The sequence below is a fragment of the Streptomyces sp. NPDC002133 genome (assembly GCF_040296405.1).
GTDB lineage: Bacteria > Actinomycetota > Actinomycetes > Streptomycetales > Streptomycetaceae > Streptomyces.
Genome location: NZ_JBEOXF010000061.1, coordinates 1 through 45,585, shown reverse-complemented (window position 1 = coordinate 45,585; position 45,585 = coordinate 1). Strand labels below are relative to the sequence as shown.

Here is a 45,585-nt window from a genome sequence, read left to right as displayed (position 1 = left end):
GTCCACAGCGGACGACTGTCCACGGTCTTCGCTGTAGGACCGACCACCTCCACGGCGCGACGGAGCCGGCACGTCCAGGCCGCGCAGCGCCCGCGACGGGGTCCGGGGCACACCCCGGGGACCCGCAACCGCCCGGGTGACCGGCGACTTCGCCCGGGAGCCGGGCGGCTCGCCTCCCGCGCGGCGCAGCCGCATGCCGCTCCGGCCCGGAGGGGGCGGGACCGGGGAACTCCTCGCCGCAGTAGCCGCCACCGGCTACGCCCGCGCCACCCTCACCCCCTTCCTCCACGCCGCTCTCAACCCCTCCCCGCCCCTCACCCAGCGCGCCGTCGGCGCCGGGATCCGCGCCATGATCCCGCTGCAGGCCGCCCTCGCCGCCCGCGCCGGAGCGACCGGCACCGGGCTCGCCGTGCTCGCGCTCGTCCCCGTCGCCCGACGTCTCGCCCGGAAGGTCAGCCCCACATGAGCCTGCGCCTCGGCTACGGAACCAACGGCCTCACCGACCTCCGCCTGGACGACGCCCTCATGCTGCTCGCCGACCTCGGCTACGACGGCGTCGGCCTGACCCTCGACCACATGCACCTCGACCCCCTCGCCCCCGACCTCGCCACCCGCACCCGCCGGCTGGCGGGCCGCCTGGCCGACCTCGGTCTCGAGGTGACCGTCGAGACCGGCGCCCGCTACGTCCTCGACCCGCGCCGCAAGCACGGCCCGTCCCTCCTCGACCCCGACCCCGACGCCCGCGCGGCCCGCACCGGGCTCCTCGTCCGTGCCGTGCAGGTCGCCGCGGACCTCGGCGCGCACGCCGTGCACTGCTTCAGCGGCATCACCCCGCCCGGCACCTCGTCCGACACCGCCTGGCGCCGCCTGGAGGCCGCCCTCACCCCCGTCCTGGACGCCGCGGCCTCCGCCCGCGTCCCCCTCGCCATCGAACCCGAACCCGGTCACCTCCTCGCCACCCTCGACGACTTCCACCACCTCCGCGCGCTCCTCGGCGACCCCGAACCCCTCGGCCTCACCCTCGACATCGGCCACTGCCAGTGCCTGGAGACGGCGTCGCCCGCAGGCTGCGTCAAGCAGTCCGCCCCCTGGCTGAGGCACGTCCAGATCGAGGACATGCGCCGCGGCGTCCACGAACACCTCCCCTTCGGCGACGGCGAGATCGACTTCCCGCCCGTCCTCGACGCACTGGCCACCGGCGGCTACCAGGGCCTGACCGTCGTCGAACTGCCCCGCCACTCCCACGCGGGACCCGAACTCGCCCGCTCCTCCCTCGAGTTCCTCCGCTCCCACACCCCCACGAACGGAGCACCGGCATGGCGATCCTGACCCGCAGCGAACTCGACGCCCGGCTCCCCGGCGCCGCCCGCGCCTGGCTGCACGAGGCCCTCGCCGAGGCCGCCCACAGCGCCACCGCGCGTGACGCCGCCGCCACCTCGTACGCCGTGCCCGCCTGGGAGCTCCGGTTCGCCGCAGCCGGCCGCCACTGCGGCCAGGAGTACGCCGACTCCGTACGCACCCTCCTCCTCCACGAGGCCCGTGCCGACGCGGACACGCTCACCCGGCTCTACCAGCAGGGCACCGCCGCCGAACGCCGGGCCGTCCTCCTCGCCCTGCCTCTCCTCGGCCCCGCCCCCGCCGCCGGGCTCCCCCTCGTCGAGGACGCGCTGCGCACCAACGACACCAGGCTCGTCGCCGCAGCCGTGGGCCCCTACGCCGCGGAGCATCTCGACCCGCACTCCTGGCGCCACGCCCTCCTCAAGTGCCTGTTCACCGGAGTGCCCGTGGACGCGGCCGAAGGCCTGGCCCACCGCGCCCGCGGCGACGCGGAACTCGCCCGGATGCTCGGCGACTACGCCGCCGAACGCACCGCCGCCGGCCGGCCCGTCCCCGCCGACCTCCACCGCGTCCTCGCCCTGACGTCCCCCACGGAGGAGTCCTGATGCGCATCTTCGACCCCCACATCCACATGACCTCCCGCACCACGGACGACTACCAGGCGATGTACGCCGCTGGCGTCCGCGCCCTCGTCGAACCCGCCTTCTGGCTCGGCCAGCCCCGCACCTCACCCCACTCCTTCTTCGACTACTTCGACTCCCTCCTCGGCTGGGAACCCTTCCGCGCCGCCCAGTACGGCATCGCCCACCACTGCACGATCGCCCTCAACCCCAAGGAGGCCAACGACCCCCGCTGCACGCCCGTCCTCGACGCACTGCCCCGCTATCTCGTCAAGGACAACGTCGTCGCCGTCGGCGAGATCGGCTACGACTCCATGACCCCCGCCGAGGACACCGCACTCGCCGCCCAGCTCCAGCTCGCCGCCGACCACGGCCTGCCCGCTCTCGTCCACACACCGCACCGCGACAAGCTTGCCGGCCTGCGCCGAACCGTCGACGCCGTCCGCGCATCCGCGCTGGCTCCCGAGCACGTCCTGCTCGACCACCTCAACGAGACGACGGTGAAGGAGGCCGCCGACAGCGGCTGCTGGCTCGGGTTCTCCATCTATCCCGACACCAAGATGGACGAGGACCGCATGGTCACCATCCTCAAGGCCCACGGGACCGAGCGCGTCCTCGTCAACTCGGCCGCCGACTGGGGCAGGAGCGACCCGCTCAAGACCCGCAAGGTCGCCGACGCCATGCTCGCCGCCGGATTCACCGACGACGACGTCGACCAGGTCCTGTGGCGCAACCCCGTCGCCTTCTACGGCCGGAGCGGCCGACTCCAGCTCGACGTCCCGGCCCCCGAGGCCCTGCACGAGGGCAACTCCATCCTCCGCGGCGGGGAATGAGGAGGGGGACACATGCGCTTCCGCCACCCGGACGGCTCCACCGTCCACCTCGCCTACTGCACCAATGTCCACCCGGCCGAAACCCTCGACGGCGTCCTCGCCCAGCTGCGCGACCACTGCGAACCCGTACGCAAACGCCTCGGCCGTGACCGCATCGGCATCGGCCTGTGGCTCGCCAAGGACGCCGCCCGCGCCCTGACCACCGACCCGGCCGCACTGCGTGGCCTGCGCGCCGAACTCGACCGGCGCGGCCTGGAGGTCGTCACCCTCAACGGCTTCCCCTATGAGGGCTTCGGCGCCGACGAGGTCAAGTACCGCGTCTACCGTCCGGACTGGAAGGAGCCCGAAAGGCTCGCCCACACGACCGACCTGGCCCGGCTCCTCGCCGCCCTGCTGCCCGACGACGTCAGCGAAGGATCCGTCTCCACCCTTCCCCTCGGCTGGCGCACCCGCTTCGACGACACCGCCGCCGCCACTGCCGCCCGCACCGCACTCATCACCCTCGCCGAACGCCTCGACGCGCTCGAAGAGCTCACCGGCAAATCCGTCCGGATCGCCCTCGAACCCGAGCCCGGCTGCACGGTCGAGACCACAGCCGACGCGATCCGCCCGCTCGTGGCCGTTTCGAGCAGCCGTATCGGCATCTGCGTCGACACCTGCCATCTCGCCACCTCCTTCGAAGAACCCGGTCCCGCACTCCACGCGCTCACCACCGCCGGCATCACCATCCCGAAGGCCCAGCTGTCCGCCGCCCTGCACGCCGAACACCCCCACCTCCCCGACGTGCGCGAGGCACTCGCCGCCTTCGCCGAACCCCGCTTCCTGCACCAGACCCGCACCCGTACCGCCGCCGGCCTGCGCGGCACCGACGACCTCCACGAGGCCCTCGCAGCCGACGCCCTTCCCGACGGCGCCCCCTGGCGCGCCCACTTCCACGTCCCCCTGCACGCGCCGCCGGCCCCGCCGCTCACCTCCACTCTCCCCGTGCTCCAGGACACCCTCGCCCGCCTCGTGGGCGTTCCCGCCCCGCTCACCCGCCACCTCGAGGTCGAGACCTACACCTGGCAGGCCCTGCCCGCCGAGTTGCGTCCCCGCAGCCGCGCCCACCTCGCCGACGGGATCGCCGCCGAACTCACCCTCGCCCGCGATCTGCTCACCGACCTCGGCCTGAAGGAACTTCCATGAACGACTCGGCGCGACCCACTCCCCTCCTCGTCCTGGACGTCGTCGGCCTCACCCCCCGGCTCCTGGACCACATGCCGCGCCTGCAACGGCTCGCCGCCGGCGGCTCCCAGGCTCCCCTGGGCACCGTCCTGCCCGCCGTCACCTGCGCCGCCCAGTCCACCTTCCTCACCGGCGCCCTCCCTTCCGAACACGGCATCGTGGGCAACGGCTGGTACTTCCGCGAACTCGGCGACGTCCTGCTGTGGCGCCAGCACAACGGACTCGTCGGCGGCGACAAGCTCTGGGACGCCGCCCGCCGCGTCCACCCCGGCTACACCGTCGCCAACATCTGCTGGTGGTACGCCATGGGCGCCGACACCGACATCACCGTCACCCCTCGCCCCGTCTACTACGCCGACGGGCGCAAGGAACCCGACTGCTACACCCGGCCCCCGGCACTCCACGACGAACTCACCCACAGATTCGGCACCTTCCCCCTCTTCCACTTCTGGGGCCCGGGCGCCGACATCGTCTCCAGCCGGTGGATCGTCGACGCCACCCGCCACATCCTGCGCACCCGCACGCCCGACCTGGCGCTCTGCTACCTCCCGCACCTCGACTACGACCTCCAGCGGTACGGCCCCGACGACCCCCGCTCCCTGCGGGCCGCCGCCGACCTCGACGCGGCCATGGCCCCCCTCCTCGACGACGCCGGACGCGAAGGCCGCACCGTTGTCGCCCTCTCCGAATACGGCATCACCCGCGTCACCCGGCACGTCGACATCAACCGCGAGCTGCGCCGCGCCGGCCTTCTCGAGGTTCACACCCAGGACGGCATGGAGTACCTCGACGCGATGGCCTCCCGCGCCTTCGCCGTCGCCGACCACCAGCTCGCCCATGTCTATGTGCGGCGCCCGGAGGACCTGGACGCGGCCCGAGAGGCGCTCACGGGCCTGTCCGGCATCGCCGAACTCCTCGACGACGAGGGCAAGAAGCGCCACGGCCTCGACCACCCGCGCTCCGGTGAACTCGTCGCCGTCGCCGACCCGGACGCCTGGTTCACGTACTACTACTGGCTCGACGACGACAAGGCCCCCGACTTCGCCCAGCTCGTCGAGATCCACCGCAAGCCCGGCTACGACCCGGTCGAGCTGTTCATGGACCCCGAGGACCCGTACGTCCGCGTCAAGGCCGCCACGGCCCTCGCCCGCAAGAAGCTCGGCATGCGCTACCGCATGGCGGTCGTGCCGCTCGACCCTTCACCTATTCGCGGCAGCCATGGCCGCCTCCCCACGAGCGATGACGAAGGTCCGCTCATTCTGTGCTCCACCCCCCGCGCTCTCAGCGGCCGCGTCGCGGCCACCGACGTGAAGTCCCTGCTCCTTCAACTCGCCGGTCTTCACTGAACCACACTCCACCGACAACGAGGAGTTATCCACAATGAGCCGCAACAGCAAGGCCAACGACCCAGAGCTCGCCCACAAGCTCAGCAGACGCGGCATGCTCGGCGTCGCCGCCGGAGCCACCGCCGCCGCCCTCCTCGGCGCGGCCGCGCCCGCCGCCGCCCACGGCCCGGGCCGCGGCCGGCCCGTACTGCCCCCGGGACGCCTCGGCATCCAGCTCTACTCGCTCCGCGACAAGGTCTCCACGCTCGGCTTCGCCGCCGTCTTCGCCGAACTCGAGAAGTACGGCTACGACGAGGTCGAGTACGCCGGCTACACGCAGGGTTCCGCGGGCGCCATCACGCTCGCCCAGCTCAAGCGGCTCACCCGCGACCACGGGCTGCGCGCCATCGGCAGCCACGTCGGCTACTACTCGTCCGACCCGAACGCGTACACCTTCGCGCAGAACCTCGACAAGGTCCTGGACGACGCCCAGGCACTCGGGCTCAAGCACATCGGCACCGCGTCCGGCCCCTGGCGCTACGGTGACACCGTCGACGGCTGGAAGCGCTGTGCCGAGGAGTTCAACGAGTACGGCGCCGCCGCCAAGGCCCGCGGCATGAAGTTCTACCAGCACAACCATGCCGAGGAGTTCTCCTTCGCCACGGACAGGCCCGACGTCCGCCTCTACGATGTTTTGCTCGCCGAGACCGACCCCGACCTCGTGTACCTGGAGATGGACATCTACTGGGCCTACGCCGGCCAGTTCCGTTTCTCCAAGCGCGTCGACGGCACCCCTGCCCCCTTCGACCCGTTGCGCTACGTCCTCAAGCAGCCCGACCGCTATCCGCTCTTCCACGTCAAGGACGGCGAGCACGACGCATCCGCCCGCGACGGCTACCGCATGGTGGACGTCGGGGACGGTGACATCGACTACCAGCGGTTCATCTCCGCGGTGACCAGGACCAGGGGCGGCCGGCTCGACCACCACTGGCAGGCCGAACACGACAACCCCGTGGAGTCGTTCACGTTCGCCCGCAAGTCGAGTGCTCACCTCCACTCACTGCGCGAGAAGGACTGCTAGCAGACGTCCTGCGTACCCCGCCCGCGGCGAGCCGTCATGCGCCGCGGGCGGAGCCGTGCGCGGAAAGTCGTCAGAACTTCTGGCTACTGACCAGTAGAGGGAATGTTCCATTCCGTCCATCATCAGACGCGAGCATGCCAAAGCCCTTCGTTCGGCAGTGCCGAACGAGCGGCTCTCCCGACCACCCTCGACCCAGGAGAACCCCCCATGCATGCACGCAGATGGCGGACCGCAACGGCGACGGTCGTCGCCGCAGCGGCTCTCACCATGGCCACCCCCGCGGCATCGGCCGCCACCCCGACGGTGCCCGCCGGCGAGCCCCGCGCGGCCGCAACCGCCGCACAGACGGCCGACGTCGACTACGCCACTTGGCAGCGAGACGTGGCAGCAGTCGTTGCCGTCGCCCGCCCGTACATCGAGCAGCGCACCGCACAGACCTCCGGCGAGAGGCAGGCGATCGTCCTCGACATCGACAACACCTCGCTGGAGACCGACTTCCACCACTTCTGGGAGCTGCCGACCCCCGCGGTCGCACCGGTCCGCGACCTGGCCCGGTTCGCCGACTCGCGCGGCGTCGCCATCTTCTTCGTCACCGCCCGCCCGGGCATCATCTACTCGCTCACCGACTGGAACCTGAAGCGGGCCGGATACCCGGTCGACGGCCTGTACGTGCGAGACCTGCCCGACCTGTTCCAGGAGGTCGGCACGTACAAGACCGAGAAGCGCGCGGAGATCGAGGCCAAGGGCTACAAGATCATCGCCAACATCGGCAACAACACGAGCGACCTCGTGGGCGGTCACGCGGAGCGGACGTTCAAGCTGCCCGACTACGACGGCCAGTTGTCCTGAAAAGCCAGGTGGCCGCGGGACGGACTCCCCGTCCCGCGGCCACTCGGCCACCCGCCTCCCCCCTCCGGATCACCGACTCAGCCGATGTCCCGGCTGATCGGCTGTGGGTTCGCCGCGATGCCCTTGGGCCGCGGCCGCCCCGGCGGGTGCAGGAACACCGCGACACAGCCCGCGAAGAGCGATATGGAACCGGCGAGAATGAATGCGCCCTCGTAGTCCCACGCAGCCACGACCACGGCGCCCATGCCCGACCCCAGCAGACCCGACACCAGCTTCGAGCTGTAGACCAGGCCGTAGTTGGACGCGTTGTTGTTCTCGCCGAAGTAGTCGGCCGTCATCGCCGCGAACATCGGGAAGATGGCGCCGCCGCCGAAGCCGGAGATGCTCGAGAACAGCAGGAACAGCGGCAGGTTGTTGATGCTGCCCGACCAGAGAATCCCGTACTGGGACAGGCCCAGCACGATGCAGACGAAGATCAGGCACTGCTTGCGGCCGTAACGGTCCGACAGCCAGCCGATGACCCCGCGCCCCGTACCGTTCACGATGGCCTTCAGCGACATCGCGGTAGCCACGATTCCGCCCGCGAAACCGGCCTCGGCACCGAACGGCACCTGGAAGGCGATACCGAAGATGTTCACGCCCGACGTGCAGAGCAGGCAGAACCACATCAGCGCCACCCGGCCCGTGCGCCACGCCTCTGACGGCGTGTACTGCTTCACCGCCGGCGGGTTCTTCTCCATCGCCCGCCGTGCCCGTGGGTCGTCGGGCTTGCGCAGCGGATCGACCTCGGCCGGCCACCAGTTCTTCGGCGGGTCCTGGAAGAAGTACCCCGCCACGGCCACCACGGCCGCCAGGAAGATGCCGACCGCGACCAGCACCCACCGGAAGTTCGTCAGATCCATGTAGCCGGTGAAGATGAACACGAACGGCACCGAACCGTACGCGAAACCGCCGTTGACGAAACCGGTCTTGCCGCCCTTTCGCTCCGGATACCACTTGCCGACCATGTTCACGCACGTCGCGTAGACCATGCCTGCGCCCATGCCGCTGAACATGCCGAACCCGATGTATGCCACCACGACGTGCGGTGCGAACGCGAGCGACAGATAACCCAGCAGGGTGCCCACCGCACCCAGCATCATCGCCCATCGCGCCGGCAGCTTTCCGCTCTCCCGCAGCTTTCCTGCCGGGAAGGCCACCGCCGCCTGGAAGAACACCCACACCCCGAGCATCCAGAAGATGTGCTGGTTGCCCCAATGGTGCGCCGTGTGCAGTGTCTCCTCGGCGGAGGCGAACGCGTACTCCGCCGAACTGATGCCCATCATTCCTACCCACGGCAGGATGACCATCCATTTCCGCTTGCGGCCCATGATGTCCACATCGGACTCGCCGATGCGGTACACCCGGCCGTTCTCGTCCGTCACCTCCCTGTAGGGGACGGGCGTGATGATGTCTGTTGTCGCCATGTCGGTTGAACCCCTCGCGTCGAAGAAGCCAGGCCAGCGCCCCCTGTCCGTACTCTTCGTGCCGGGTCCCGCGGCAAACGAAAGCCGCGGACCCGTGGGTCGTGCCCCTCTCAGCTCATCGACCACCGCCCAACAACCCCGCGGCCCGAGCCTGCTCTTGGCTCCATGCCGCGCTCGGTCCCGGTGTTCGACGTGATGCTCCGCTTGTCGCGGTCGAGCATCGTGAAGGAGAGCGGGTCGACGTCCGGCACATCCCGCAACTGCTCGCGGATGACGTCACCGCCCGGCGCCTTCGGCTTCACCACGTCCGTGCCCGGCCACGCCGGCAGCCGGGTCGCGGAGGGGTCCGACCGGACGTGCGTCATGTCGGAGGGGTCCGACTGGACACGGGTCATGTCGAGGACAGGGATGCCCTCGAGAGCCTTGCTCATGGCCGGCGCTCCTCACGTCTGCACGATCAGGTTCGGGAACCCGGGGACCCACCCTTCCGGGTCCGTCGGGGAGTTGTGGCGCTCGCCGGAGGTGCTCTGAGCTGCGCGGAGCTGTCCGCACGTGAGCTTCCGGCTGATTGCATACAGTCGACGAATACTGTATGAACCTTGTTATCCCGCATCCGGTGGGTGGTGTCCAGGGGGCGTGCGGCACTTTCCTCGACAGGGAGCCGGAATGGATCTTTTTGAGTACCAGGCACGTGAGATCTTCCAGCAGTACGCAATCGCCGTACCCGAGGCCGAGACCGTTGACTCGGCCCGCGACGCCCGACACGTCGCCGACCGCCTCGGCGGCCGCGTCGTCGTCAAGGCCCAGGTCAAGACCGGCGGCCGCGGCAAGGCGGGCGGCGTCAGACTCGCCGCCGACCCGGCCGCCGCCGAGCTCACCGCCCGCCAGATCCTCGGCATGGACATCAAGGGCCATACGGTACGCAAGGTGATGCTCGCTCAACCCGTGGACATCGAAGCCGAGTTCTACGTCTCCTACGTCCTCGACCGCGCCGCGGGCCGCTTCCTGGCCATCGCCTCCGCCGAGGGCGGCATGGACATCGAGGAGGTCGCCGACACCCGGCCCGAAGCCGTGGCCCGCATCCCCGTGGACCCCGCCGAGGGCGTCACGGACGAGAAGGCGGCCGAGATCGCCGCCGCAGCCGGACTCCCGCCCGCCACGGCGCCCGTCCTGCGCAAACTGTGGACCGTCCTCACCGAGGAGGACGCCCTCCTCGTCGAGGTCAACCCCCTGGTGCGCACGGCTGCAGGAGACATCGTCGCCCTCGACGGCAAGATCACCCTCGACGACAACGCCCGCTTCAGGCAGGCCCGCTGGGGCGGCGACGACGGCGGCCTCGACGACCCGCTGGAGGCCGCAGCGGCCGAAAGGGGCCTCAACTACGTGCGGCTCGACGGCGAGGTCGGCATCATCGGCAACGGCGCCGGTCTCGTCATGTCGACCCTCGACGTCGTCGCCGGCTGCGGAGCCCGGCCGGCCAACTTCCTCGACATCGGGGGAGGGGCCTCGGCCCAGGTCATGGCCGACGGACTGAGCGTCGTCCTCGCGGATCCCGGCGTCGAGTCCGTTCTCGTCAACGTCTTCGGCGGCATCACCGCCTGCGACGCCGTCGCCGACGGCATCGTCAAGGCCCTCGAGACCGTCCGGCTGACCAAACCCCTCGTCGTACGCCTCGACGGGAACAACGCGGCCCGCGGCCGCGCCATCCTCGACGCCCGCGCCCATCCCCTCGTGGAGCAGGCCGCGACCATGGACGGCGCTGCACGTCAGGCTGCCACCCTCGCCACCGAAGCCGCTTCCACCGCCCGTTGAGGAGACCAGACACATGGCCATCTTTCTCACCAAGGACAGCAAGGTCCTCGTCCAGGGCATGACCGGCGCCGAGGGCATGAAGCACACCCGCCGGATGCTCGCCTCCGGTACGGAGGTCGTCGGCGGCGTCAACCCGCGCAAGGCGGGCCGCACCGTCGACTTCGACGACCGCGCCGTTCCCGTCTTCGGCTCCGTACGCGAAGGCGTCGAGGCCACTGGTGCCGATGTGACCGTCGTCTTCGTGCCGCCGCCCTTCACCGGCGCGGCCGTCAAGGAGGCGGTGGATGCGGGCATCGGGCTGGTCGTCGCCATCACCGAAGGCGTCCCCGTCCATGACGCCGTCGACTTCACGGCGTACGCGAAGGAACGCGGCACGCGCGTCATCGGCCCCAACTGCCCCGGCCTCATCAGCCCCGGACAGTCCAACGTCGGCATCATCCCCGCCGACATCGCCCCGGCACCGGGCCGCATCGGACTCGTCTCCAAGTCGGGCACGCTGACCTACCAGCTCATGCACGAGCTGCGGGACATCGGCTTCTCGTCGGCGGTCGGCATCGGCGGCGACCCGGTCATCGGTACGAACCACATCGACTGCCTCGCCGCCTTCGAGGCCGATCCGGACACCGAGCTCATCGTGCTCATTGGCGAGATCGGAGGCGACGCGGAGGAGCGCGCCGCGAGCTACGTCAAAGAGAAGATCTCCAAATCCGTCATCGCCTACATCGCCGGCTTCACGGCACCCGAGGGCAAGACCATGGGCCACGCCGGCGCCATCGTCTCCGGCTCCTCAGGCACCGCACAGGCGAAGAAGGCCGCACTGGAAGCAGCGGGGGTGAAGGTCGGCTCGACGCCGAGCGAGACGGCCCGCCTGGTCCGTGAGCATCTCAGGCGGTGACAATGGGTGACGTCACCCACACTTGACGCCACGGGTGGACGCACGATGGGCGGGGATCACTACGTTGCTGCGAGCGGGACGTTTCCGTCTGAGCAACCATGACGAGTGACGCAAGCCATCACTCCTCCCCGCCCGACTGTGCACCGAGAGCGGAGAACACCCATGGCATCAACCCTCACCGCACCCTTCACCCTCAAACCGGGTACCTCCTGGGCCGACGCCTGGCAGCGCTGCCTGGCCGTCGCCCCCGAGGCCTTCCACGACGATCGGGTCCTCAACCTGTGGGACGGCCGGTGGCAGGCCGACGGCCGCGCCCTTCCTGCGACCAGCCCCATCGACGGCGGCCCGATCGCCGGCCCGCCCCGACTCGACGCGGCCACCGCCCACCGGGCGGTCCGCGCGTCCCTCGACCGGCACCGCGCCTGGCGGCACATCCCGCTCGCCGAACGGCGCGCCCGAGTCGCTGCCACGCTCGACGCCCTCACCGAGCACCGCTCGCTGCTCGCCCTCCTCCTCGTCCACGAGATCGGCAAGCCGTGGCGGCTCGCCCAGGCCGACGTCGACCGGGCGATCGACGGCGTCCGCTGGTACGTCGAGGGGATCGACGGCATGCTCGACGGCCGGGCGCCCCTCGACGGCCCGGTCTCCAACATCGCCAGCTGGAACTACCCGATGTCCGTCCTCGTCCACGCGATGCTCGTCCAGGCGCTCGCCGGGAACGCGGTCATCGCCAAGACCCCGACCGACGGCGGACTGTCCTGCCTCACTCTGGCCGCTGCTCTCGCCGCCCGTGAGGGCATCCCCGTCACCCTGGTCAGCGGCAGTGGCGGCGAGCTCTCCGAAGCCCTCGTCCGCGCGCCCGAGATCGGCTGCGTCTCCTTCGTGGGCGGCCGCGACACCGGCGCCCGTATCGCCACCGCCGTCGCCGATCTCGGCAAGCGGCACATCCTCGAACAGGAGGGCCTCAACACCTGGGGAATCTGGAACTACTCCGACTGGGACACCTTCGCCGCCGTCATCCCCAAACTCTTCGACTACGGCAAACAGCGCTGCACCGCCTACCCCCGCTTCGTCGTGCAGCGTAGTGCTTTCGCGGACTTCCTCGCCGCGTACCTCCCGGCCGTCCGCTCGATCCGCCTGGGCCACCCCCTGGCGGTCGCGGACCCCGCGGATGCCCTGCCCGAGCTGGACTTCGGCCCGCTCGTCAACGCGGCGAAGGTCAAGGAACTGACCGACCAGGTCGCCGAGGCCGTCGACCGCGGAGCCGTCCCGCTCCACCGCGGCTCCCTGACTGACGGCCATTTCCTGCCCGGCCAGGACACCGGCGCGTACATGGCTCCCGTCACGCTCCTGGGCCCGCCGCCGTCCTCCCCGCTGCACCACGCGGAGCCGTTCGGCCCGGTCGACACGATCGTCCTGGTCGACACCGAGGCGGAGCTGCTGGCCGCGATGAACGCCTCCAACGGTGCCCTCGTCGCGACCCTCTCCACCGACGACCCGGAGACCTTCGACCGCCTGTCACCGCAGATCCGCGCCTTCAAGGTGGGCCGGGGCAAACCGCGCTCCCGCGGCGACCGCGAGGAGCTCTTCGGCGGTTTCGGCGCCTCCTGGCGCGGTGCCTTCGTCGGCGGCGAGCTGCTGGTGAAGGCGGTCACGGTGGGGCTCGCCGGCGAGCGTTTGCCAGGGAACTTCCCGGACTACCAGCTCAACGCATGAGAAAGGGGGGCCGCCCGGGGCCCTGGTGCGGAGCCCCGGGCGGCACCCTCCGGAACACCGTCCGTGCGAGCGCGGTCGCACTCCGTACCCGGTCGGTGGCGGTGGGCAGAAACCCTCTCGTTCGCCGCCCGGCACCCCACTGACCACGCGAAATGCGGTTCAGAGGCACCGCGAACCCCTGGTAGAGTTGTCCACGTCGCCGCGGGGAGCACCCGGGGCGGCAAAACACCTGGTCCGGGTGGCGGAATGGCAGACGCGCTAGCTTGAGGTGCTAGTGCCCTTTATCGGGCGTGGGGGTTCAAGTCCCCCCTCGGACACCAGATGAGACCCCACTTCATGTGGGGTTTTCTGCATTTCTGGGCAGTGGCGTGACCAACCACGTGACCAACGGCCCAGCGAATCCCCAGGTCAGACCAGGGATGACAGGCCGAGTCGGCCCGCACCGGACGCAGCCAGTCGGCGCGCTCCGTCCTTACGTGAATGGCCGTACCGGGCCATGGTGCAGCCGGGCGAGTGGTGCCGGACGTTGGCAGAGACCTCCACGGGGTTCTCTCCTGCCTCCCGATCGTTCGTGACCTTGCTGTGCCTCCAGTCGTGGATACGAAACTCCTCGGGCAGCTTCAACCGGGTGCGCAGGGTGCGCCACCGTGCCGAGACCTTCTCCGGGTCCCGCGGTTCCGCCTGCCTCGCCCCGGTACAGCTTGAAGCCGTCGCGGGCGAACACCAGGTCGTGATCCGTCCATGCGGAACCGAGACGCTGCCGCTCCACGTCCTGGCGCTCCTTCTGCCACTTCAGAACGTTCATCACGGCCTGATCCACATAGATCAGCGCGTTGTCGTCGCCGTCCTTGGTGAGCTTTCGCAGGCGGTAGGTGTTGCCTTCTTCGACCACGACGACCCAGCCCAGTTCTATGGCCCCCTCATCCCATTTCACGAGGGACCACTTCATGCCCAGGGCCTCACTGCGCCGGACGCCGGTGGCGGCGTAGACAGTCCACAGAGGGGCATCCCGAAGGCAGTGGTGAGTCATGCCGCCGTCACAGGCCCGATTGCCACACGGCTCCCACACCGAGGACAGGAACCGTCCGGTGCCGTCGTCGTCCAGGGTCGGAAACTTGCCCTCCTGCGCCCGTATCTGCCGGGCGGTGGGCGGGTGCGCGGTCGCTGCCGGGTAGGCCGGGATCAGCTTGGGGACAGCCGAGCACCGCCAGTGAGGTCAAGGCACTCCCCGAAATCGTCGTCATCGTGGAACGATCCGGGAAGACTGGCGACCTGCCACCGTCTTCACGCTTCGTGCTGACAGTTCCCGTCACGCAGAGGTGATGGAGACGGCCGCAGCCGGCCGGCGGATAGAAACGGACGGTAATGGGGCGAACATCGTCCGCATGGATGCCTACCGCCCGACACCCCAGCAGGCCCCGGAGCCCGAGCCGGTGAAGCGGCCGGAACCGCTCGACAGTTCCAACCCTCCCCTGTTCCGCTCCCAACAGCGCCGAGATGATCACGGGTATCGCTGCGAGTCGTACCGCTGTGCCACAACGCATGAACTCTCCCTGTGAAGATGAAGTGTTTTGCGTGACAGAGCCCCGGCCCATTGCACGGGGGAAGCATCGAACCGGGGCTTGTCCACGCCCGCCCCTACCGCCTCGCGCCGCCGCGATCACGGGAAGGGCGGGAGATCAACGGCCTTTGCACCGCCAGCACTCACACGGCGGCCATTCCGAGGTCACCATGGGGGCAAGGTTCTCGGTGCTGCGTACGGTCCGCATGGCCCCCCACGTCTTCCCGGCGTCCCGAGACACCCGCAGCGTCATCAACGGCCGGTCGGCAAAGAGTGGGGGCTCTCTGCCTTCGCTCATGATGGGTGCGCCGTTGCCTGGTGCTGGCGGAGCTCCACATTGCGGTCAGTTGCCTGGCTGTAGTCGCCCCTGGAGCGCGCGTTCTCCCTTGCCACCACGATGGGCAGACATACCGAGCACCCTGGCTTGGCCGAGGGCTCAGCCGGAAGCTCACTCAGGTTGTATGCCTGCGGTTTCTGCGTCACCATGCGCGGCCTCCCCAGCCGATCTGCTCTCGATGCAAAGACCGTAGGAAGTGGCGAGTGGCAGGCTCCACAAGCTTGCACGAGCTTGCACAGCAATTGGCATGGCTTATAGCGGTATTGACGATGTCTCCGCAGTTCAACGAAGCTGATGCAAGCCCAAGCAAGCACCTAGACCAGGGAGCCAGCCATGGCCGTAGAGTTCGTCGGAATCGACCCCAACACCGATCGGGACCACTGCCCCACGGTGTGGGCGGACGCGGAAGGTCAGGAGATCTTGTTGCAGGGATGGAAGCCGAGCCCCGAGACTCAGGCGGGGTGCGAGGGGAGCAGCCCCGCGAACGGTCCGGTGCCCGACAGCGAAGCGATCGTCAGGATTCCGGCCCGGATGATTCCGATGATCAGGGAGGCGTGTGATGCCGTCGAGCGTGCCCAGCTTCGCTGAGCTGCTTGGCCAGTGCGAGGGGTCCGCCGTCCACCTGGAGCTGCGTGACTCCTACGCCTCCACGGACCGGTTCGAGGCATGGAAGCGGGGTGAGCGGATCAATTGGGAGGACCGCGAATCCTGGTGGCACTCCTACGACCAGTTGATCACGGATACTGTGGCCCGGGGTGTGGCCATCCGCCGGGCCCGGGTGATCTCCGAGCCCGTTTCGGACTACATCCGTTGGGAGCACTACGTCACCCGCGCCAACGCCACGGCGGGTGAGGAAGTGCGCTGGCTGCCACGGCGACGGGCCACGACTATCGCGCTTCCGGGCAATGACTTCTGGCTGTTCGATGGTGCGATGCTCCGGGTGCACCACTTCTCAGGTGATGGCGCGGTGGTGGAGGACGAGATCACGGCGGATCCGGAAGCCGTAAAGCTATGCTCCGCCGCCTTCAAAGCGGTCTGGGAGCGAGCGATCCCCCACCACCTGTACAAGATCTGACGAAGGCCAGCTCCATGCCCCCACACCACCCCTCTTCACGCGTTCAGAAGGCTCGCGAAGACCTTGCCGGGCGTCTGCGCGAGATTCGAAAGGATGCGGGGCTCAGCGGGCGGGAGCTGGCCGTCAGGTGCGGCTGGTCAGAGTCGAAGTCGTCCCGGATCGAGAATGCCAAGACCCCTCCCTCCGACACGGACATCAGAGCGTGGTGCCGCGCCTGCGCTGCCGACGACCAGGCAACCGACTTGATCGCGGCAAACAGGCAGTCCGCCGATGCCCATGTGCAGTGGAGACGACTCCAGCGGAGCGGTCTCCGTCGCCTGCAAGAGTCCACAGGAGACCTGTACCAACAAACCAAGACGTTTCGGGTCTATGTCTCCGACGTGATCCCCGGATTCCTCCAGACGCCTGGATACGCCGCTGCCCTGCTGTCGTCCATCGCAGACTTCCGGGGAACCCCGGACGACGTGAGTGACGCTGTGGCGGCCCGTATGAGGCGTAACGCAGTACTCAACAACGGTGCACGCCGGTTCTCGTTCGTACTGGAGGAGTCGGTGTTGCGGTACCGGCTGTGCAGCGCCGAAGCCATGGCGGCACAGCTTGGCCACTTGCTCGGGGTTATGGATCTTCAGAACGTCGCCGTGGGTATCGTCCCGTTCTCGTCGCAACGGGCTGTGTGGCCCATGCCGACCTTCACGATCTTTGACGACACCAGGGTGCACGCGGACACGCTGGATGCTGCTGCCACCCTCACGCAGCCCAGCCAGGTCGAGCTGTACACCCGAGCCTTTGAGCGGCTGTCACAGGGAGCCGCGCGTGGAGCTGCGGCACGTTCTCTCATAGCGGGTGCGTTGGCGTCTCTGGACTGAGGTGGTTCTCGGAGAGGCGGGAGGCTCTGTGCCGGAGCTGGAACGGTTGAGCACGTGACCAACGCATGACCAACAGCGGTCCAGAACGGACAGAAACAGCAGGTGAGCATGACCAACCTCCGAAGCGTCCAAGGGGCCTCAGAGGATATGTTTACGCAGGTCAGCTAGCTATGGGGTGGTGCCCTAGTGGAGAGTTCAAGTCCCCCCTCGGATACAACCATTGACGATACGGATGCGAGGGCCTCGACCTTACGGTCGTGGTCCTCTTCCTGTGTTCATGGGTGATCGTGGTGCCGATGGCTTCGTGGAGCGGGCCCTACTCGTCGGTGTCTGCTGCGTGGATGCGCTGTGCGTTGTCTCCAAGACTCTCAGCGGTCTTCCGGCTCTGCTGGGCGTCGATTGAGGACTCCTTCTTCCGGGTGGCGTTGGGGAGCCTGCCGCGCTGCTTGTCGCGACGCCGGCGCGGGTGAGTACTTCGATGGTGTCGGTGAGCCGCTCGCGGGGCGAAGGCCCGGGCAATCCACGAATCCAGGGCCTGGCGCAAGGGGTCTTCGCGCAGGTCGACGGCGCGGGGTGGGCGAGACCGGGGTGGAGCGCCCCGGCAGGGCAGGCGACAGCGTCAGAAGTGAGGTGCGTTCGAGTCCGTTGACGGCCCGATGGCCACTGGCGTGGCCGGCCGTGACACGGGTGGGATCGAGCGCGCTGGGTGTCCCGCACAATGGCTGCTCAGTACCCTGTCCAACCCTCACGGGAGGAAGTGTCCTCGCATGGCCGGCAATGCAGAGATGGTGGTCTTCGTCGAAGAGCGCCTGGCCGAGGAGGAGAAGGTCGCGCGGCATGCCGGCGGCGACAGTTGGCGGTGCCCGGCGGGCACCCCTGGGGAGGTGCACGACCGGACGTCGGGAATCGCGTTCACCGTGCGCGACGCAAGCTACGACCGGCACATCGCACTCCAGGACCCTTCCCGAACACTTGCCCGTATCAGAACCTATCGTGTCCTGCTGAGCGAGTACGCCGAAGTGTGGGACAAGGACACCGACCGGCCCCATGACGACTTCGCTTCCGGACGCGCCGTGGGCCTCGGTTTCGCGGTACGGCAGCTCGCCGCCGAATTCGCCGGACACCCCGACTACACCGCGAAATGGCTGCCCCGATACCTCCGATGAGCCGGTGCGGCATTCAACCGGGGCCCCACGCTCGGTACTCCGGCCCGCCGCTCAGCCACCGAAGCCTGTCGGTCGGGTTTTTGGTGGCCTGTCCCAGGTATTTCGCGGCGACCGGCCCCTGTCTGCGACGGTCGGGGCCTCGGACCGCCCGGTGGCCAGGCGGGTTCGGGGCTTGGTGACGTCGAACATCCAACCGATGCCGTACTTGTCAATGCACATGCCGAACTCAGTGCCGCTCCGCCGGACTGGCGGGCAGCTCTTCGTGCGACAGTCAGCTGTGGGTGGCATGGCAGTGACTGTGGGCGACCTCGGGCGGGCACGGGGCCGCTGTTGCGTTCCGGTCGGTACGCCACTCGATCAGTGCGATGCCCAACGCCGCGAAGATGGCGGCGATGCCGACGCCGACGGACGCTGCCACGGCCCGCCGGTAGTCGTCCCCGCTGGAGGCCAGCATCAGGTAGTACGTGCCGGGCAGTGCGGCCGTCCCCACTGCCCCGCCCAGCCGCTGTCCGGTCTGCAGCGCGCCGCCTGCGGCGCCCGCCATCCGCACCGGAACGTTCCGCAGCGTCATCGTCACATTCGGGGAGATGACGAATCCACTGCCGATACCGCCCACGAGGAGGGCGGGGGCAGCTGCCCAGACGGAGACCGATGACGGGGCGAACCCGAGCAGCAGGGCCGCCGAGGCGAGCCCGACAACGACGCCGACCAGGCCGAGCACGGTCAGTAGCCTGCCCATCCGCTCCACAAGTCGTCCGGCTACGACGGCGGCGCCCGCGGAGCCCACCGCGAACGGTGTCACGGCCAGTCCCGACTTCAGGGGCGAATAGCCCAGGCCGTTCTGGAAGAACAGTGCGAACACGATCCACACACCGCTGAACCCCATGAAGTAGAGCGTCGCCAGGCCGGCACCGGTGGCGTAGCCGCGGGTTTCGTAAATCAGCCTTGGATGCAGCAGAGGTTCGCCACCGTGGGCTGCGACCCGGCGCTCCCACCACCCGAAGCCGACCAGTAGCAGCGCCCCTACGGGGAAGAGCCACCACAGACGGCGCACGCCACCGGAGGCGGCCAGGACCAACGGCAGCATGACCGCCAGGACACCGCAGCCGAGCAGGGCGACGCCCGCCAGATCCAGGTGTCCCTTCTTGCCCGGGGCGACGCGGGGCAGCAGTCGCCGGCCGAGCACGAGTGCCACCGCGCCGATGGGAACGTTGACGTAGAAGATCCAGCGCCAGCCCTGGGGTCCGTCGGCCAGGGCGAGGATGAGGCCTCCGGTGATCGGACCGACCGCACTGGAGATACCGACGACTGCGCCGAACAAGCCGAAGGCGCGGGCACGTTCGGCGCCGGTGAACATCTGCTGGATCAGCGCGGAATTCTGAGGAGCAAGGCACCCGGCGGCGATTCCTTGCGCCATGCGGGCGACGACGAGCAGAGTGATCGTCGGGGCCGCCCCCGCGGCGACGCTGCACAAGACAAAGGCCGCGAGCGCTCCGAGGAAGATCCGGCGCCGGCCGATGGCGTCGCCAAGACGTCCGGCCAGCACCAGCGCAAGTGCGAATGCCAGCGCGTACCCGGACACCACCCATTGCACGGAGGCCGGGGAGGCGCCCAGTTCCCTCTGCATCGAGGGCAGCGCGACCGCGACGATCGTCACGTCGAGCAGGATCATGAAGCCCGCCACCAGGGTGACCCACAAGGCATGCCACCGGCTCGGATCTGGTCGGCCCGCTGACGTGGCCGTGCCTTGTTGTCGCCTGCTCCGTTCCACGGGGGCTCCTTCAGACGGAATCGCGGCCCAGTGTCCGTGCACACGGATGGCCAGACACCGCGTGGATATGTACTTCACAGCTCCGGGGTGCGTCATATTGATTTGAGTTGTCATTTTATGTGACATAGGCGCAGCTGTCGGGGCACGCTGAGGCTGTCCAACGTCATGCTCCTGGCCTCGAGGTGTGACCGCCGGTCGTCCATGGGGGCGCTTCGCAAGTTCCTGCGGATGCTCGCGGCGAGCCCGTGGCTGCCGGCTGGTCCGCGGGCATGGTCACGGCCGACCACCGCCCCCGCCGCCGACCACTCTGTGTCGGCAGGCGCTGACCGGGAAGGATGTACAACATGATCATTTTCGGCACCAAGGGATACCTGTACCAGCTCGCGATACTGACGCTGGTCTGCGGTCGCTGCGGCAATCCCTCCGCCCACACGCTCAGGAAGCGCGTCACGAAGTTCACCCTGTTCTTCGTGCCGCTGTTCGCGATCTCGACGAAGTACGCCACGCAGTGCACCTTTTGCGGCGCGGAGCAGCAGGTGACCAAGGAGCAGGCGGAGCATCTGCAGGTCCAGAGCGTGAGCGGGCACGGCGGTCACGCGCACGGGCAGTCGCAGCAGCCGTACCAGTCCTGAGCGAGTACGGGGAGCCGCCCCGCGATCCACCGGCGGAGGCGCCCCTCGGGCACGCACCACAGGGAAGATTCCAGCGGGCCGTGACTCGACGTCACGGCCCGTTTGCGCATGCGCCCAACCCCGGGGCGCTCTCCGTGACGAGAAAACTCCCCCCGTCCCCTGGACATCCATGGCGTCTGCCGCAACCATGAAGGCGAACTCCATACGGTATGCAATCTACCGTATGGAGTCTGACCGGGCACGACGGCCGGCACCGCGCACCACATGCGGAGCTGATCAACGTCTCGGTCGACCCGGACGGGTGGGCCCCCGGGTTCCTGAAACTGATCTCGCAGACGTGAGGAGCGCCGGCCATGAGCAAGGCTCTTGAGGGCATCCGTGTCCTCGACATGACGCATGTCCAGTCGGGCCCCTCCGCGACACAGCTGCTGGCGTGGCTGGGCGCGGACGTGGTGAAGCTGGAGGCGCCGGGCGGTGACATCACGCGCACGCAGTTGCGGGATGTGCCGGACGTCGACTCGCTCTACTTCACGATGCTCAACTGCAACAAGCGGAGCATCACTTTGAACACCAAGACCGAGCGCGGCAAGGAGCTGCTGACCGAGTTGATCCGGCGCTCGGACGTGCTCGTGGAGAACTTCGGGCCGGGCGCGGTGGACCGGATGGGCTTCACCTGGGAGCGCATCCAGGAGATCAATCCGCGGATCGTCTACGCCTCGATCAAGGGGTTCGGCGAGGGCCCGTACACCAACTTCAAGGCGTACGAGGTGGTGGCCCAGGCGATGGGCGGGTCCATGTCCACGACCGGATTCGAGGACGGTCCGCCGATGGCGACAGGGGCGCAGATCGGTGACTCGGGCACCGGTGTGCACGCGGTGGCGGGCATCCTCGCCGCGCTGTACCAGCGGGTGAACACCGGGCGCGGGCAGCGGGTCAACGTGGCCATGCAGCACGCGGTGCTCAATCTGTGCCGGGTGAAGCTGCGCGATCAGCAGCGGCTCGCCCACGGCACGCTGGCCGAGTACCCGAACGAGGACTTCGGCGACGAGGTGCCGCGTTCGGGCAATGCCTCCGGCGGCGGACAGCCCGGCTGGGCGGTCAAGTGCGCGCCGGGCGGGGCGAACGACTACGTGTACGTCATCGTGCAGCCGGTGGGCTGGGAGCCGGTCGCGAAGCTGATCGGTCGGCCCGAGCTGGCGAGCGATCCGGAGTGGGCCACCCCCGAGGCGCGGTTGCCGAAGCTGGGCAAGATGTTCCAGCTGATCGAGGAGTGGACCAGCACCCTGCCCAAGTGGCAGGTGCTGGAGAAGCTCAACGCCCACAACATTCCGTGCGGCCCGATCCTGTCCACCAAGGAGATCATCGAGGACGAGAGCCTCAAGGCGAACGAGATGGTCGTCCAGGTCGACCACCCCGAACGCGGCAGCTTCACCACCGTCGGCTCGCCGCTGAAACTCTCCGACTCTCCTGTCGACATCACCACCTCACCCCTCCTCGGCGAGCACAACGAAGAGGTCTACGTGGGCGAACTGGGGCTCAACGACGAGGAACTGCCGCTGCTCAAGGCGCAGGGAGTGATCTGACCACCGACCGTGGTCCCTTCCCTGCAGCGGGCCATGCGCTGACCCGCACCGAGCCGGCGCCGCGACCTTGACGTCCGCGCCCCGCTCCGGTGCCCCATGGTGCACGCCCGCACACCCGAGATCGTGCGCGTGGACGACGGACCGGCTCCGTCGTGCACGCCACGGGTGCGTGGCCGGACGGTGATTCGAGGCGCCCCCTGGCACCGTCCGGCCCCGCCTTCCTCCTGCCCCATGGACAGCCGGCGATCGACAGCGCTTCTCACGCTGTGGGGCGGGAGCGTTCCCGCTCTGCAGTGTCCTCGAGGCGCCGGAAGAACCGTCGCCCGCGGCGGCATCGAACCCGCCGTGTGCACGAGAGAACTGCAGAAAGGCACAGGCACGACCATGAGCACCATCGAAGACCCGACAGACGATCGTCTGGAGGTCACCCCGCCCAAGACCTGGGCGACCGGACTGCCTGCGGTGACGCACGCGATCCAGTACTCCCTGGGCCAGACCTCGGTCCGGCGGACCGCGCTGACCCTGCTGAACATCAATCAGACCAAGGGCTTCGACTGCCCTGGCTGCGCCTGGCCGGAACCCGCGGCGGGGCAGCGGCACATGAACGAGTACTGCGAGAACGGCGCGAAGCACATCGCCGACGAGGCGACCTCGCGCCGGGTGAGCGCCGACTTCTTCCGTGAGCACTCGATCCGGGAGCTCGCCCAGAAGTCCGACTACTGGCTCAATCAGCAGGGCCGGCTCACCGAACCCATGGTCAAGCGGCCCGGTTCGGGCCACTACGAACCGATCGGCTGGGACGACGCGATCGACCTGCTCGCCCAGGAGCTCCGCCGGCTGGAGTCCCCGGACGAAGCCCTCTTCTACACCTCGGGCCGGCTGCCCAACGAGGCCGCGTTCCTGCTCCAGTTGTTCGCCCGCGCCTACGGCACCAACAACCTGCCCGACTGCAGCAACATGTGCCACGAGTCCAGCGGCGTCGCCCTCCAGGAGACCCTCGGCATCGGCAAGGGCAGCGTCGGCCTGGACGACATCCACCACGCGGACCTGGTCTTCGTCGTGGGTCAGAACCCCGGCACCAACCACCCGCGGATGCTCTCTGCCCTGGAGGAGACCAAACGCAACGGCGGCCACGTCGTCGCCGTGAACCCGCTGCCCGAGGCCGGGCTGATCCGGTTCAAGCACCCGCAAAAGCCTCGCGGCCTGGTCGGCCGTGGCACCCCCATCGCCGATCAGTTCCTCCAGATCCGCCCCGGTGGCGACCTCGCGCTCTTCCAGGCGTTGAACATGCTGCTGCTGGAGGCCGAGGACGCCACGCCCGGGACCGTGCTGGACCACGGTTTCATCGAGGCGTCCACGACGGGGTTCGCCGAATTCGCCGAGCACGCCAGAAAGGTCGTCTGGGAGGACGTCCTCACCGCCACCGGGCTGACCCGCGAGGAGATCGAGGAGGTCCACGAGCGGGTGCTGCGGAGCGAGAGCGTCATCGTCTGCTGGGCGATGGGCCTGACCCAGCACAAGCACGGCGTCCCCACCATCCGTGAAGTCGTCAACTTCCTCATGCTGCGGGGCAACATCGGGAGACCGCGAGCGGGTGTGTGTCCGGTGCGCGGCCACAGCAACGTCCAGGGCGACCGAACCATGGGCATCTGGGAGCGGATGCCGCAGGACTTCCTGGACGCGCTGGGGCGCGAGTTCGCCTTCACCCCGCCGGCCCGGCACGGCTGGGACTCGGTGGACTCCATCAGGGCCATGCGCGACGGGCGGGCGACGTTCTTCCTCGGCGTCGCCGGCAACTTCGTGCGGGCCGCGCCCGACAGCGAGGCCACCGAACAGGCGATGCGGCGGTGCAGACTGACCGCTCACATCTCGACCAAGCTGAACCGCTCCCACACGGTCTGCGGTGAGACGGCGCTGATCCTGCCCACGTTGGGCCGAAGCGACAAGGACATCCAGGCCGGCGGCGAGCAGTTCGTCACCGTCGAGGACTCGATGAGCGAAGTTCACGCGTCCCGCGGCCGTCTCGAGCCGGCCTCCGGCACGCTGCTCAGCGAGGTGGCGATCATCTCCCGGCTGGCCCGCCGGACCCTCGGCAGCACCGCACCGCCCATTCCCTGGGACGAGTTCGAGGCGGACTACGGCACGATCCGGGACCGGATCTCCAGGGTCGTGCCGGGTTTCGAGGACTTCAACGAGCGCGTGGCCGTGCCGGGCGGCTTCCGTCTGCCGAACCCGGTCAATCACGGAACGTTCCCCACCACGAGTGGCAAGGCGGTCTTCACCTGCAACACCTTCGAGATGCTGCGCCCGCAAAAGGGGCATCTCGTGTTGCAGAGCCTGCGCTCCCACGACCAGTGGAACACCGTCCCTTACGCGATGAACGACCGGTACCGGGGCATCCACAACGCCCGCCGGATCGTGCTCGTGAACCCGGTCGACCTCGATGCGCTCGGACTGGCCGACCGTGACCACGTCGATCTGGTCAGTGTGTGGCGGGACGGGGTGGAACGCCGCGCCCGGGACTTCCGGCTGGTCGCCTATCCGACGGCACCGGGCTCCGCTGCCGCGTACTACCCGGAGACCAACGTCCTCGTGCCGCTGGACAGCGTGGCCGACCTCAGCAACACCCCTACCTCCAAGGGCATCGTGATCCGCCTGGAGCCCGCCGTCGCCGGCATCTGAGCACAGGACCCCGACCGGTTCACGGAAACCTGGTGCACACCCCTAGACAGCGGGACGGGCGAGTGTCGAGAATTCCGGCTGCCGCCGAATATTGACTACTCCATATCGTATACATCCGCACAGCAGGACCGAGCCGTCGAACCCGATTCCCGTAGAGGAGATTCGCTGATGACGTGATGGGGCGCACAGGGTCCGCGGCGTGGCCGCCGCGGGCCCCTGACACGAAGAGAACCGGACAGGGGGCGCTGGCCAGGGTTCTTCGACGCAGGGGATTCGACATGACAACTATCGCTATCCAGCCGCCAGTCCGCTACAAGGAGGTGACGGATCGAAACGGGCGAAGCTACCGGATCGGTGAGTCCGACCGGGACATCATGGGCCGACCGCGATGGACCATGGTGCTCTTCCCGTGGATGGGCATGCTGGGCATCAGCTCATCGGAGTACGCGTTCACATCCGCCGAGGACACGCTGCACCAGGCTCATCTGTGGAGCAGCGGGCACATCTTCTGGCTGATGGGTGTCTGGGTGTTCTTCCAGGCCGCCGTCGCCTTCCCGGCCGGGCAGCTGCGGGAGAGCGGGAAGCTGCCCGCGCGCAACGCGATGATGCTGGGCGCCCTCGGCACGATCCTGGGCTACGTCTCGCTCGCCTACGCACCGCACGTCATCGTTGCCTACATCGGCTTCGGCATGTTCAGCGGCATCGGTGCCGGTCTGGTCTACGCGACCTGCGTGAACATGGTCGGCAAGTGGTACCCGGAGCGCAAGGGCGGCAAGACCGGCCTGGTCAACGGCGGTTTTGCCTATGGCTCCGTGCCGTTCGTGTTTCTCTTCACCTCCTACATGGACCTGAGCAACTACCGGGGCGTCCTCGTCATGGTCGGCGTGATCTGCTGCGCCGTGGTCGCCGTCGCGGGCTGGTTCTTCAAGGACCCGCCCAAGAACTGGTGGCCCTCCCACGTGGACCCGCTCAGGGTCTCCGACGACCCGCGCATCGTGCGGGCGCTGGAGAAGAACCCTCCGGCGGTGAAGCAGTACACCCCGCGGGAGGCGGCCCGGACGCCGGTGCTGTGGATGATGTGGTTCTGTCTGCTGTGCACGGCGGGCATCAACATCTTCGGCATCGCCTTCCAGGTCCCCTTCGGCAAGGACATGGGGTTCGCGGGCGGGATCGTGGCCACCGCGATGTCGCTCAAGGCGATCGTCAACGGGACCGGGCGAGGCGTGATCGGCTGGATCTCCGATCGCTACGGCCGGCGCAACACGCTCATCATCGTGTGCATCGTGCTGGGGTCCGCCCAGTTCGGCGTGCTGGTCTCGGGCTCCATGGGGAGTATGCCGTTCTTCCTGTTCTGCTCGATGGTCTCGGGCTTCGGCGGCGGCGCGATCTTCCCGCTGTTCGCCGCCATGACCGCGGACTACTTCGGTGAGAACAACAACGCCAGCAACTACGGCATGGTCTACAGCTCGAAGCTGATCTCCGGTCTGCTCGGCTCCGGAATGGGCGCGGTCGTCGTCTCCGCCTGGGACTACGAAGGCGCGTTCATCCTGGCCGGCTCGGTCGGACTCGCATCCGCCGTACTCGCCCTGTTCCTCCGGGCACCCGGGCGGCCGCGGGCCGGACGCGCCGCAGACGTGCAGCCGTTCGCCGGCGACGTCAGGTGAACCGGTGAAGCGCCCGTAGCCGATGTCGCCGTCCGCGACGCCCACCGCACGGTGGGCGTCGCGGACGGCGTGTGCCGTGGCGGCGCCGAGCTCGAGGTGGTGCCGAGCTCGAGGTGGTGTCGCGGCGTGACTCCCGCGCAGCCTCACAGGCAACCCGAGGCGATCAATGGCCCTTTCGAACCAGACCGGAGTGAGGTAGCCCAACATGTCGACATCAACGCGCCGTTCCGCACCGTCCACCGGCAGCGCCCAGGCCGACGAGACGGTCATCGACCGTCTCGTGGAGGCCAACCGGCACTACGCCGCCGGATTCACCGACCCGGGCATGGGCGCCGGCCCCGTCCTGCAGGTGGCCGTCGTGGCCTGCATGGACGCCCGCCTCGACCTGCACGCGGCGCTCGGCCTGGAGCTGGGCGACTGTCACACCGTCCGCAACGCCGGCGGTGTGGTCACCGACGACACGATCCGCTCCCTGACCATCAGTCAACGCGCCCTGGGCACCCGCAGCGTCATCCTCATCCACCACACCGGCTGCGGTCTCGAAAAGCTGACCGAGGACTTCCGGCACGAACTGGAGCTGGAGGTCGGACAGCGACCGGCGTGGGCGGTGGAGGCCTTCCGCGACGTCGATCAGGACGTCCGCCAGTCGATGCAGAGGGTGCGCACATCGCCGTTCCTGCCCCACACCGATGACGTCCGGGGCTTCGTCTTCGACGTGTCGTCAGGGCTGCTCCGGGAGATCGACCCGCAGTCCTGAGCTGCCCGGACCGAATTCGGCTCCGTTCTGGCGCACACGTGAACCCCTCTGGCATACTGTATGCAATCACGCGGCGCGCGTTTCGAGCGGCGACTGGGAGAGCTGTTCGAAGGGCGAGGGCGCCTGATGGTTCGGCGCCCTCGTCGTCGGCGCAGCGCCGGTCCGAGCCGTCGCCCAGGGCTCTCCCGGAGAGCTTGCACGGCGTCTTCCCCGGCTGCGCCCCCTGCTTGCCCGCCGCCTGACAGCAGACCGGAAACCACACGTGAGGGGGTCACCCGTGTCGTACCGCACCGCTTTCTCCGACGTGCTGAGCCGCGTCGTCGCGCCGTCCGCGGAAAGGGCTGGCGGGGAGGGGAGGTTTCCGCGCGGCTCGGTGACCGCCCTCGGTCAGGCCGGACTGCTCGGACTCACCGTCTCCGCGGAACTCGGCGGCGGCGGGCTGGATCTGACGGATGCCGCCGAGGTGGTGGCGCAGGTGGCCGGTGCCTGTCCGGCGACAGCTGCCGTGCTCCAGTCCCACTATGCGGCGGTCGCCGTCGTCGAGGCGTACGGCAGCCGCTGGCTCCGTGGCGAGATCGCCGCCGGACGCCACCTCAGCAGCCTCGCTCTGGCGGAGGGCGTCCCCGGCGGGCGCAGCGCGCAGGATCAGGCGCCCCGCGAAACCCCCTCCACCGCCGACCGCTCCGGTGGCGTGGTCGCCCTGCGCGCACGCAAGTACGAGGTGGTCGCGGCCGGAGAGGCCGACAGCTACGTCTGGTCCTCCCGGCCGCTCGCCGGTCAGGACGGTCTGACTCTCTGGGTGGTCCCGGCGCACGCCTCCGACCTGTTCGTCCCGGCCAGACCGGACGGGGGAGGGCCGTGCGGCAGCGCGACGTCGACGGTCCTCGCCGACCCGGTGCTCGTCCCCGCCGACGCGATGCTCGGACCGGACGGCGGCGGGCTCGACATCGTGCTGCGCACCGTCCTGCCGTGGGTGCTGGAACTGGAGGCCGTCGTCGGTGCCGCCGCCGTCCATCCCTCGGTGGCTGCCGCCGCCATCGGGGCCGCTCGCCGTCCTGCCGATTCCCTTCTCGTGTCGTGAATCCGGTCGGCAGGTGGCGGACAAGCCCTGTCGGGGCCCGGGTCCTCGGTGAAAAGTTTGCCGGTCGGGATTCTGTATACAGAAGCTTGTATGCGGTATCGTCGGCCTGTATGCCGGCACCGGCGGGAAGCGACGCGGCTCTGTTCGCCGGTCACGAACCCCGCGCATCCGCAGGAGAGGTGAAGGGCCCTATGTGCACGACTCGATCTTGTCGGACCGTAAATGGAATCTCGCGCTCGTACTCCCGCGCGTGACGGAGGGCGGAGCGATCATGACGAGCAGCGGGAGTGACGTGACGGTCGACAGCGTGGTCCGGACGGTGGTGGCGGCTCATCGGGGTCAGCGCGGCTCGCTGCTGCCGATACTGCACGCCGTTCAGGCCGAGTTGGGCCATGTGCCGCAAGAGGCGATTCCGGTGCTCGCGGACGAACTCAACCTCTCCCGGGCGGACGTCCACGGAGTGGTGACCTTCTACCACGATTTCCGCCGTGAACCGGCCGGGCGCACGACGGTCCGGATATGCCGCGCCGAGGCATGCCAGGCCCTGGGGGCCGGCAGCCTGGTTGGCTACGCCCGCGAGGCCGGATGCTCCCTGGGCGAGACGACCGCGGACGGCTCGGTCACCGTCGAGCAGGTCTTCTGCCTCGGCAACTGCGCTCTCGGACCGGCGGTAGAGGTGAACGGCCGACTGTACGGACGAGTGGACACGGCCCGGTTGGGCTCGATCCTCAAGGGGACGGTGTCGTGATGAAGGACTCTTCGGACTGCGCGGTGACGGTCTACGTCCCCCGCGACTCGGCGGCCAGGTCCGTCGGCGCGGACGAGGTCGCCGACGCCCTGCAACGCGCTGCGGCCGCCGGGGACTTCGCCGTCGACGTGGTCCGCAACGGATCACGCGGCATGCTGTGGCTGGAGCCACTGGTCGAGGTGGTGACGCCGAACGGCCGCGTCGGCTACGGGCCGGTGGCGCCCGAGGACGTGCCGGGCCTCCTGGCCGCCGGCATGCTCGAGGGAGCGGACCATCCGCTGCGGCTCGGTGTCGTGGACGAACTGCCCTGGCTGGCACGCCAGACACGGGTCACCTTCGCCAGGATCGGCGTGACCGACCCGCTGTCGCCGGAAGACTATGTGCGGCACGGCGGCCTGGTCGGGCTGCGCATCGCCCTGCAGCTCCCGTCCGCGAACGTGGTCACCGAGGTCACCGACTCCGGCCTGCGTGGCCGCGGTGGCGCGGGCTTCCCGGCAGGCGTCAAGTGGAAGACCGTGCTCGAGTGCGCCGACGAGCTCAAGTTCGTCTGCTGCAACGCCGACGAGGGCGACAGCGGGACCTTCGCCGACCGCATGGTCATGGAGGGCGACCCCTTCATGCTCATCGAGGGCATGACCATCGCCGCCCACGCGGTCGGCGCGACCGAGGGCTACATCTACATCCGCTCGGAGTACCCCGACGCGGTCGCCACCATGCGCGCGGCGATCGAGATCGCGCGCGAGCGGGGATGGCTCGGGACCGGCATCCTCGGCTCGGAGCTCACCTTCGACCTGCACGTCCGCGTCGGCGCCGGCGCGTACATCTGCGGTGAGGAGACCTCCATGCTGGAGAGCCTCGAGGGCAAGCGGGGCACGGTCCGCGCCAAGCCGCCGATCCCCGCGATCGAGGGCCTTTTCGGCAGACCGACCGTGGTGAACAACGTCCTCACCCTGGCCACCGTGCCCGTCGTCATGGCGAACGGGGCGAAGGCGTACCAGGAGCTCGGCGTCGAGCGGTCGCGCGGCACCCAGGTGTTCCAGCTCGGTGGCAACATCGCGCGCGGCGGCATCGTGGAGACGGCGTTCGGTGTCACGCTGCGCGAACTCGTCGAGGACTACGGCGGCGGGACCCACTCCGGGCGCCCGGTGCGTACGGTGCAGGTCGGTGGTCCGCTCGGGGCCTACCTGCCGACGTCGATGTTCGACCTGCCGATGGACTACGAAGCCTTCGCCGCGGCCGGCGCGATGGTCGGCCACGGTGGCATCGTCGTGTTCGACGACACCGTCGACATGGCCGCCCAGGCGCGCTTCGCGATGGAGTTCTGCGCCGAGGAGTCCTGCGGCAAGTGCACACCGTGCAGGGTCGGCTCCGTCCGTGGCGTCGAGGTGATCGACAAGATCGTGGCCGGTCAGCACCGGGACGAGAATCTCGCCCTGCTCGAGGACCTGTGCGACCTGATGACCGATGGCTCGCTGTGCGCGATGGGCGGTCTGACGCCGATGCCCGTACGCAGTGCCATCGCTCACTTCCCTGACGATTTCCTCGGCGGCCGTCGCAGCCTGGAGATCCAACCCGTACAAGCGACTCGCGTGAGGACGGAGGGCACGGCATGACACTGCTCAAGGAACCCGACTTCGGCACCCCGGAGAGGCCCGGCGAGCCGACCGTCTCGGTGGAGGTGGACGGGCTTCCGGTGACCGTGCCGGAGGGCACGTCGGTGATGCGCGCCGCCGCGCTGGCCGGCATCGACATCCCCAAACTGTGTGCCACCGACAGCCTCGAGCCGTTCGGCTCCTGCCGGCTGTGCGTGGTGGAGATCGACGGCCGGCGGGGCACCCCCGCGTCCTGCACCACGCCGGTGGCGGACGGGATGCGGGTCAGCACGCAGACACCGAAGGTGGAGAAGCTCCGCCAGGGCGTCATGGAGCTCTACATCTCCGACCATCCGCTGGACTGCCTCACCTGCCCGGCCAACGGCGACTGCGAGCTGCAGGACATGGCCGGCGTGGTCGGGCTGCGGCAGGTCCGGTACGGCTACGAGGGCGAGAACCACCTCGACGCCGAGAAGGACACGTCCAACCCGTACTTCGACTTCGACCCGTCCAAGTGCATCGCCTGCTCCCGCTGCGTCCGGGCATGCGGCGAGGTGCAGGGCACGTTCGCGCTCACCATCGAGGGGCGCGGCTTCGACTCCAAGGTCTCGGCGGGCGCCGGTGAGACGTTCATGGACTCCGAGTGCGTCTCCTGCGGGGCCTGCGTACAGGCCTGCCCGACGTCGACGCTGCAGGAGAAGTCGGTCGTCGAGCTCGGCATGCCGACCCGTTCGGTGATCACCACCTGCGCGTACTGCGGTGTCGGCTGCTCGTTCAAGGCCGAGCTGCGCGGCGACGAGCTGGTGCGCATGGTGCCCTACAAGGACGGTGGCGCGAACGAGGGCCACTCCTGTGTGAAGGGCAGGTTCGCCTTCGGCTACGCGACGCACCCCGACCGGGTGCTCAAGCCCATGGTCCGCGACAAGATCACCGATCCCTGGCGCGAGGTCGAGTGGGACGAGGCGATCGGCACGGTCGCCAGGAGGATGCGCGAGATCCAGGGCACGTACGGATCGAGTTCGATCGGCGCCATCACCTCGTCGAGGTGCACGAACGAAGAGGTCTACGTCGTCCAGAAGATGGTGCGCGCGGCGTTCGGCAATAACAACGTGGACACCTGCGCCCGGGTCTGCCACTCCCCGACGGGGTACGGACTCAAGCAGACCTTCGGCGAGTCGGCCGGCACCCAGGACTTCAAGTCGGTGGCGCAGGCCGATGTGATCATGGTGATCGGTGCGAACCCCACCGACGGGCACCCGGTGTTCGCCTCGCGGATGAAGCGACGGCTGCGCGAGGGCGCGAAGCTCATCGTGGTGGACCCGCGCCGCATCGACCTGGTGCGCTCTCCGCACATCCAGGCCCAGCACCACCTCCAGCTCAGGCCGAGCACGAACGTCGCCGTGGTCAACGCCATGGCGCACGTGGTCGTCACCGAGGGCCTGGTCGACCGCTCCTTCGTGGAGCAGCGCTGCGAGGGCTTCGACGAGTGGGCGGAATTCATCGCTCACCCGGAGAACAGCCCGGAGGCGGCCGAACCGATCACCGGCGTCCCGGCCGACGAACTGCGGGCCGCGGCACGGCTGTACGCGCAGGCACCCAACGGAGCCATCTACTACGGCCTCGGCGTCACCGAGCACAGCCAGGGCTCGACCATGGTCATGGGCATGGCCAACCTCGCGATGGCGTGCGGCAACATCGGCCGCGACGGCGTCGGTGTGAACCCGCTGCGTGGCCAGAACAACGTGCAGGGCTCCTGCGACATGGGCTCGTTCCCGCACGAGCTGCCCGGCTACCGGCACGTCTCCGACGACGCCGTGCGCAACGTCTTCGAGAACCTCTGGGGCGGCACCATCCTTGCCGAGCCCGGGCTGCGGATCCCGAACATGTTCGACGCGGCGATCGACGGAACCTTCCGCGGCCTGTTCGTCCACGGCGAGGACATCGCCCAGTCCGACCCCAACCTCAAGCACGTCACCGCGGCACTGGAGGCCATGGAACTGGTCGTCGTCCAGGACCTGTTCCTCAACGAGACGGCCAAGTTCGCGCATGTGTTCCTGCCCGGTGCGTCGTTCCTGGAGAAGGACGGCACGTTCACCAACGCCGAACGCCGGATCAACCGGGTGCGCGCGGTGATGAAGCCCAAGACGGGCAAGCACGAGTGGCAGATCGTCAGCGAGATCGCCACCGCCATGGGCTACCCCATGTCCTACGACCGTCCGAGCCAGATCATGGACGAGATCGCCACGGTCACGCCCACCTTCACCGGCGTGTCCTTCGAGGTGCTGGACAAGCTCGGCAGCGTCCAGTGGCCGTGCAACGAGTCCGCTCCGGAAGGCACGCCGATCATGCACGTGGACGAATTCGTCCGGGGCAAGGGCAAGTTCGTCGTCACGTCCTATGTGCCGACGAACGAGCGCAGCACCAGGCGGTTCCCGCTGGTGCTGACGACGGGGCGGATCCTCAGCCAGTACAACGTCGGGGCGCAGACGCGCCGCACCGGCAACGTCGCCTGGCATCCCGAGGACGTGCTGGAGCTGCATCCGCACGACGCCGAGGTCCGCGGCATCACCGACGGCGACCGGGTGACGCTGGCCAGCCGCGTCGGGCGGACCACGCTGCGCGCGGAGATCTCCGACCGGATGCCGGCCGGGGTCGTGTACACCACGTTCCACCACCCCGTGACCGGCGCCAACGTGGTGACCACGGAGAACTCGGACTGGGCGACCAACTGTCCCGAGTACAAGGTGACCGCCGTGCAGGTGGGGCTCGAGCACCCGCTCCAGCGCGGCGACACGGAACACGCCGAGGCCGACGTACTCACGGTGGTGGACTGAGATGGCAGGCGGCGCGCCGTCGGAGCGCAGGATGGCCAACGACATCGCCGCGAACCTCGGGCATCTGCCGGGTGGGCTGGCGGCCGAGGAAATCGCCGGACACATCGGCAGGTTCTGGGACCCGCGCATGCGCACCCGGCTGCTCGCGCTCGTCGACGCCGGTGCGGACGGGCTGGATCCCTTGGTGGTCGACGCGGTGAAGCTCCTGCGCTGACGGGAGGGGCCGCCTCCCGCGGAACTGCCTCTGCGGGGTGGTGAGTGAAACGCAAGAGTGCCTTCTGAGTGGACGACGTGATTCGATCGGCAGAATCCGGCGGTCCGACTCAGGAGGCACTCTTGCGTGCGTGGGAGGCTGCGCGGTGCGGCAGTGGGAGAAGCCGTGGGGGGTGCCGACGGCGGCGGCGATCGGCCGGGTCCGGCGGTGGCTGGGGCCGGAGCCGTTGAAGGTGTTGTTCGCGCGGGTGTGCCGACCGGTGGCCGCGCCGGACATGGCCGTTGCCTGATCTCGGCGGTGGCGACTGGTCGCGGGGACGGCACTGTCTTCGATGTGCCGGACACCAATGCGAACGGCGCCTTCTTGGGGCCGGCCCGGTCCGGGCCGGGGACAGCAGCGCAGTGCGTATCCGCTGGTGAGGGTTGCCGCGCCGGTGGAATGCGGGACGTATGCGGTGTTCGCCGCGGCGACCGGTCCGCTTTGTGTGTGCGAGCAGCAGCTGATTCCAGGGCTGCTTGGCCGGCTCGAGCCGGGGATGCTGCTGATGGCCGACCGCGGCATCACCGGCTTCGCGCTGCGGCCGCCTCCGACACGGGCGCGGACCTGTTGTGGCGCGTCCGCAACAACGTCGTGCTCCGAGTCGTTGAAGCCGTCGGCGACGGCTCCTACTTGTCCGAGATCGTGGCCACCGGCGACCGCGACCGCCGTGAGCCGGGTTCGCGTCATCGAGTACACCCTCGGGCCCTGCTCCCCGCGTGATCAACTCGCGTGACCACCTGGGCGGGCACCCTTCAACCTCTCGTACCGCACCGCGCTGAACTGCCTGAAGGCGGCGCAGGCGACGCGTGTCGCAGTCTGGACATGGCGTGTTTGTGCCACCAAGGGGAGGTGGCAGGCCCCGTCTGCGTGGCGGATGATTCCGGACGGGCGGCGAACCACAGGTGTACGGAGGGGTTTTTGTCATGGCAAGGGACCGCCTGACGGCGGCGACATCGACAGGATCAATGCTGATTGCCGAAGGTGTGCCGGCCGTGCAGGTCGGCAGTCCCGGTCGGTCTCGGTCGAACCTGTAACGCCGTCGACTGCGGTCGAAAGCGGCGGCGATTCCGTGCCCTGGCCCGTCTCTCGCCTGGGACATCGCCGACACCTCTCCGCTCACCGGCTCAACACACGCCGACGAGCGGACACGTGGCGTGCGGAAGGGCGGCCGATTCGGTCGAGGTTCATGTCGAGGCCGGATGCCGTTCGTCTCCTGTGCCCGGGGTGAGACGCCCCGGATCTGTGCGGTCATAACGCCTCCGCACAGGTGCTTTGCCCAGATGTTGGGACAACTGAAAGGCTGTAAACACCAATGAGACGGATCCGCCTTTGGGCGGTGACTTCGATGTCGGCGATGGTGGCGACGAGTGTGATCACGCCCGTCGCCGCCCAGTCCCCGCAGGGGACCGAGGCACGCACGCCGGCACCGCACGACCGCACGAATACCGTACGATTGATCACCGGCGACCTGGTCACCGTCAGCGACGCGCCGAACGGCAAGAAGACGGCCTCGGTGCAGCGTGCACCGGGCCGCGAGAACGTCTTCTTCCAGATCAGCGAGAAGGACGGCGCCCTGACGGTCCTGCCTTCCGACGCGGCGATGCTGGTCCGCACGGAGCGGCTGGATGCGGGGCTCTTCGACGTCGCAGGGCTCATCGCCCAGGGGTACGACGAGGCGCACGCCGAGGCCCTGCCTCTGATCGTGTCCGCGCCCAAGGGTTCGGCGCGTGCGGCGGTCAAGCGGGTGGACGCGCTTGCTGAGTTCCACGAGGGCTCCGGCGAGCCGCGGCAACTGTCGAGCATCGACGCCCAGGCGCTGCGCGTCGCCGACGACGATCTGGCCGCCTTCTGGAAGCAGCTCGCACCTGCGGCGGGCGCGTCCGTGGCGAGCGCGGCGGCCGGGACTCCGAAGATCTGGCTGGACCACAAGGTGCGTCCCACGCTGGACCGCAGCACCGCGCAGATCAACGCGCCGGCTGCATGGGCTGCCGGGTACCACGGCGAGGGCGTCAAGGTCGCGGTCCTGGACACCGGCGCCGACCAGAGCCATCCCGACCTCGCGGGTCGCGTGTCCGAGGCGAAGGACTTCTCCGACAGCGGCTCGACCGAGGACCGCTTCGGCCACGGCACGCACGTCGCCGCCACCGCCGGCGGCAGCGGGGCTGCCTCCGAGGGTCTGCGCAAGGGCGTCGCGCCCGGCGCGGACCTGCTGATCGGCAAGGTGCTCGGGGACGACGGCTACGGCAGTGAGTCCCAGGTCATCGCGGGTATGGAGTGGGCCGCGGGCCAAGGCGCCAAGGTCGTCAACATGAGCCTGGGCGCGGACATGGAGACCGACGGCACCGATCCCATGAGCCTGGCGGTCAACGAGATCTCTCGCAGCAGCGGGGCGCTCTTTGTCGTCGCCGCCGGCAACTCCGGTCAGAGGGGCGAGATGACGGTCGGGTCGCCCGGTGCGGCCGACGCCGCCCTCACCGTCGGCGCCGTCGACCGTGACGATGCGCTGGCCTCCTTCTCGAGCCGCGGTCCGCGCTTGGGCGACAAGGCGGCCAAGCCGGACATCACGGCTCCGGGCGTCGGGATCGTCGCCGCGCGCGCCGCGGGTACGACCATGGGCACGCCGGTCGGCGACCACTACGTCGCGGCGGACGGCACTTCGATGGCCACGCCTCATGTGGCGGGTGCGGCGGCGCTGCTCGCCGGGCAGCACCCCGAGTGGGGAGCCGAGCAGCTCAAGGACGCGCTGATCAGCACGTCGCGTACGGTGTCCGGCCAGGTGCCGACCGAGCAGGGCGGCGGCCGCGTCGACGTCAAGGCGGCGGTCACCGCCCCCGTCACCGCCACCGGCACGATCGTCCTGGGCCCGTTCGACAGGGACGGATCCCCGGTGGAGCGGGCCGGCGTGGTCCGCTACACGAACCACTCCGACAATGAGGTCTCGCTGAGCCTGCGGGCCGCACTGGCGACCAAGGGTGGCAGGGAACTCCCCGCGTCGGCGCTGGCTCTGGGCGCCGACACGGTCCGACTCGCCCCGGGGGCGACCGCGGAGGTTCCGGTCGGCATCGACCCCGCGAAGGCGGGCCGCGGCTCCTACTACGGCTACGTCACCGCCACGTCCTCCGACGGCGTGTCGGTCCACACCACCGTCAGCCTGGCTGTGCGCGCCCCGATGCACAAGCTCACCATCGAGTCCCACGGACCGAGCGGGGAGCCCACGGGGTGGGCCTTGTTGGACGTCTTCGGAGGGGACACGGAAGTCCGGCTCACCAGCTGGGACCCCCTGGTCGCCGAGGTGGAGGAAGGTACGTACCTGGTCGGCGGCACGCAGGCGGAGGACTCGGGCGACGGCGTCCGGTTGATCCAGGTCGTCGAGCCCCAGGTGAAGGTCACCAAGGACACGACCGTGACCCTGGACGCGCGTGAGGCCAAGCGGGTGCGCGTGCAGACGCCCAAGCCCGCAGAGCGGCGCAACAACGTGACGTACCAGATGTACCGGAAGATCGACGGGGCGGAGCAGACCCTGGGCATCTACTACGAGGACGGCGGCGGGGCCGTGGACCTGTACGTGAACCCCACGTCCAAGGTCACCGAGGGCGAGTTCGAGTTCAACTCCCGCTGGGAGATGACGGCTCCCGAACTCAGGACCGAGGTCCGCGGCGCGGACATCGACCTGAAGCCGTACTACGCCAAGCAGTCCACGCCGTTCAACCCCGAGGGGGAGCGGCTCACCGCCGTGGACGCGGGGACCAGGGAGAACCCCGACCTGCGGCCCGGCACCGTGCGGGGCAAGCTCGCCGTCATCCGCGACGATTTTGCGCAGGACGGGTACGACCTCGCGGATATCGCCGCGAAGGCGGGCGCCAAGGGCATCGCGATCGTGCTGCCCGAGGGGCTCATCGCCTGGACTCGCTGGAAGCCGACGGACACGCGCTCCGCCGTCCCCGTGGTGAGGATGACCGCGGCCGACGGCGCCAAGCTGCTGCAGTACATGAAGAAGAACAAGGCCGTCATCGACATCTCCGGGACGGTCGAGAGCCCGTACCTGTACGACATCGCGGCGAACTGGGAGCAGCAGATCCCCCAGGACGTGACGTACACCGTCTCGGACCGCAACACCGCGCAGGTGAAGGCGTCCTACACGAACAACGGCGCACTGCACTGGACCAGCGAACAGCGCTTCAGCTGGCGCCCCTACGCGAAGGTCGCCTGGGAGACCTCGCGCTGGGTGCCGACGGGCATGACCCGCACCGAGTACGTCACCTCCGGCGACACGCAGTGGATGCACTACGTCGACTTCATCCCCGGCCCCGACCTGTTCTACGGCGGCGCGCTGCGGTCGGGCCTGCGGGACGCCCCCCGCACCTTCGCGACGGGCGAGAAGGCCAAGGAGGAGTGGTACAAGGCAGTGGTCCGGCCGTCCATCCCGCGCGGCTGGAGCAGTCCCTCCGTCCGCAACGGTGACGTCCTCAGCCTGGCGATCCCGGAGTACACCGACGCGGTGGCCGGCCACTGGGCCCGCAAGCAGGTTCCCTCCACCGGGGGAGGTATCGGGAGGGTTGGAACGCCCGGGACGATGGACGAACCGACCTACCCCCGCGGTGACACTGTGGCGGCCGTCCTCCACCGCGACGGCAAGAAGGTGGGCGAGTCCGCAGGCGCCTGGGGGAACTTCGCAGTTCCCGCCGGAGAGGCCGGCTACCGCCTGGACCTGACGACCGAGCGCGAGACCGAGTACTGGCAGACCGGTACGAAGACCGCCACGTCCTGGACGTTCCGTTCGGACACCGCGGCGAAGGACACGCTGCTGCCCCTGCTCCAGGTCGACTACGGGGTCCCGGCCGACCTGTGGAACACGGTACGCGGCGGGAGCCGGCACGACCTCGACCTGACGGTGCGGCACCAGGACGGGCTCGCCGCCCCCGCCGGGACCAAGCTCAAGGTCGAGGCGTCCTTCGACGACGGCAAGACCTGGAAGGGGCAGGTCCACGTCAAGGACCGCGGCCACAACAGGTTCACCGCCACCATCGAGCGGCCGGGCGACCACCGGCAGGGCGCGTACGTGACCCTGCGGGTCACGGCCTCCGACAACGCGGGCAACACGGTCACCCAGACCGTGGAACGGGCCTACCTGCTCGGCAAGTGAGCAAGCGCCTCCGCGGGAACCCCGCGGAGGCACCGGCCGGACCATCGCGGCGGGTGCCGGGGGACAACCCCCGGCACCCGTCGTTTCGTCGTTGCTCGCGCCGTCGGCGACCGCAGTTCCCCGTGGCTCCCCGCCCGATCTGGCGCGGTTGTGGCACGGGGAACATCTGATCCGTAGATCTAGCCGGATCAGTCAGCGACGGTCATTCCGGTCGCTTGAAGCCCTGGCGGGACGGTAGTGGACGGGCGCGGTTGCGGGGGTTGCGGTACGGCGCTGCTGTACAGCGACCAGTGGTCGACCAGCCCACGAGCACCCCCGCCATGTCACGCTTAGCCCCCCTCAGGCCAGCCGCCGGGTCCGTCTGTGCGAATGAGGATTCCGGGGGAGTCCGGATCAATCTCACCTGTGAAGGAGTTCGGCCAGAACGCCCGGCGGGTGCGCGGCAGAGGTACCTCCACCAGTCGGCCGTCGTGGATCATCCATAGGCCGAAGCACTCGTCCTCCTCATCGTGAACGAGCACCTGTACCGAGTGGGGTGATTTCCAGGGCAACGACTCAAGGTGGTCCAGCAATCCGATCCATCTGGACCGCCTCACGAACTCAATGGCCCAGCCGCCGAACATGCCCTGCCCGATATCGGTGAAACATCCTGACCACTCTCGACTGTCGTCTGGGCGGGTCAGCGGCTCCATGGTCTCTGCTTCGTCGCTGGCCAGCACGATGACTTCGGCAAATCTGCTCATGAGGGAGTATCGCCATCCGTTGAGAAGGAATGGCAACCGTCAATGGCTCAGGCAAGGGCTGGTGCACCGGGTCATGAAGCCCCAGTTTGGAAGACCACGTATGCGGATGGCGGCTGACCTGGCAACTCCTTGACCTGGGTCGGCGCGCGACCGATGCCGCTGTTCCCCGGGAGTCCCCGCTGTGTCCCGCAGGATCGGGCACGCCAGGGGCACGAAGCCCCATCCGAGTGTCATGGCCGGTCAATACCCCCAGGGGATCTCAATGGGTTCGTACGTACCGTCGCGGAAGGTGAAGACGGTCAGCGCCGTGCCGTCGATGTCGCGGAAGTGCCCCCCGTAGCCGGGACTCGCCACATGTGGGGCGAGCAGGTCCAAGAGGTCACGGAGGTAGAGCATGGAGTCGTCGACCCAGTCTTTGCGTGCGAAGAGCTCCCACTCATGCCGCTCGCCGGACGAGGTGAACTCCTGCACTGTGCGGCGCAAGGACGCGACGTCCCCGCCGGGCAGACGACTGTTGTTGTAGTTGTCTGGAGCGAGTAGCGGGTAGAGCTGTCCGTCCTCGTCGTCGAGATCCTCGGGGTACTCGGCATCCATGCCCAGATGCCAGCGCAAGGCCGTCATAACCGACGCTGGGGTGTCGTCGCGCAAGAAGCAGGAGAAGACGACTTCGTAGCGATCACTCATGGGCGCATTGTGTACGGCGGCACTGACAGCGGCCGCGACGGTCCAGGTCGGTGTAGCGGCTTTGGGCTGGAGCTGCCATGGGGCGAGAGATCATGGCCCCTTACGCTGGGCAGCGAATCGGGCTGGCTCATCGGCTGGTGTGGCGGATCAAGGCGGCAGGGGCAGCCAGGCGCACTCGCTTCCGTGACCGCGGCCGATCGGCTGGGCGCCACTTGAAGGAGATCTCGCGCACCCTGCGACGGCTACTTCGGGAGATCAGCGCGCAGAACTACCGCCCGGTCCACAGGGCCGAGCCGGCCGTCCCCTTCGGGTGACCCGACCTCACCCGGCCCGGCCCGACCCACTCTGACGCGACCCGCAGTACGCGGCGGGGGACGGTCGGTGGGGTGCGGGTGCGCTCCCTGCACCGGCCGGCCTCGCCCACTCTCGGCTATGTACGCAGGGCGGCCGCGGCGGCGATCTGCCGGCAGTAGAAGTCGGTCGTGTTCTGGGTGTGACGGCGCATCAACTGCTCGGAACGCTCGGCGTCACCTTCGGCGATGGCGTTGATGAGGGTGGCGTGCTCGTTCCAGGCGTCCTTGCCGCGGGGCCGGGCGATGGGCATGTAGTACCAACGCACCCGTCGGTCCACCTGGCGGATGAGCTCGGCCAGGACCTTGTTGCGGGACAGTTGGGTGATGAAGCCGTGCAGGGCGGCGTTGGCTTCGACGATGCCGCGTGCGTCGTCGGCCGTCAGGGCCGCGATCCCGGCCTCCTGGAGCTCCCACAGCCGGGTCACGTCCTGCTCGGTGGCGTGGAGCGCGGCGCCGTGCGCGGAGTGGGTTTCCAGTACGGCACGGACGCTGAGGAGTTGGGTGGCCTCTTCCGGGGTGGGGGAGTGGACGAAGGCGCCCTGGGCCGGCCGCAGGTCGACCCAGCCGTCGGTCTGCAGTCGCTGCAGGGCCTCGCGTACCGGCTGGCGGCTCACGCCCAGTTGCTCGGCGAGCTCGGACTCGACCAGGTGCTGGCCGGGTGTGAGGGAGCCGTTGACGATCAGTTCGATCAGGGTCTCGTAGACGGCCTGACGAAGCGGGACCGGCCGGGTGACCCGCACACCGGCTGCCGCGGAGCGTATGTCGCGCATGGGCCCCCTCAGGGACTGCAGTGGAGTGATGACGGGGACAGCATACAGATTTTTGTATGGAATCTACATTCGATGCCTCAGATGCTGCGTCCTGGGAACTGTTCGAGGTCTGGCTTGCCGGGATGTGCACCCTCGGCTACCGCCACGAGGGGCTACGCATCCTGCTCCGCGAGGAAGGCGTCACCTTTCAACGCCGGAAGACATGGAAGGGCTCGACCGTCCCGGGTTCGCAGCGAAGGCCCGGATCGAGCGGCTCCACGCGATCGCCGACGGGCAGGCACAACCACGCGAGGGCCAGCCCGAAGTCGTCATCCTCATCGACGAGTTCGGGCCGTCCGCGCACACCGTCCGCAACTGCTGGAGATCGTCGGTATCGGACCCGACAGCGCCGTCCAAGGGCGCCGCGGTCCGCCGCCGTGGCGGGCGTGCCCGGGAGGACTTCGTGCTGGAGACGGTCTACCGGGACGCCGAAACCGCCCGGCTGGTGCCCCGCCTGCTGCGCGGCCGCGCCCGCGGCCCGGTGTTCGTCACGCACCGCCGGCCGGGGCCTGGCAAGGTGGTCTCGCCGCGCGACGTCAGTCCGACGGGCGCGTGGGCTGGCCGCAGTGAAGAGCCTGTTCCTGATGCTGATGCCCAGGCCGGCGCCTTCCTTGCCTGGCTCGCCGACCGAGGCCGCACCCTCGAACACTGCCAGCAGGCCGACCTCGACGCCTGGCACACCGAGAAGTTGGCCAACCGGCGCCCGGCCCAGACGTTCCTGCGCTGGTGCATGAAGACGAGCCGGATGCCCCGCCTCACCCTGCCACCCCAGGTCATCAACCAGGACCAAGCGCCGCTGCACCAGCACCGCCGACTCGCCATTCTCAGGCGGACCCTCAACGACGACTCCCTGCCCCTGCGGGCCCGGGTCGCCGCTGCGCTCGTTCTCCTCTACGCGCAACCCGTCACCCGCATCGTCCGCCTCACTGTCGACGACGTCATCGACGACGGGGCCACCGTCACCGTCCGGCTGGGAGACCCGCCGTCCCCGCTTCCGGAGCCCGTCGCAGGCCTCATGCGGGCATACGTCCAGTCCTGCCAGCACCTGCCCTACGCCAGCAGCAGAAGCTCACAGTGGCTCTTCCCTGGCCGCCAGCCCGGACAGCCGATGAATCCGGTCAGGCTTCAAGTTCACCTGCGAAGGATCGGCGTCCCGCCGCAGCGCGGCAGGACCTCCGCGACCCGCCAACTCGTCCTCCAGGCCCCGGCCCCCGTCATCGCGAAGGCGCTCGGTTACCACGACAAGACAGCCACCCGCCTGGTCACCGAAGCCGGAGGAACCTGGAGCCGATACGCCCCCGGCGACCACGAACGGTGACTGTCGGAGGCCAGAATCTCAGGCGACCGACGCCCTGAAAGGATCGGTGGGGATGATCTCTGCCTCGTCGAAGAGCTGCTCCAACGCCTCGTGCCCGTGACGCCTGCGGAACTCAATCTCAGCTGTTGTCACGGGCAGGGTCCACAGGATGCGGGCGTGGCCCCCGGGAACGGGACAGTGTTCCAGGTCGGGTCCGTGGAGATAGGGCAGGCTGATCAACAGGTGATCGCAGGTTGAACGCGGCACCCACGGTTCACCGATCGGCATGCTGTGCTCCAGGTCGAGCTGATGTCCTCCGCAGTGGTAGTAGGCGATCACCGCCATGAGCTCGATGAACCGCTGGTCGCGGACGTGGGCGGTCATGATGAACTCAAGTCCATGACCGTCCTTCTCCATCGCGGCCCAGCACCCAGCGGTCACATAGGCCCAGCTGTCGCTGCGGGGACCGGGACCCACAACGAGAACTCGCAGATCGGGCACCACCGCTCGCCGTTCCGGCCCGAGGTCGTAGTCGACGACCTCCACAGAGTGCCCCTCGAAGAACGCCCGGACATGTGACTCAACAGCCTCCGCGGCCAGCACCCTCGCATCACTCACTGCGCGATCATCCCAGACCGCCATCGACCGCCCCTGACGGCTCACTCAGCGTCATGGGGCTGCCGACGCCAGCTACGAATACGCGGCACCTCAACATGCGAGCTCACCAGTCTCAACCCCCTTCACCGCGCTGCGCTACGTCGCCCCGGACGGTACCGACCACCGCAGCCACAAAGTGCAAGGCACCCTGATCCGCCGCTGCATCATCTGGCGAAACCGCCACACCGACGACACCCGCCTACGTCAGGTCGTCGCCCGAGCCAACGTGGCCTGACCAGCGACTGCCCGAACGACCAGTCCTCAGCCCGCGGTCTTGGATTTGATCAGCGGCGCGTCCCGCGAGAGCTCCCGGAACCCGACGCTGTGGAACAGCCCGCGCGCCTTGGGGTGTCCCGGCGCACCCAGGCAGGCGACCGTCGCATGAGTGGCCCCGACGGCCCGCGCCAGATGCATCCCGTGCAGAAGCATCGCTCTTCCCAGCCCCAGACGCCGGTAGTCCGGATGGGTCCCGACCGGCTCGAACTCAGCGGTCTTGTTCGCTTCGTCGAGCCACATGATCGTCGAGGATGCCATCGTTCCGTCCGGCGCCTCCACCAGGATGTGCAGGTCGCCGCGGTACGTCTCCGTCTGCCGGACGCCCTGGTAGCCCTCGGCCGTGTACGTCGAGGGAGCCCAGGCGTCCAGATGGGCCTGGACCGCGGCCTTCGGCCCGGCGTCGTCGGCGGTGCGGAACCGGAATCCGTCCGGCAGGACCGGCTGTTCCACGTCGGTGAGGTCCCGCTCGTTGAGCTGGGTCCAGTACCCGGCGTCGCCGAGCGAGGCCGGGTCGGTCTCATAGCCGTGCGCCGCCCATCGCTTCAGGGCGAACTCATCGGCGGCGCTCGGCATCACCGTACGCTCGATGTCCGCCGCCGTACCGTCGTACCAGTCGATCACCTCCTCGACCAGCGCGGCGTGGTCGGGATGGACCTGATACGCCAGATAGGCGCCGGTGACGTCCTTCACCGACCCGTCGCTCCGCCTCACCTGGTGCGGAAGATGAGCCCAGCTCCACGCCACCAGATCCCCGCCGGAGAACCACAGTCGACGCGGCCAGCTTGCGCCCTCGCCGGCGTGCCCCTTGCCCCAGTTCCAGGCCAGCTCGCCGAACGTCGCGTCGCTGTTCACCAGGTCCGGGCGGGTGGCGGTGACACGCTGCGCCAGACCCTGCATGAGCTGCACGTCCGCGGCGTTCACAAGCTCGACGTTCGTCATGGTGCGCCACTGTGTCAGGGCTCGGCAAAGCCGTCGACCCGTTTCCGGGGCCGCCGATTGCGGCAGTCGACAGCACAACGCGCGCGAAGCGCATCGTCCTACGCCCAGCGCCTACGAGCGTTGCATCGATCGGGCTCCCAGTCCGAATCCACCGGCGTGATACCTGTGGATGACTTCCAGGGGAACGAGGAAGTGCCGGACCGCGGCTCCTACGACGGCGCCAAGACCTGGCATGACGCCAAGGTCAAGGGCTCCGGTGACAAGCGGACCGTGACCGTGAAGCCCCCGCACCACTCGTCGGGTGGCGCCGTCTCGCTGCGCACGTACGCGAAGGACGCCGCGGTGACTCCTTCGAGTAGACCGTGATGTAGGCCTACCTCATCAAGTAGGTGTCAGGAGCAGTGTTCGGCCCGGCGGAATCCATCCGGCGGGCTGCTACTCTACCGGGTCCAACATCGAGTTCGTCCCTATTCAGAGTCGTTCGTCCGCCTATCGTCCATGGCGGAGAGGTGACTTGTCGCTTGCTGGACACGCGGAGGGTGCTGACCTGGCCCTTCGATGGCGTCACGCTGTCCCTCCATGAGACATGTGAACGACAGGTGGCGGCAGAGGGTCTACAGATCCCGGCCGCAGTATGTGGCGGCGGCTGCTCTCGCAGCGCTGTTGGCAGGTGTGACCGCCACTCCCGGTATGGCCCACGACGCCGACCGGACCGTCAATCAGACCGATGCGACGACTCAGGGCAAGGTTGCCGAAAAGTCCCGGTTCGCTCGGCAGCACGTCACCCTGATCACGGGTGACCGCGTCACTGTGGAGAAGGACCCGACTGGCCGCGAGAGCGTCTCGGTGGAACCTGCCGAGGGCCGCGAGCACATCAAGTTCCTGAAGCGTCAGGACCGTGGCGAGTGGACGGTCATTCCCGT

General features: G+C 68.9%; 36 protein-coding genes, 1 tRNA gene and 2 pseudogenes. 30 read left to right on the top strand and 9 right to left on the bottom strand.

The features are described from left to right. Positions 1-136 precede the first annotated feature (136 nt). The 8 genes from ABT078_RS42965 (at position 137) to ABT078_RS35140 (ending at position 7,270) form a co-directional block, all read left to right on the top strand. Positions 137-466: a hypothetical protein gene (locus ABT078_RS42965; RefSeq protein WP_502981463.1), complete on the top strand. Its 330-nt coding sequence runs from the start codon at positions 137-139 to the stop codon at positions 464-466. After that, positions 463-1,329: a sugar phosphate isomerase/epimerase family protein gene (locus ABT078_RS35170; protein ID WP_351235152.1), complete on the top strand. Its 867-nt coding sequence runs from the start codon at positions 463-465 to the stop codon at positions 1,327-1,329. The genes ABT078_RS42965 and ABT078_RS35170 overlap by 4 nt, the downstream gene beginning before the upstream one ends. Beyond that, positions 1,317-1,943, top strand: coding sequence for an EboA domain-containing protein (locus tag ABT078_RS35165; protein WP_351235150.1), 627 nt, complete (start codon positions 1,317-1,319; stop codon positions 1,941-1,943). The genes ABT078_RS35170 and ABT078_RS35165 overlap by 13 nt, the downstream gene beginning before the upstream one ends. After that, complete coding sequence (locus tag ABT078_RS35160; protein WP_351235148.1) at positions 1,943-2,791, top strand: TatD family hydrolase; 849 nt, start codon at positions 1,943-1,945, stop codon at positions 2,789-2,791. The genes ABT078_RS35165 and ABT078_RS35160 overlap by 1 nt, the downstream gene beginning before the upstream one ends. A 12-nt stretch (positions 2,792-2,803) precedes the next feature. Then, positions 2,804-3,976, top strand: a complete 1,173-nt coding sequence (gene eboE, locus ABT078_RS35155) for a metabolite traffic protein EboE (RefSeq protein ID WP_351235146.1) — start codon at positions 2,804-2,806, stop codon at positions 3,974-3,976. Next, the gene (locus tag ABT078_RS35150) at positions 3,973-5,361 is read left to right on the top strand and encodes an alkaline phosphatase family protein (protein ID WP_351235144.1); all 1,389 of its coding nucleotides are present in this window, start codon (positions 3,973-3,975) and stop codon (positions 5,359-5,361) included. Before eboE ends, ABT078_RS35150 begins: the two co-directional genes overlap by 4 nt. Before the next feature lie 34 nt (positions 5,362-5,395). Further along, positions 5,396-6,421 carry a sugar phosphate isomerase/epimerase family protein gene (locus ABT078_RS35145; RefSeq protein WP_351235142.1) on the top strand — a complete coding sequence of 342 codons (1,026 nt, stop codon included), beginning with the start codon at positions 5,396-5,398 and terminating at the stop codon, positions 6,419-6,421. 207 nt (positions 6,422-6,628) lie between these two features. Beyond that, positions 6,629-7,270: an HAD family acid phosphatase gene (locus tag ABT078_RS35140; protein ID WP_351235140.1), complete on the top strand. Its 642-nt coding sequence runs from the start codon at positions 6,629-6,631 to the stop codon at positions 7,268-7,270. 77 nt (positions 7,271-7,347) lie between these two features. Here ABT078_RS35140 and ABT078_RS35135 read toward each other — a convergent pair whose 3' ends face one another. Beyond that, positions 7,348-8,736 carry an OFA family MFS transporter gene (locus ABT078_RS35135; RefSeq protein WP_351235138.1) on the bottom strand — a complete coding sequence of 463 codons (1,389 nt, stop codon included), beginning with the start codon at positions 8,734-8,736 and terminating at the stop codon, positions 7,348-7,350. A gap of 161 nt (positions 8,737-8,897) precedes the next feature. Continuing rightward, positions 8,898-9,167 (bottom strand): annotated as a pseudogene (locus ABT078_RS35130) (hypothetical protein); the annotation flags it as partial. Positions 9,168-9,402: 235 nt separating this feature from the next. Between ABT078_RS35130 and sucC the strand changes: the two are divergent. The 4 genes from sucC to ABT078_RS35110 all read left to right on the top strand — a co-directional run bounded on the left by sucC (position 9,403) and on the right by ABT078_RS35110 (position 13,479). Next, positions 9,403-10,548, top strand: a complete 1,146-nt coding sequence (gene sucC, locus ABT078_RS35125) for an ADP-forming succinate--CoA ligase subunit beta (RefSeq protein ID WP_351235136.1) — start codon at positions 9,403-9,405, stop codon at positions 10,546-10,548. Between the two features lie 13 nt (positions 10,549-10,561). Next, a complete protein-coding gene (gene sucD / locus ABT078_RS35120) occupies positions 10,562-11,443 on the top strand; it encodes a succinate--CoA ligase subunit alpha (RefSeq protein WP_351235134.1) in 882 nt (293 codons plus the stop codon). Between the two features lie 162 nt (positions 11,444-11,605). Next, the gene (locus tag ABT078_RS35115; protein ID WP_351235132.1) at positions 11,606-13,159 is read left to right on the top strand and encodes an aldehyde dehydrogenase family protein; all 1,554 of its coding nucleotides are present in this window, start codon (positions 11,606-11,608) and stop codon (positions 13,157-13,159) included. Between the two features lie 232 nt (positions 13,160-13,391). Beyond that, positions 13,392-13,479 (top strand) — tRNA-Leu (locus ABT078_RS35110). 152 nt (positions 13,480-13,631) lie between these two features. Here ABT078_RS35110 and ABT078_RS35105 read toward each other — a convergent pair. Next, positions 13,632-14,108, bottom strand: coding sequence for a hypothetical protein (locus tag ABT078_RS35105; RefSeq protein ID WP_351235130.1), 477 nt, complete (start codon positions 14,106-14,108; stop codon positions 13,632-13,634). Between the two features lie 1,282 nt (positions 14,109-15,390). Here ABT078_RS35105 and ABT078_RS35100 point away from each other — a divergent pair. The 4 genes from ABT078_RS35100 to ABT078_RS35085 all read left to right on the top strand — a co-directional run bounded on the left by ABT078_RS35100 (position 15,391) and on the right by ABT078_RS35085 (position 18,164). Continuing rightward, entirely contained in the window at positions 15,391-15,645 is a 255-nt protein-coding gene (locus tag ABT078_RS35100; protein WP_351235128.1) for a hypothetical protein, read from the top strand. Next, positions 15,617-16,132: a DUF6879 family protein gene (locus ABT078_RS35095; protein WP_351235126.1), complete on the top strand. Its 516-nt coding sequence runs from the start codon at positions 15,617-15,619 to the stop codon at positions 16,130-16,132. Before ABT078_RS35100 ends, ABT078_RS35095 begins: the two co-directional genes overlap by 29 nt. A gap of 14 nt (positions 16,133-16,146) precedes the next feature. Then, positions 16,147-16,998, top strand: coding sequence for a helix-turn-helix domain-containing protein (locus tag ABT078_RS35090; protein ID WP_351235124.1), 852 nt, complete (start codon positions 16,147-16,149; stop codon positions 16,996-16,998). A gap of 767 nt (positions 16,999-17,765) precedes the next feature. Next, positions 17,766-18,164: a DUF6221 family protein gene (locus ABT078_RS35085; RefSeq protein ID WP_351235122.1), complete on the top strand. Its 399-nt coding sequence runs from the start codon at positions 17,766-17,768 to the stop codon at positions 18,162-18,164. 271 nt (positions 18,165-18,435) lie between these two features. Here the strand turns inward: ABT078_RS35085 and ABT078_RS35080 are convergent, their stop codons facing one another. Beyond that, positions 18,436-19,935 (bottom strand): MFS transporter, encoded by a 1,500-nt coding sequence (locus ABT078_RS35080; protein ID WP_351235120.1) that lies wholly within the window; start codon positions 19,933-19,935, stop codon positions 18,436-18,438. Positions 19,936-20,279: 344 nt separating this feature from the next. On the opposite strand from ABT078_RS35080, the gene ABT078_RS35075 reads away from it, so the two are divergent. The 11 genes from ABT078_RS35075 (at position 20,280) to ABT078_RS35025 (ending at position 38,904) form a co-directional block, all read left to right on the top strand. Then, positions 20,280-20,567 (top strand): zinc-ribbon domain-containing protein, encoded by a 288-nt coding sequence (locus ABT078_RS35075; RefSeq protein WP_351235118.1) that lies wholly within the window; start codon positions 20,280-20,282, stop codon positions 20,565-20,567. Positions 20,568-20,920: 353 nt separating this feature from the next. Then, on the top strand, positions 20,921-22,150 hold the full coding sequence (frc, locus tag ABT078_RS35070) for a formyl-CoA transferase (protein ID WP_351235116.1): 1,230 nt from the start codon (positions 20,921-20,923) through the stop codon (positions 22,148-22,150). A 384-nt stretch (positions 22,151-22,534) separates the two neighbouring features. Beyond that, positions 22,535-24,832, top strand: a complete 2,298-nt coding sequence (locus tag ABT078_RS35065; protein ID WP_351235114.1) for an FdhF/YdeP family oxidoreductase — start codon at positions 22,535-22,537, stop codon at positions 24,830-24,832. 278 nt (positions 24,833-25,110) lie between these two features. Next, positions 25,111-26,496 (top strand): OFA family MFS transporter, encoded by a 1,386-nt coding sequence (locus ABT078_RS35060; RefSeq protein WP_351235112.1) that lies wholly within the window; start codon positions 25,111-25,113, stop codon positions 26,494-26,496. 205 nt (positions 26,497-26,701) lie between these two features. Then, positions 26,702-27,253, top strand: coding sequence for a beta-class carbonic anhydrase (locus tag ABT078_RS35055; protein WP_351235110.1), 552 nt, complete (start codon positions 26,702-26,704; stop codon positions 27,251-27,253). Between the two features lie 277 nt (positions 27,254-27,530). Further along, positions 27,531-28,334, top strand: a complete 804-nt coding sequence (locus ABT078_RS35050) for an acyl-CoA dehydrogenase family protein (protein ID WP_351235108.1) — start codon at positions 27,531-27,533, stop codon at positions 28,332-28,334. A gap of 208 nt (positions 28,335-28,542) precedes the next feature. Continuing rightward, a complete protein-coding gene (locus ABT078_RS35045) occupies positions 28,543-29,082 on the top strand; it encodes a formate dehydrogenase subunit gamma (protein ID WP_351235106.1) in 540 nt (179 codons plus the stop codon). After that, entirely contained in the window at positions 29,082-30,695 is a 1,614-nt protein-coding gene (locus ABT078_RS35040; RefSeq protein WP_351235104.1) for a formate dehydrogenase beta subunit, read from the top strand. Before ABT078_RS35045 ends, ABT078_RS35040 begins: the two co-directional genes overlap by 1 nt. Beyond that, entirely contained in the window at positions 30,692-33,508 is a 2,817-nt protein-coding gene (fdhF, locus tag ABT078_RS35035; RefSeq protein ID WP_351235102.1) for a formate dehydrogenase subunit alpha, read from the top strand. Before ABT078_RS35040 ends, fdhF begins: the two co-directional genes overlap by 4 nt. A gap of 31 nt (positions 33,509-33,539) precedes the next feature. Further along, positions 33,540-33,722, top strand: a complete 183-nt coding sequence (locus ABT078_RS35030; RefSeq protein ID WP_351235100.1) for a formate dehydrogenase subunit delta — start codon at positions 33,540-33,542, stop codon at positions 33,720-33,722. A gap of 1,393 nt (positions 33,723-35,115) precedes the next feature. Beyond that, positions 35,116-38,904 (top strand): S8 family serine peptidase, encoded by a 3,789-nt coding sequence (locus tag ABT078_RS35025; RefSeq protein ID WP_351235098.1) that lies wholly within the window; start codon positions 35,116-35,118, stop codon positions 38,902-38,904. A gap of 329 nt (positions 38,905-39,233) precedes the next feature. On the opposite strand, the gene ABT078_RS35020 is transcribed toward ABT078_RS35025, so the two are convergent. The 3 genes from ABT078_RS35020 to ABT078_RS35010 form a co-directional block, all read right to left on the bottom strand. Continuing rightward, complete coding sequence (locus tag ABT078_RS35020; RefSeq protein ID WP_351235096.1) at positions 39,234-39,647, bottom strand: hypothetical protein; 414 nt, start codon at positions 39,645-39,647, stop codon at positions 39,234-39,236. Between the two features lie 240 nt (positions 39,648-39,887). Then, positions 39,888-40,331, bottom strand: a complete 444-nt coding sequence (locus ABT078_RS35015; RefSeq protein ID WP_351235094.1) for a hypothetical protein — start codon at positions 40,329-40,331, stop codon at positions 39,888-39,890. A gap of 430 nt (positions 40,332-40,761) precedes the next feature. Beyond that, on the bottom strand, positions 40,762-41,454 hold the full coding sequence (locus tag ABT078_RS35010; protein ID WP_351235092.1) for a GntR family transcriptional regulator: 693 nt from the start codon (positions 41,452-41,454) through the stop codon (positions 40,762-40,764). Positions 41,455-41,845: 391 nt separating this feature from the next. On the opposite strand from ABT078_RS35010, the pseudogene ABT078_RS35000 reads away from it, so the two are divergent. After that, a pseudogene (locus tag ABT078_RS35000) lies at positions 41,846-42,037 on the top strand (site-specific integrase); the annotation flags it as partial. Between the two features lie 792 nt (positions 42,038-42,829). Here ABT078_RS35000 and ABT078_RS34995 read toward each other — a convergent pair. After that, positions 42,830-43,432 carry a suppressor of fused domain protein gene (locus ABT078_RS34995; protein WP_351235090.1) on the bottom strand — a complete coding sequence of 201 codons (603 nt, stop codon included), beginning with the start codon at positions 43,430-43,432 and terminating at the stop codon, positions 42,830-42,832. A 276-nt stretch (positions 43,433-43,708) separates the two neighbouring features. Then, positions 43,709-44,662, bottom strand: a complete 954-nt coding sequence (locus ABT078_RS34990; protein ID WP_351235088.1) for a GNAT family N-acetyltransferase — start codon at positions 44,660-44,662, stop codon at positions 43,709-43,711. Positions 44,663-44,818: 156 nt separating this feature from the next. Between ABT078_RS34990 and ABT078_RS34985 the strand changes: the two genes are divergently transcribed. Further along, positions 44,819-45,028: a hypothetical protein gene (locus ABT078_RS34985; protein WP_351235086.1), complete on the top strand. Its 210-nt coding sequence runs from the start codon at positions 44,819-44,821 to the stop codon at positions 45,026-45,028. A gap of 213 nt (positions 45,029-45,241) precedes the next feature. Beyond that, positions 45,242-45,585: hypothetical protein (locus ABT078_RS34980; protein ID WP_351235084.1), on the top strand; the 344-nt coding region annotated here is incomplete at its 3' end.

Excerpts from the sequence above, each read along its gene's own strand:
- ABT078_RS35170 (WP_351235152.1), top strand. The coding sequence starts at position 463 with ATGAGCCTGCGCCTCGGCTACGGAACCAACGGCCTCACCGACCTCCGC.
- ABT078_RS35165 (WP_351235150.1), top strand. The coding sequence starts at position 1,317 with ATGGCGATCCTGACCCGCAGCGAACTCGACGCCCGGCTCCCCGGCGCC.
- ABT078_RS35160 (WP_351235148.1), top strand. The coding sequence starts at position 1,943 with ATGCGCATCTTCGACCCCCACATCCACATGACCTCCCGCACCACGGAC.
- eboE (WP_351235146.1), top strand. The coding sequence starts at position 2,804 with ATGCGCTTCCGCCACCCGGACGGCTCCACCGTCCACCTCGCCTACTGC.
- ABT078_RS35150 (WP_351235144.1), top strand. The coding sequence starts at position 3,973 with ATGAACGACTCGGCGCGACCCACTCCCCTCCTCGTCCTGGACGTCGTC.
- ABT078_RS35145 (WP_351235142.1), top strand. The coding sequence starts at position 5,396 with ATGAGCCGCAACAGCAAGGCCAACGACCCAGAGCTCGCCCACAAGCTC.
- ABT078_RS35140 (WP_351235140.1), top strand. The coding sequence starts at position 6,629 with ATGCATGCACGCAGATGGCGGACCGCAACGGCGACGGTCGTCGCCGCA.
- ABT078_RS35135 (WP_351235138.1), bottom strand. The coding sequence starts at position 8,736 with ATGGCGACAACAGACATCATCACGCCCGTCCCCTACAGGGAGGTGACG.
- sucC (WP_351235136.1), top strand. The coding sequence starts at position 9,403 with ATGGATCTTTTTGAGTACCAGGCACGTGAGATCTTCCAGCAGTACGCA.
- sucD (WP_351235134.1), top strand. The coding sequence starts at position 10,562 with ATGGCCATCTTTCTCACCAAGGACAGCAAGGTCCTCGTCCAGGGCATG.
- ABT078_RS35115 (WP_351235132.1), top strand. The coding sequence starts at position 11,606 with ATGGCATCAACCCTCACCGCACCCTTCACCCTCAAACCGGGTACCTCC.
- ABT078_RS35105 (WP_351235130.1), bottom strand. The coding sequence starts at position 14,108 with ATGAAGTGGTCCCTCGTGAAATGGGATGAGGGGGCCATAGAACTGGGC.
- ABT078_RS35100 (WP_351235128.1), top strand. The coding sequence starts at position 15,391 with ATGGCCGTAGAGTTCGTCGGAATCGACCCCAACACCGATCGGGACCAC.
- ABT078_RS35095 (WP_351235126.1), top strand. The coding sequence starts at position 15,617 with ATGCCGTCGAGCGTGCCCAGCTTCGCTGAGCTGCTTGGCCAGTGCGAG.
- ABT078_RS35090 (WP_351235124.1), top strand. The coding sequence starts at position 16,147 with ATGCCCCCACACCACCCCTCTTCACGCGTTCAGAAGGCTCGCGAAGAC.
- ABT078_RS35085 (WP_351235122.1), top strand. The coding sequence starts at position 17,766 with ATGGCCGGCAATGCAGAGATGGTGGTCTTCGTCGAAGAGCGCCTGGCC.
- ABT078_RS35075 (WP_351235118.1), top strand. The coding sequence starts at position 20,280 with ATGATCATTTTCGGCACCAAGGGATACCTGTACCAGCTCGCGATACTG.
- frc (WP_351235116.1), top strand. The coding sequence starts at position 20,921 with ATGAGCAAGGCTCTTGAGGGCATCCGTGTCCTCGACATGACGCATGTC.
- ABT078_RS35065 (WP_351235114.1), top strand. The coding sequence starts at position 22,535 with ATGAGCACCATCGAAGACCCGACAGACGATCGTCTGGAGGTCACCCCG.
- ABT078_RS35060 (WP_351235112.1), top strand. The coding sequence starts at position 25,111 with ATGACAACTATCGCTATCCAGCCGCCAGTCCGCTACAAGGAGGTGACG.
- ABT078_RS35055 (WP_351235110.1), top strand. The coding sequence starts at position 26,702 with ATGTCGACATCAACGCGCCGTTCCGCACCGTCCACCGGCAGCGCCCAG.
- ABT078_RS35040 (WP_351235104.1), top strand. The coding sequence starts at position 29,082 with ATGAAGGACTCTTCGGACTGCGCGGTGACGGTCTACGTCCCCCGCGAC.
- fdhF (WP_351235102.1), top strand. The coding sequence starts at position 30,692 with ATGACACTGCTCAAGGAACCCGACTTCGGCACCCCGGAGAGGCCCGGC.
- ABT078_RS35030 (WP_351235100.1), top strand. The coding sequence starts at position 33,540 with ATGGCCAACGACATCGCCGCGAACCTCGGGCATCTGCCGGGTGGGCTG.
- ABT078_RS35025 (WP_351235098.1), top strand. The coding sequence starts at position 35,116 with ATGGTGGCGACGAGTGTGATCACGCCCGTCGCCGCCCAGTCCCCGCAG.
- ABT078_RS35020 (WP_351235096.1), bottom strand. The coding sequence starts at position 39,647 with ATGAGCAGATTTGCCGAAGTCATCGTGCTGGCCAGCGACGAAGCAGAG.
- ABT078_RS35015 (WP_351235094.1), bottom strand. The coding sequence starts at position 40,331 with ATGAGTGATCGCTACGAAGTCGTCTTCTCCTGCTTCTTGCGCGACGAC.
- ABT078_RS35010 (WP_351235092.1), bottom strand. The coding sequence starts at position 41,454 with ATGCGCGACATACGCTCCGCGGCAGCCGGTGTGCGGGTCACCCGGCCG.
- ABT078_RS34995 (WP_351235090.1), bottom strand. The coding sequence starts at position 43,432 with ATGGCGGTCTGGGATGATCGCGCAGTGAGTGATGCGAGGGTGCTGGCC.
- ABT078_RS34990 (WP_351235088.1), bottom strand. The coding sequence starts at position 44,662 with ATGACGAACGTCGAGCTTGTGAACGCCGCGGACGTGCAGCTCATGCAG.